The organism is Lentilactobacillus otakiensis DSM 19908 = JCM 15040, assembly GCF_001434145.1.
Classification (GTDB): Bacteria; Bacillota; Bacilli; order Lactobacillales; family Lactobacillaceae; genus Lentilactobacillus; species Lentilactobacillus otakiensis.
Map to the genome: position 1 here is coordinate 57,672 of NZ_AZED01000013.1, position 49,060 is coordinate 106,731.

At 41.9% G+C, this 49,060-nt stretch carries 54 protein-coding genes and 2 tRNA genes (1 of these 56 running past the window's edge); 2 read left to right on the plus strand and 54 right to left on the minus strand.

Annotated elements, in window-relative coordinates:
• The 8 genes from gatA to FD05_RS06230 form a co-directional block, all read right to left on the minus strand.
• A protein-coding gene (gene gatA, locus FD05_RS06195; RefSeq protein ID WP_020281139.1) for an Asp-tRNA(Asn)/Glu-tRNA(Gln) amidotransferase subunit GatA crosses the window boundary here: on the minus strand, window positions 1-1,299 show its 5' portion. The gene continues 165 nt to the left of window position 1, outside the view; 1,299 of the gene's 1,464 nt are visible here — the first part of the coding sequence; it begins with the start codon at window positions 1,297-1,299; its stop codon lies beyond the left edge, outside the window.
• A complete protein-coding gene (gatC, locus tag FD05_RS06200) occupies window positions 1,299-1,610 on the minus strand; it encodes an Asp-tRNA(Asn)/Glu-tRNA(Gln) amidotransferase subunit GatC (protein WP_020281138.1) in 312 nt (103 codons plus the stop codon). The genes gatA and gatC overlap by 1 nt, the downstream gene beginning before the upstream one ends.
• A gap of 83 nt (window positions 1,611-1,693) precedes the next feature.
• Window positions 1,694-2,836: a CamS family sex pheromone protein gene (locus FD05_RS06205; RefSeq protein ID WP_152436165.1), complete on the minus strand. Its 1,143-nt coding sequence runs from the start codon at window positions 2,834-2,836 to the stop codon at window positions 1,694-1,696.
• 17 nt (window positions 2,837-2,853) lie between these two features.
• A complete protein-coding gene (gene ligA / locus FD05_RS06210) occupies window positions 2,854-4,881 on the minus strand; it encodes an NAD-dependent DNA ligase LigA (RefSeq protein ID WP_020281136.1) in 2,028 nt (675 codons plus the stop codon).
• Between the two features lie 18 nt (window positions 4,882-4,899).
• Entirely contained in the window at window positions 4,900-7,134 is a 2,235-nt protein-coding gene (gene pcrA / locus FD05_RS06215) for a DNA helicase PcrA (protein WP_039932836.1), read from the minus strand.
• A gap of 64 nt (window positions 7,135-7,198) precedes the next feature.
• On the minus strand, window positions 7,199-8,359 hold the full coding sequence (locus FD05_RS06220) for an ATP-grasp domain-containing protein (protein WP_020281134.1): 1,161 nt from the start codon (window positions 8,357-8,359) through the stop codon (window positions 7,199-7,201).
• Between the two features lie 79 nt (window positions 8,360-8,438).
• Window positions 8,439-9,011, minus strand: a complete 573-nt coding sequence (locus tag FD05_RS06225) for a xanthine phosphoribosyltransferase (RefSeq protein ID WP_020281133.1) — start codon at window positions 9,009-9,011, stop codon at window positions 8,439-8,441.
• Window positions 9,012-9,025: 14 nt separating this feature from the next.
• Window positions 9,026-9,601 (minus strand): glycoside hydrolase family 73 protein, encoded by a 576-nt coding sequence (locus FD05_RS06230; RefSeq protein WP_020281132.1) that lies wholly within the window; start codon window positions 9,599-9,601, stop codon window positions 9,026-9,028.
• 221 nt (window positions 9,602-9,822) lie between these two features.
• Here FD05_RS06230 and FD05_RS06235 point away from each other — a divergent pair, with 221 nt between their 5' ends.
• Window positions 9,823-10,128 (plus strand): hypothetical protein, encoded by a 306-nt coding sequence (locus tag FD05_RS06235; protein WP_020281131.1) that lies wholly within the window; start codon window positions 9,823-9,825, stop codon window positions 10,126-10,128.
• A 109-nt stretch (window positions 10,129-10,237) separates the two neighbouring features.
• Here FD05_RS06235 and FD05_RS06240 read toward each other — a convergent pair whose 3' ends face one another.
• From FD05_RS06240 to rpsL, 40 genes are all read right to left on the minus strand, one after another.
• Window positions 10,238-10,834 (minus strand): ECF transporter S component, encoded by a 597-nt coding sequence (locus tag FD05_RS06240; RefSeq protein ID WP_020281130.1) that lies wholly within the window; start codon window positions 10,832-10,834, stop codon window positions 10,238-10,240.
• Window positions 10,835-11,017: 183 nt separating this feature from the next.
• Window positions 11,018-14,764 carry a KxYKxGKxW signal peptide domain-containing protein gene (locus tag FD05_RS06245; RefSeq protein WP_020281129.1) on the minus strand — a complete coding sequence of 1,249 codons (3,747 nt, stop codon included), beginning with the start codon at window positions 14,762-14,764 and terminating at the stop codon, window positions 11,018-11,020.
• Window positions 14,765-14,974: 210 nt separating this feature from the next.
• The gene (gene rpsI / locus FD05_RS06250; RefSeq protein ID WP_013728473.1) at window positions 14,975-15,367 is read right to left on the minus strand and encodes a 30S ribosomal protein S9; all 393 of its coding nucleotides are present in this window, start codon (window positions 15,365-15,367) and stop codon (window positions 14,975-14,977) included.
• Between the two features lie 13 nt (window positions 15,368-15,380).
• On the minus strand, window positions 15,381-15,824 hold the full coding sequence (gene rplM / locus FD05_RS06255; RefSeq protein ID WP_039932834.1) for a 50S ribosomal protein L13: 444 nt from the start codon (window positions 15,822-15,824) through the stop codon (window positions 15,381-15,383).
• Window positions 15,825-15,950: 126 nt separating this feature from the next.
• Window positions 15,951-16,745, minus strand: a complete 795-nt coding sequence (gene truA, locus FD05_RS06260; protein ID WP_039932866.1) for a tRNA pseudouridine(38-40) synthase TruA — start codon at window positions 16,743-16,745, stop codon at window positions 15,951-15,953.
• Window positions 16,746-16,755: 10 nt separating this feature from the next.
• The gene (locus FD05_RS06265; protein WP_020281126.1) at window positions 16,756-17,553 is read right to left on the minus strand and encodes an energy-coupling factor transporter transmembrane component T family protein; all 798 of its coding nucleotides are present in this window, start codon (window positions 17,551-17,553) and stop codon (window positions 16,756-16,758) included.
• On the minus strand, window positions 17,546-18,421 hold the full coding sequence (locus FD05_RS06270) for an energy-coupling factor ABC transporter ATP-binding protein (RefSeq protein WP_020281125.1): 876 nt from the start codon (window positions 18,419-18,421) through the stop codon (window positions 17,546-17,548). Before FD05_RS06270 ends, FD05_RS06265 begins: the two co-directional genes overlap by 8 nt.
• The gene (locus FD05_RS06275) at window positions 18,391-19,224 is read right to left on the minus strand and encodes an energy-coupling factor transporter ATPase (RefSeq protein WP_020281124.1); all 834 of its coding nucleotides are present in this window, start codon (window positions 19,222-19,224) and stop codon (window positions 18,391-18,393) included. Before FD05_RS06275 ends, FD05_RS06270 begins: the two co-directional genes overlap by 31 nt.
• 179 nt (window positions 19,225-19,403) lie before the next feature.
• Entirely contained in the window at window positions 19,404-19,787 is a 384-nt protein-coding gene (gene rplQ / locus FD05_RS06280; protein ID WP_020281123.1) for a 50S ribosomal protein L17, read from the minus strand.
• A 28-nt stretch (window positions 19,788-19,815) separates the two neighbouring features.
• Entirely contained in the window at window positions 19,816-20,766 is a 951-nt protein-coding gene (locus FD05_RS06285; protein ID WP_020281122.1) for a DNA-directed RNA polymerase subunit alpha, read from the minus strand.
• A 93-nt stretch (window positions 20,767-20,859) separates the two neighbouring features.
• Window positions 20,860-21,249 (minus strand): 30S ribosomal protein S11, encoded by a 390-nt coding sequence (rpsK, locus tag FD05_RS06290; RefSeq protein ID WP_020281121.1) that lies wholly within the window; start codon window positions 21,247-21,249, stop codon window positions 20,860-20,862.
• Between the two features lie 25 nt (window positions 21,250-21,274).
• Window positions 21,275-21,637, minus strand: coding sequence for a 30S ribosomal protein S13 (gene rpsM, locus FD05_RS06295; protein WP_013728482.1), 363 nt, complete (start codon window positions 21,635-21,637; stop codon window positions 21,275-21,277).
• A 24-nt stretch (window positions 21,638-21,661) separates the two neighbouring features.
• On the minus strand, window positions 21,662-21,781 hold the full coding sequence (rpmJ, locus tag FD05_RS06300) for a 50S ribosomal protein L36 (RefSeq protein WP_013728483.1): 120 nt from the start codon (window positions 21,779-21,781) through the stop codon (window positions 21,662-21,664).
• Window positions 21,782-21,817: 36 nt separating this feature from the next.
• Complete coding sequence (gene infA, locus FD05_RS06305; RefSeq protein ID WP_003559541.1) at window positions 21,818-22,036, minus strand: translation initiation factor IF-1; 219 nt, start codon at window positions 22,034-22,036, stop codon at window positions 21,818-21,820.
• Between the two features lie 124 nt (window positions 22,037-22,160).
• Window positions 22,161-22,811: an adenylate kinase gene (locus FD05_RS06310; RefSeq protein WP_191980525.1), complete on the minus strand. Its 651-nt coding sequence runs from the start codon at window positions 22,809-22,811 to the stop codon at window positions 22,161-22,163.
• Between the two features lie 44 nt (window positions 22,812-22,855).
• Window positions 22,856-24,172: a preprotein translocase subunit SecY gene (gene secY / locus FD05_RS06315; RefSeq protein WP_020281119.1), complete on the minus strand. Its 1,317-nt coding sequence runs from the start codon at window positions 24,170-24,172 to the stop codon at window positions 22,856-22,858.
• A complete protein-coding gene (gene rplO, locus FD05_RS06320; RefSeq protein ID WP_020281118.1) occupies window positions 24,172-24,606 on the minus strand; it encodes a 50S ribosomal protein L15 in 435 nt (144 codons plus the stop codon). Before rplO ends, secY begins: the two co-directional genes overlap by 1 nt.
• A 25-nt stretch (window positions 24,607-24,631) precedes the next feature.
• Complete coding sequence (rpmD, locus tag FD05_RS06325; RefSeq protein ID WP_013728487.1) at window positions 24,632-24,817, minus strand: 50S ribosomal protein L30; 186 nt, start codon at window positions 24,815-24,817, stop codon at window positions 24,632-24,634.
• 14 nt (window positions 24,818-24,831) lie between these two features.
• Window positions 24,832-25,335 (minus strand): 30S ribosomal protein S5, encoded by a 504-nt coding sequence (gene rpsE / locus FD05_RS06330; RefSeq protein WP_020281117.1) that lies wholly within the window; start codon window positions 25,333-25,335, stop codon window positions 24,832-24,834.
• Window positions 25,336-25,355: 20 nt separating this feature from the next.
• Window positions 25,356-25,721 (minus strand): 50S ribosomal protein L18, encoded by a 366-nt coding sequence (gene rplR, locus FD05_RS06335; protein WP_039932826.1) that lies wholly within the window; start codon window positions 25,719-25,721, stop codon window positions 25,356-25,358.
• Window positions 25,722-25,749: 28 nt separating this feature from the next.
• Window positions 25,750-26,289 carry a 50S ribosomal protein L6 gene (gene rplF, locus FD05_RS06340; RefSeq protein WP_020281115.1) on the minus strand — a complete coding sequence of 180 codons (540 nt, stop codon included), beginning with the start codon at window positions 26,287-26,289 and terminating at the stop codon, window positions 25,750-25,752.
• Window positions 26,290-26,315: 26 nt separating this feature from the next.
• On the minus strand, window positions 26,316-26,714 hold the full coding sequence (gene rpsH, locus FD05_RS06345; protein WP_013728491.1) for a 30S ribosomal protein S8: 399 nt from the start codon (window positions 26,712-26,714) through the stop codon (window positions 26,316-26,318).
• Window positions 26,715-26,739: 25 nt separating this feature from the next.
• Window positions 26,740-26,925 carry a type Z 30S ribosomal protein S14 gene (locus FD05_RS11515; protein ID WP_003635667.1) on the minus strand — a complete coding sequence of 62 codons (186 nt, stop codon included), beginning with the start codon at window positions 26,923-26,925 and terminating at the stop codon, window positions 26,740-26,742.
• A gap of 15 nt (window positions 26,926-26,940) precedes the next feature.
• Window positions 26,941-27,483, minus strand: a complete 543-nt coding sequence (gene rplE, locus FD05_RS06350; RefSeq protein WP_020281113.1) for a 50S ribosomal protein L5 — start codon at window positions 27,481-27,483, stop codon at window positions 26,941-26,943.
• Between the two features lie 28 nt (window positions 27,484-27,511).
• Window positions 27,512-27,820, minus strand: a complete 309-nt coding sequence (rplX, locus tag FD05_RS06355; protein ID WP_020281112.1) for a 50S ribosomal protein L24 — start codon at window positions 27,818-27,820, stop codon at window positions 27,512-27,514.
• Between the two features lie 30 nt (window positions 27,821-27,850).
• Window positions 27,851-28,219, minus strand: a complete 369-nt coding sequence (gene rplN / locus FD05_RS06360) for a 50S ribosomal protein L14 (RefSeq protein ID WP_013728495.1) — start codon at window positions 28,217-28,219, stop codon at window positions 27,851-27,853.
• A 58-nt stretch (window positions 28,220-28,277) separates the two neighbouring features.
• A complete protein-coding gene (gene rpsQ, locus FD05_RS06365; RefSeq protein WP_013728496.1) occupies window positions 28,278-28,544 on the minus strand; it encodes a 30S ribosomal protein S17 in 267 nt (88 codons plus the stop codon).
• 24 nt (window positions 28,545-28,568) lie between these two features.
• A complete protein-coding gene (gene rpmC, locus FD05_RS06370) occupies window positions 28,569-28,763 on the minus strand; it encodes a 50S ribosomal protein L29 (protein ID WP_008855795.1) in 195 nt (64 codons plus the stop codon).
• On the minus strand, window positions 28,753-29,187 hold the full coding sequence (gene rplP, locus FD05_RS06375; protein WP_020281110.1) for a 50S ribosomal protein L16: 435 nt from the start codon (window positions 29,185-29,187) through the stop codon (window positions 28,753-28,755). Before rplP ends, rpmC begins: the two co-directional genes overlap by 11 nt.
• Before the next feature lie 2 nt (window positions 29,188-29,189).
• A complete protein-coding gene (rpsC, locus tag FD05_RS06380; protein WP_020281109.1) occupies window positions 29,190-29,855 on the minus strand; it encodes a 30S ribosomal protein S3 in 666 nt (221 codons plus the stop codon).
• 3 nt (window positions 29,856-29,858) lie between these two features.
• A complete protein-coding gene (gene rplV / locus FD05_RS06385; RefSeq protein WP_013728499.1) occupies window positions 29,859-30,215 on the minus strand; it encodes a 50S ribosomal protein L22 in 357 nt (118 codons plus the stop codon).
• 18 nt (window positions 30,216-30,233) lie between these two features.
• Complete coding sequence (gene rpsS, locus FD05_RS06390) at window positions 30,234-30,509, minus strand: 30S ribosomal protein S19 (protein ID WP_020281108.1); 276 nt, start codon at window positions 30,507-30,509, stop codon at window positions 30,234-30,236.
• 50 nt (window positions 30,510-30,559) lie between these two features.
• On the minus strand, window positions 30,560-31,399 hold the full coding sequence (rplB, locus tag FD05_RS06395) for a 50S ribosomal protein L2 (RefSeq protein WP_039932821.1): 840 nt from the start codon (window positions 31,397-31,399) through the stop codon (window positions 30,560-30,562).
• A gap of 33 nt (window positions 31,400-31,432) precedes the next feature.
• Complete coding sequence (gene rplW / locus FD05_RS06400) at window positions 31,433-31,720, minus strand: 50S ribosomal protein L23 (RefSeq protein WP_020281106.1); 288 nt, start codon at window positions 31,718-31,720, stop codon at window positions 31,433-31,435.
• Window positions 31,720-32,343, minus strand: coding sequence for a 50S ribosomal protein L4 (gene rplD, locus FD05_RS06405; RefSeq protein WP_020281105.1), 624 nt, complete (start codon window positions 32,341-32,343; stop codon window positions 31,720-31,722). The genes rplW and rplD overlap by 1 nt, the downstream gene beginning before the upstream one ends.
• A 17-nt stretch (window positions 32,344-32,360) precedes the next feature.
• A complete protein-coding gene (rplC, locus tag FD05_RS06410; RefSeq protein ID WP_020281104.1) occupies window positions 32,361-32,996 on the minus strand; it encodes a 50S ribosomal protein L3 in 636 nt (211 codons plus the stop codon).
• Window positions 32,997-33,023: 27 nt separating this feature from the next.
• Window positions 33,024-33,332, minus strand: coding sequence for a 30S ribosomal protein S10 (gene rpsJ / locus FD05_RS06415; protein ID WP_013728505.1), 309 nt, complete (start codon window positions 33,330-33,332; stop codon window positions 33,024-33,026).
• A gap of 374 nt (window positions 33,333-33,706) precedes the next feature.
• On the minus strand, window positions 33,707-35,809 hold the full coding sequence (fusA, locus tag FD05_RS06420) for an elongation factor G (protein WP_020281103.1): 2,103 nt from the start codon (window positions 35,807-35,809) through the stop codon (window positions 33,707-33,709).
• An 80-nt stretch (window positions 35,810-35,889) separates the two neighbouring features.
• Window positions 35,890-36,360, minus strand: coding sequence for a 30S ribosomal protein S7 (rpsG, locus tag FD05_RS06425; protein WP_020281102.1), 471 nt, complete (start codon window positions 36,358-36,360; stop codon window positions 35,890-35,892).
• 56 nt (window positions 36,361-36,416) lie between these two features.
• A complete protein-coding gene (gene rpsL / locus FD05_RS06430) occupies window positions 36,417-36,830 on the minus strand; it encodes a 30S ribosomal protein S12 (protein ID WP_013728508.1) in 414 nt (137 codons plus the stop codon).
• A gap of 241 nt (window positions 36,831-37,071) precedes the next feature.
• Here rpsL and FD05_RS06435 point away from each other — a divergent pair, with 241 nt between their 5' ends.
• On the plus strand, window positions 37,072-37,761 hold the full coding sequence (locus tag FD05_RS06435) for a prepilin peptidase (RefSeq protein WP_020281101.1): 690 nt from the start codon (window positions 37,072-37,074) through the stop codon (window positions 37,759-37,761).
• Between the two features lie 73 nt (window positions 37,762-37,834).
• Here FD05_RS06435 and rpoC read toward each other — a convergent pair whose 3' ends face one another.
• The 6 genes from rpoC to FD05_RS06465 form a co-directional block, all read right to left on the minus strand.
• The gene (rpoC, locus tag FD05_RS06440; RefSeq protein ID WP_020281100.1) at window positions 37,835-41,497 is read right to left on the minus strand and encodes a DNA-directed RNA polymerase subunit beta'; all 3,663 of its coding nucleotides are present in this window, start codon (window positions 41,495-41,497) and stop codon (window positions 37,835-37,837) included.
• A gap of 17 nt (window positions 41,498-41,514) precedes the next feature.
• On the minus strand, window positions 41,515-45,132 hold the full coding sequence (gene rpoB, locus FD05_RS06445) for a DNA-directed RNA polymerase subunit beta (protein WP_039932812.1): 3,618 nt from the start codon (window positions 45,130-45,132) through the stop codon (window positions 41,515-41,517).
• A 246-nt stretch (window positions 45,133-45,378) separates the two neighbouring features.
• The gene (locus FD05_RS06450; RefSeq protein WP_020281098.1) at window positions 45,379-47,871 is read right to left on the minus strand and encodes an ATP-dependent Clp protease ATP-binding subunit; all 2,493 of its coding nucleotides are present in this window, start codon (window positions 47,869-47,871) and stop codon (window positions 45,379-45,381) included.
• 15 nt (window positions 47,872-47,886) lie between these two features.
• Entirely contained in the window at window positions 47,887-48,354 is a 468-nt protein-coding gene (locus FD05_RS06455; RefSeq protein WP_020281097.1) for a CtsR family transcriptional regulator, read from the minus strand.
• 419 nt (window positions 48,355-48,773) lie between these two features.
• A tRNA-Pro gene (locus FD05_RS06460) sits at window positions 48,774-48,847 on the minus strand.
• Between the two features lie 60 nt (window positions 48,848-48,907).
• Window positions 48,908-48,981: transfer RNA gene (locus FD05_RS06465), tRNA-Pro, on the minus strand.
• Window positions 48,982-49,060 lie beyond the last annotated feature (79 nt).

Consider the following 49,060-nt stretch of genomic DNA (forward strand, 5'->3'; position numbering starts at 1 on the left):
ACCGGCCAAGTTAACGGGCAAAGTCAAAACATCGTTCATGTACATCGTCATTGGATCTGACACGTCCTCACCAATCCCATATGCAGGCGTTGGCGCAGTTGGTGCCAAAATCAAATCAAAGTCTTTAAAGACATTAGTGAAATCGTTAATCATCAAAGTCCGAACTTGAGCGGCTTTCTTGAAGTAGGCATCGTAAAAACCAGCTGAAAGTGAAAATGTTCCCAGCATGATTCGACGCTTAACTTCGTCACCAAAGCCTTCAGAACGTGACTTAACGTACAGATCTTCCAGATTTTTAACGTCTTTGGCACGACGACCATACCGGATACCATCAAAACGCTGTAAGTTAGATGAGGCTTCTGATGAGGAAATGATGTAGTAAGCAGCCACCCCATATTTAGTATGTGGTAACGATACTTCTTCAACCGTCGCACCCATTTTTTTGAACGTTTCAGCGGTGTCTAAGACGGTTTGCTTGATATCATCATCCAAACCTTGAGCCATAAATTCAGTTGGAATTCCAATCTTCATACCCTTCACACCCTTATTCAAGGTGCTGGTAAAGTCGGGGACTTCCTTAGTTGATGAAGTTAAATCATGATCATCATGACCGGCAATCGCATTCATAATGGTTGCATTGTCAGCAACGTTACGAGTAATTGGCCCAATTTGATCCAAACTTGAACCAAAGGCAATTAATCCCCAACGTGAAACTCGGCCATAAGTTGGCTTCATGCCAACGACACCGTTAAATGAGGCTGGTTGACGAATTGAGCCACCAGTATCTGATCCCAAAGCAGCGATCACTTCACCGGCAGCAACTGCAGCTGCAGAACCACCTGATGAACCACCGGGAACTTTAGTTGTATCCCAAGGGTTATGCGTAATCTTGAATGCTGAGTTTTCGGTTGAACCACCCATGGCAAATTCATCCATGTTCGTCTTACCAACCGTGATCGTTCCAAGCTTGTTCAACTTATCAACTGCAGTGGCGTCATAGATTGGCTTGAAGTTTTCAAGAATCTTTGAAGCAGCGGTCGTGGTTAAGCCCTTGGTAACCATATTATCCTTGATGGCAATTGGCATCCCCGACAAGACATTGTCAGCGTCAATCCCCTTTGCATCAACATCGGCAGCCTTCTTCAAAGCCCCTTCGTTATCGACAGTAATAAAGGCGTTAATGTCACCATCAACGGCTTTAATATTATCTAATGTCTGTTGAGTCAGGTCCTTGGCAGAGATTTCTTTGTTGACCAGTTGTTTATGAATGCTGGTTAATGATTGATCAAAATAATTCATTATTCGTTATCCCCGCTTTCATCAATAATGGTTGGCACTCTGATATACCCGTCGGCTGTATCCGGCGCATTATCAAGCAATGCTTGTCGTTGATTCCAGTTATCAGCAATGTCTTCGCGCATCACATTAATTTGATCGGTGACACTGCTGGTAGGTTCGATACCATCTGTGTCAACTTCGCTTAAAGTTTCAAACAACCCAATAATTTGATCCAGTTGAGTCGTGAAATAAGGCAATTGATCATCGGCAATTTTGAGCTTTGCTAGTTCAGCAACGTGTTTTACCTGATCTTCGGAGATCTTTTCAGTCATTGAAATCCTTCTCTCTTCTGAATATGTCCAAATTTTTATAACAACAATAATTCTACCATAGAAATAATGGCATTTTTTAGAAATTAATAACTATTGAAAATATGAGCAGAAAATTTCTTCTCATTCTGCTTCCGACTCAAGAAACTCTGAATTCCTTCAGTCGATGATACGGTAATGTCGATCGGTGCATTTGCCGGCAAGTACCTTTGCGCTGCGTTTTGAATATATTGAGTGAAACTGATGATCTCAGTTTGACTATAGAATTGAGTGGTGATGCTGATGTTCATGCCACTCAATGACCCATCGGTATACTGTGCCTGTGCAGTGACCCCACTCAAATTCGGGAAGAAGCCTTGAATCTCTGATTTGAAGTTATCAAATGAGTCAGCGTCATTTTGACTTGGCCCCTTCTTATCAGATTGCAGTGGAAAGACGTAGTTCTTTTGGTTAATCGTATCCCACTTGGCAATTTTGGTTTCACCGTCATCGTTCATTGAATAGGCAAAGAAATTACCACCGACTAAACTGTCATCTGACGCTTGTTTGTATAACGCAATAATGATTGGAATATTTTTCAGGGCAGCCCGTTGCCGCAACCGTTTAATAACTTGGTTGGCAATTGCTTTGCCTTGTTTCTTAACTTGCGCATTAGAGATATTGGTCTCATAAGTTGGCCCATAGGCAGTCTTTTTGTAATAATCAACTGAATTGATTCCCAAGCCAACGGTCATTGCAGACAACTTAAGAGATTTGCCGCTTTGAGTCATAAAATCTTGTTCATCAATTTGAGAAAGATAAATTGGATTTCGAGTATTCGGGTTGGTTGACTTGGACTTAACCGGGTTCAAACCAGTCGGATTGGACTTTGACTTGCGATCCAGCCATTTTTCAACTGTACTGGTTGAAAGGTATTGACCTTCTTGAAAAATGTACTTTTTAGTAGAGAATTCTTTCTTGGAGATGTCCAGCAAACCATTTTCAAAGCCCTTGATATTAAACTGATTTGATTCTTGGGAAACGCTCACGCCCCGAGACTTACTAGTCTGATAACGACCGTTTTTAATAACCCCTTGATAATAATCGGTATTGGTTTGACCAGTTAGCTGCGTCTTAGTTTTTGAGCCACTTGAATTACTCGTGTCCTTCGATAAATTATCAACGCTCCCACACGCTGCCAACATAAATCCCGACAGAATGATTGAAATTCCCAGGATGATTTTTTTCACGATTCGTTCCTCCATTGTCACTTTTCATCGGCCATTTCCTGGTGAAACCGTGCTTCGTCCCAGGTTTGAATGCCGAGGCTCTTCGCCTTATCGTACTTGCTGCCGGGATCCTCACCGACAACGACCACGTCTGTATTTTTTGAAACTGAACTGCTGACTTTGGCGCCATGATCTTCCAGCCATTGAGTTGCGTCTGGTCGAGTGATGTTCTGCAGTTTACCGGTCAAAACAAATTTCTTGCCATTGAAGAAGGAATCACTTTCGGCAATCTCTTCATCAGTAACCCCAAGATAATCCATATTGACACCGACTTGCTTCAGTTGTTCGATCAGTTGTTTTGATTCCGGCATTGAAAAATAGGTGACGACACTGTCAGCAATGATCATTCCCATTGTAGCAATTTCGGCGATATCTTGCGCGCTTGCCTGCATAACCTTATCAATATTTTTAAAACGTTGGGCAATTAGACGAGCTGCTTTGATGCCGACATGCCGAATTCCCAAGCCATACAACAGTCGTTCGCAAGAGTTGCCGCGACTATTATCAATTGCCGCCAAGAGTTTGGTAGCCGATTTCTCACCGAACTTATCCAATGTTAACAGCTGGTCAAATGATAAATCATAGAGTCCAGCGACATCTGACAGCATATGCTTCTCAAATAACTGAGCAATGATTTTCGGACCCAGGCCATCAATGTTCATTGCATCCCGAGACGCAAAGTGCGTTAAGCCTTCTTTGAGTTGTGCCGGACATTGTGGATTGATACAGCGCAACGCAATTTCTTCATCCAAATGAACGAGTGTCGATCCACACGATGGACATTTTGTTGGAACCACATATGGTTGACTGTCAGATGGACGTTTGTCGGGTAGATACTGTGAAATTTCTGGAATAATGTCGCCGGCTTTATGCAGCTTGACGGTATCACCTACTCGGATATCCTTTTCTTCCAAATAGTCCGGATTGTGGAGTGATGCGCGGCTAACCGTGCTGCCGGCCAACGTAACCGGATCCATCACTGCTGTCGGTGTCACAACCCCTGTCCGTCCAACTGTCCATTCGATGTCTCTGACAACGGTTTGAACTTCCTCGGGTGGAAATTTGTAAGCAATTGCCCACCGGGGAACTTTAACGGTGGCACCAAGAGAACGCTGCAGTGGTAAAGAATTGACTTTAATCACAATGCCATCGATCCCATAAGGCAGTCCGTCCCGCAGATCTTTATATTTGTCGACATATTCATCAATATCAGCCATATTGTGGGCCACTTTGTAATCTGGATTAATGGTAAAGCCTAAGCCTTTGAGCTCCTCGAGCATGCCGCTTTGAGTGTCTGACTGCAGGTCATCAATATCAGCGACGTTATACATAAACGTACTTAATTTTCGACTGCGGGTCACCCGTGGATCCAGTTGGCGCAAACTCCCTGCCGCCGCATTTCTAGGATTAGCAAACGGCTCCTCACCATTTAACTGACGTTGCTCATTGAGTTGCGCAAAAGATTCTTTTGGCATGTAACACTCGCCACGAACCTCGATGTTAATTGGGCGGGTCAGTTTTCTTGGAATTGATTTAATAGTTTTTAAATTGCGAGTAATATCCTCACCAATTTGGCCATTTCCTCGCGTTGAACCCTGAACAAAGATACCGTTCTCGTAACGTAAGTTGATCGCTAACCCATCAATTTTTAATTCACAATTATATTCAAATTCGACTGAATCATTTTCCGTTAAATGGTCAACAAATTCGCCTAATTCGCCTTTAGAGAAGACATCCCCCAATGAAAGCATTGGGATTTCGTGATTGACTTTAGTAAATCCCGGTAACGTGTGGTCACCGACCTTTTGGGTAGGTGAATCCGGCGTCACAATTTGTGGAAATTGAGTTTCCAGATCAACTAATTGTTGATAGGCCTTGTCGTACACGGAATCTTCAACACTTGGCGAATCGTAGGTGTAGTATTCATCCGCCCACTTATTTAATTGCGTGCGCAGTCCAGCTGCTTTACCTGCAGCCTGCTGCTCAGTCACATCTTCAAATGCCACAATAACACCTTCTGTTGATTAATTTTCCTGCTTTTTAATTGGCGCAAAAGCGGCTAATAACCGCTTGATGCCTTCTTGTTTGAATGCAATATCGAGCTCCATATCTTCGCCGGTACCGGTGACTTTCACAACCGTACCAGTTCCCCAAGCCTTATGAGAAACTTTGTCACCAACGGCCCAGGCTTTTTTATCTGCGCCAGTACCCTTGGGACTTTCGACCACTTTACCAGGTCGATGATAAGTTGTTGCCGTGGCTCTTCTGGTTCGACGGTCAAATGGCGTCGTCAGCGGAGATTCAGTCTGCTGTTGGTTATCGCTATGAATGAGTTCGGGACTAATTTCGTTCACAAACCGAGATTCCGGATTGTTTTGACGGCGGCCATACAACATTCTGGAATATGCATTGGTAAGATACAATTTTTCTTTAGCTCGTGTGATCCCCACATATGCCAATCGACGCTCTTCTTGGAGTTCCGATTCATCGGCAGCTGCTCTGGAAAGTGGGAACAACCCCTCTTCCATTCCCATCAAAAAGACAACCGGAAATTCCAATCCTTTGGCAGCGTGTAACGTCATTAAAGTGACTTGAGCATTATCTTCTTCCAGGCTGTCCTGATCGGAAACCAAAGCCAAATCGCTCAGGAAGTTCACAAGATTTTGCTGCCCAGTTTCGCCTTCATTTTCTTCATCATATTTTTGGGTAACAGAAATAAATTCTTCCAAGTTTTCAAGTCGGGTCTGGGCTTCCAGTGATTTGGAAGCTTTCAAAGTGCTCAGATAACTGCTTTTATCAAGAATTTCTTCAGTAATATCGGTGATCGATAGTTGATCCATTTTAGCGGCTATCGCACTCATTGTTTGTTCGAATTCTGAGATTGAATTCTTGGCTCTCGTTGAAATTTCGTTAGCCAAATCAACGTTCTTTGACGCTTCAAGTAAGCTCCACCCATGATCGTTGGCGAATAATCGCAGCCGTTCAATACTTGCCTGGCCAATGCCTCGTTTAGGTTCGTTAATCACCCGCTCAAAACTCATTGAATCGTTGGGGTTAGCCAATAATGTTAAATAGGACAACGCATCCCGAATTTCTTTTCGATCGTAAAACTTGTGTCCACCAACCATCGTGTAAGGAATGTTTGATTTCAACAGTGTCTCTTCAATCACACGCGACTGTGCGTTGGTTCGATACAAGATGGCAAAACTGCCGTAATTACGGTTGGGTTTGGCCATTTCTTCTTGAATCTTGGCCACGACATATCGAGCTTCGTCGTTTTCGGTCTGGCCGCGATAATATGAAATTTGATCGCCTTTTGGATTTTCAGTCCATAAGTTCTTGTCAGCCCGATTGTCATTATGAGCAATCACTGAGTTAGCAGCATCCAATACGGTTTTGGTCGAGCGATAATTTTGCTCCAACAGTGTCACATGGGCAGCAGGATAGTCTTTCTTAAAATCTAGGATATTCTGCATGTTGGCACCCCGCCAGCCGTAAATACTCTGGTCGGCATCCCCAACTACACAAATATTTTGATTCTTCTTAGCAAGGGTGTTCACCAATCGATACTGTGCTTCGTTGGTATCCTGATACTCATCAACGTGAATGTATTGAAATTTATCCTGGTAAGATTCTAGAATATCTTTGTGTTCCTCAAATAGTTGAATGGTAATCATGATCAAATCGTCAAAATCCAGCGACTGATTTTGCTTGAGTTCAGCTTGATAACGTTCATAAACATCAGCCACAATCTGATCGAACGCACTGTTAGCCTGTGCTTTAAAAGCTTTAGGCGTGAGTAAGTCATTTTTCGCGTTTGAAATGGAAGACAGAACTGATCTCGGGTCAAATTTCTTAGGATCGATGTTTAAATCTCTTAAAACTCGTTTGACCAATGTCCGCTGTTCACTGGTGTCGGCAATGGTAAAAGCCTTATTGTAGCCTAACAAATCAATATGTCGTCGAAGAATTCGCACACATAAAGCATGAAATGTCGAAACCCAAACATCATTACCGCCTTCACCAAGTAGTTTGGTGACTCGTTCACGCATTTCGCGAGCTGCTTTGTTGGTAAACGTGATTGCCAAAATACGCCAAGGCATAATGTGATTGTGCTCAATAATGTAGGCAATTCGATGGGTTAACACCCGGGTTTTCCCACTGCCGGCACCGGCCATAATTAAAACAGGGCCCTCGGTATGAACCACAGCGTCCTTTTGATCTTTGTTTAATCCTGCTAATAAACTTTCTTCTGCCACTAAATATTCCATCCTCTCGCATTTATCTTTTCAATTATAACAAAAAAGTCGGCTTCCCGACTCTCTACATGTGGCTATATTTTGTTTTGTAATCAATGTCAGGCCAGATACCAGTGGCCTCAAGCTTGATCAAAGTATCTGAAATTGATTTGGTTGGAATCAAAACGTGGCCGACGCACTGTGTCTCATCGCTTGGCTCGTTTCCATAGAACGTAAAGTGCCAATTATCTTTAATGACCCATTGCGTTTGAACGCGCTGATATTCCTGTTGACGGATGGCTTGAAAGACAGTTGCAATCCCTGGAATGATTTCAGTCAGCGGCAAACCAGCAATTGCGCGTAAATGCTGTTCAAATTCGTCAGCGTTGGCGGCGTAATCAAAGACAAATCCAGCTGAGCTCAACTTAGGTGCGACTCGGCTCACATAGATTGACCCACTTTTTGCCAAAAACAATGAAACTTCAAAGGTGCCAACGTAGTCAACATTGCTGGCAATTTCGTTGGTAATCCGTTCCATTTCCTTTTTAACACTTGGATCCAACTTGGCAGGTGTATAAGCGGTCATCAATTGATCGCCTTCATAAATCACTTCTACCGGTGGGAACATGACGGTTGATCCAGACTCGGATCGAGTCACAACAACAGAATAATCGGTATCGTGTTCAACATAGGATTCCAGAATATAGGTCCCAGAATCTAGGAAGCCAGAGGCCAACACAATGTCTGCCTGATTCTTGATTAGTAATTCTTTGCCGCCGTTTAATCCCCGTTGAATGGGTTTTAAAATAGCGGGATAACCGATGGAATTAATTGCCTGGTAAATGTCTTCCAAAGTCACAATCGTTGAATATGGCACCATATTGATGTTCAGAGTTTCGAAAAATGTTCGTTCAATCAATCGATCCTGTACAATATCCAACATGCCGTCCTGTTGAGGCACAGCCGTAAACTGTGAAATGTATCTGACAACATCAGAATCAATGTACTGATTGTCGTAAATAACGGCTTGACAACGCTCAGCAAACATTTTGAGGGTTTCTTTGTCAGTGTATGGGCCAATATATTTATAATCGGCAAGCTCCATCGCCTTACTATTTTCGTTGGAACTGTACATCCCGACATTGAACCCCATTTGCTTTGCACGGGCCAATAACGTTGGGGTACTGATACTATCTCCGAGAATGCCAATTGTTTGACCAGGATAGATAACATTTGCGTTTGCCAATTAATTCACTACTTTCATATCGTAATTTTTACTAATAGTTTGGAACCACTTTACTTATCGTACCATTTTTATAACGAGCCTAGTCAACAAATGTCACTTTTTGGTTGTCCAAAGAGGCAATCCGAGCCAGTGATTCAAGTCTGACACCTGACTTTTCGATCATGGTATGACCCTTTTGGAAGCTCTTTTCGATCACAATTCCCACGCCGGCAACTGGAACTTTGGCCAGCTTGGCGATTTCCAGTAACCCCTGAACTGCTTGGCCGTTTGCCAGGAAATCATCGATGATCAAAATGCGGTCATCAGGCTTGAGAAAACGCTTGTCAATGCTGATATCGTTGCTGACTTGTTTGGTATACGAATAAACACTTGCAGTATATAAATTATCCGTCAATGTTAGACTTTTGTGCTTTCTGGCAAAAATCAACGGAACGCCCATATGTATCGCAGTGGTTAATGCAGGCGCAATTCCGGAAGATTCTACGGTAACCACTTTGGTAACCCCTTCATCTTTGAACAATTTGGCAAATTCTTTGCCAATCTGATCCATTAACTTTGCATCCACCTGGTGATTTAAAAAGTTGTCCACCTTTAATACGTTACCAGGTAAAACAGTGCCGTCCTCCAAAATGCGTTTCTTAAGTAAGTCCATCTCAAAATTCCTTTCTAATCATCATATTGGTATAGTTTATACTGCTTGATTATGGCGATCAACTTCTTGGTGTAGGCCGGATCGGTCGCATAACCATCCTGCTGAAGCCCATCAGCGGCCTGCAGGTAGTTAGTTGCTGCAACCACATCCTTGTACTGCTGAGGGTTCCATTTGGTCCCATACGCGAGCAATTTGGCATGGTCAGCCAGTGATTCGTTCCAGTCCTGATAAACTTGGAAGCGCGCTTTGATGGTCACATATCGACCGTTCACGAATTCCTGCGTATCCAAATAAACCGAGTTGGCGGTGTTGTCCTGAGCCTTCACACCAAATAAATTATAATACTTGCTGGCAAGCCTACTGCTGCCCCAATTGGATTCCAATATGGCTTGCGCTAAGGTAATGCTCGGCAAAATATTGTACTGCCCTTGCAACCGCTGAGCCTGAGGCGCCAACTTTTTAATGAATCTTTCATGCTCAACGGCGACCTCGTTGTTGGAAGTTTGGACATTTCCTGAATTATATCCATTTTCATACAACGCATGGAAGCCCAAAATAATCACTAAGCCGCAAGCCACAAGGATCAGCATCAAGACTGCGTTTGCTTTTTTTGCTCGGCGTTTCCGCCCTTTCTTATATTTAGTCAATCCAACCTCAAACTTTCTAACTTTAGAATTAATTCTAACGATAAATCCGAATAAAAACAAACAAAATTTGTATTTCGACCAGGTTTTTGAATGCTTAAAAATTGACAAATGCTGTAATTTCGGTTATGTTATCAGCTGACACTTAAATCTGGAGATGAAAACCAATGGCTAAAAACACCGAAGTATCAGAAGCACAATCAAAATTTCATGTTGGTGATGAGGTTTCATTCAAGATCGAAAAACAAACATTTACCGGTTATGTTGATAAGAGTTACACCAACTCATTTTTGATTACTTTTGAATCGGATGATCCTGAAATCATTGACAAGTATCATAAGAAAGTCGTCATTAACAATCGTCATCTTAAGATGATCAAGGCAGCTCCTCAACCTGAAGTTGAAGATGATGAAGACGAGGATGAATCAAAAGACTCAAAAGCTTCAAAACCTAAGAAATCAACCAAGAAATAGTGATTTAAAAGTAGGCCTTGCAGAATTGTGCAAGGTCTATTTTTTTCGATTCATTGTTGATTGATTAAAATCTGCGCCAACGGAACGGCGACTTCCCGAATGGTTTGCTTTATCGACTCGTCCGATCAAAAATCTTCTTAACTGGGATGGCAATCAGTGGGGTGACAATTCCGCTGAATATTGCTTCAGGGACACCGTTTGTGCCCACGACGCCAAGCAGATAAGGTAATAATTCTTTGATATTAATTTGATATAATTGTGGCGCCTTGGCCTTATAAAATAAATAAATCAGCCCCAACACAAGGATAGTATTGGTCAATGAACCGAAGACCGCTGCGACAGAAATGCTTGCCGTCTGGCTTTTTAAATGTTTTTTAAGGTATGTGTACGTCATCCCCGCAACCACTCCGATCATGATTCGCGGAATTACTGAAATAATCGGATTAACGAAAACAATTGCTGCCAGTGGACTTGTTGGCCACACGAAAGCTCTGACAAAGGTCGTAAATCCCCAAACGCCACCAATAATTGCGCCATCAACGGTTCCCAATAAAACCGTGGCCACCACGACCGTCATTGGAATGATTGTAATTTCAAGTGGGCCAATCGGAATGTAACCGATCAGTGGAATTGAGGTCTGCAGTAAAATAATTGCAATGAACATTGCCAACATATTCAGTCGTAAGGTATTTTTCTTAACAGGCATGTGTTGTTACCCCTTTAAGTTTGTTGCACCTATTATACAATAACGAATTGTATTCTAATACAAATTTGCCGGTGGAATCCCGTTTTGCCGGTAAGCTTAAAATAATCTCAATAAAAACCACTTCTCAGGACAGAAGTGGCTTTTATTATACAAAAGTGTTTGATTAAGATGGTTGAGACATATCTACCCATGCTTGCGTTTCATGATCGCTTTGCCAAGAATACCTGCCAGCGCAAGGATTACCAGTCCTAATACCGTAAACTGTGCCTCGTTTTGCTCACCTGTTTGTGGTAACATCGCCGCTCTCTGAAGCTTGGTGTCTGTTGCTTGATCGGCAGCGTCACCGTTCGGTGTTTGGCTGTCTGTATTTGAACTGTGAGCCCCTGTGAAATCGGTCGCCTTCATACCAGATTGGCGACCAGTATTTTCTTGAACACTGCTTTGAGCGTTAGCCTCGTCTACCACATTATTCTCGGTAGTGTTGCCATCATGCGTGTCGTTATCCGAATTTTCTGACTGCTGATCAGTTCCTCCAGTAATCACCGATTGCTCAGTGCTGATTTGAGAATTACCAGGTGTCTGGCTGGCAGTTTCAGACCCTGAATTATTACCTGGAATCGCAGGTGTTTCAGTCCCGTGGTTTCCATTTGGTGTCTCCCCGTTGTTGCCGGAATGGCCGGGTGTGTTTGGCATATATCCATCATCTGGAATGGTTGGTGTATCTGGTGTGTGCCCATCCCCGGGATTACTTGGTTTGTCTGGAATATTGCCGCCTTCATTTGGATCAACTGTTGGGGCAACAGAGTCGTTTAAACTAATTAAAGGTGCTTGTCCAAAAGCAATTGTCTCAAATGTTGGCGCAAGATTCTCACCACTTAGATAAGTGAGCGTTGTCAACTTGACGGGTTGAGAAATTTGATTAGGTGAAACCAATCCAGTTGGTTGAGAAGCAGTGTCAACTGTCCCCAATGGGTTGATGGGGATGGTAACATCGGCGATTTTCTCAGTTGCTTTCGGTGAATCAGGAATCAAGCTTTCGTCAATCCCAGTGGTCAGATAATATAAAACGATTTGAGTTGTCTGACTTGGGTCTCCACCTAAACGAGTGTCGTTATCCATGAGTTCCTGTAAAGGATCATCAGTGACGAAGGTATAGATCTTATCTGTTCCCTGCATCTCTAACCCGGAGTTGGATGGCTGATAAATCCCGTAACCCGCTAAATAATACGTTTTCCCATCATCAAAATAATTAACCTTCGGATCAACCTCTATCTGGGTTTGTCCGGCGATTCCCAGGGTAATATCATAAAACAACCCTGGTTCCAACAATCGTTCCAACATTTCCTTGGTTACTTTATGTGAATGGTCTGTTGGTAGGTTGCCAGCGGCTTTCAACTCCCGTTCGCTATAAAATTCAGTCCGGTTGAAACGAATATCATCCATATTGGTCCCAATGACCTGACTCCAATCACCATCGGTAAAATGTACCAAAAGCACAATCGACTGGCCGCTTCTAGTCCGATATGTGGCGTGACTTGGATAAAAGCCATCGGTACTATTCACATCATCTGTAACGATTAACTTTTTAACGGCGTCATTTTGAGATTTATCAGCTGCTAAACCTGCTAATACGGTTACCATTTTGCTATATTGGGTTGTAAAGCTTTGAACATCATCGGTTAAGGCATTGGCATCAGCCTTAATGAGATCGATGGCGGTGCCTAACTCAGGATTAATTTGCTGACTACCGGACACTTTTTGGTTATATTGGCTAATTGCATTCTGAAAATCGGTAAACACTTTTTCATAACTCGTCTGTGCATCATTCGTTGTTTGATCAACTGCAAAAGTTGTGTATGTCTTCCCGAATTTCTCAATCGTCTCTGTTACTGTTTTAAAATCTGTCTGAGTGCCGTTGATTGCATCAATATAGGCATAGTCAGCCTTGGCCAAGGTTTCGGCATTGACACTGATTTGTGGATAATATAATGCCCAACGTCCATCTTGAGTCGCTTCAGCAATGGTTTGGTCCCATTGCGCAACCGCAGCCTGTTGAGCAGCTGCCAATTCATTGAGCTGATTGACTTTCGCCTGCAATGCGTCAGTTGCCTGAATAACATCACCAATATACGTGACTTGATCCAGATTGGCAGCCATTGTCACAGCGTTAGTGTGGCTGATGGATTGGTCATTATTCTCAAAATTGGATTCGAGTTGTTTTAGCTGGTCTTGGAAGCGCTGCCATTCAGAGCCTGAAGTGCTGTCCTGGAATCCATCTGCAGCAATAATGGGACTGTTATGCGTATCAGCATTATACAAATCCAATGCCGACTGATAGTCAGCAAGGCTTTGATTATATTGATCATTATCCTCACCGAATTTGGCTAAGGCATTTTTTACCCGATCTTGACTTTCAATCACCGTATTAGTGATTGCAGTCAATTCATCAACCGTCAATTGCGTGTCATGGATCTTTTGATTGTAAGTGTCGGAGGCTGCTTTCCATTCATCGATGGCCTGGTTTAAGACTGATAAACTTTGGTTGGCAGTTTCATAATCTGTCGTTGCAGACTGGTACTGATTAAATGCATTATTCTGAACGGCAGCTGAGTTGGCATCTTTTACAAAGTTGATGAAAGCTGTCTCGGTTGGATTTTGTTTTCCATCTGGCTGAGTAGCATCTTCATTTGAATTAATTGTTGAGATGTCAGTTTGTTGAGCATTGTGCGTGTTGTTGTAAACAGTTGCCAAAGAGTTGTAGGCATCCTTCGCCTGGTCATACTTTTCCTTGGCAGTTTGAAGGGCTGCTAAAGCAGTTTGATTATCATCAATATTACCCGCGTTGGCGGCTTCTGAGACAGCCTTAAGCTGTTCATTCAAATGATCGGCAGCTGTTAGCAACTGTGCAGCAGCATCGCGCACACCAGCAACAACGTGCTGATTTTGCTGGTCCTGGTTTAACTTAGCCAACTGGGAATTGATCTGGGAAACATAATCATTAACTAACTTGGTATAAGATTCCAAAGTAGCCGTTTGGTCCTTGCCGTCAAGTGTCACTTGCTTAATTGCATTTGGTTGCGGCTGATGGGCCATCCTATCCAATGTGTTTTGGTAATCAGTAATTGCCTCATTTACCGTTCCAAGATTACCTGAAACGTTTTCGGCAGTTTCTTTGAGCTGATCCGCCAATTGGTTGATTTGATTCAGCCAAGAGGCATCACTTGGCTTCGGGTTTTTCAGCAATTCATTTAATTGAGTTGCCATTTCATTTGCTTTGGCAGCTGAATCATTGGCTTTGCTGGTCTCGGCTTTGGCAGTGGACTCAGCTTCTGCCTGAGCTTTAACTGGCTGTTCTTCAGACTGAGTAGGATTGGATTGACTCACGGTTTTGTTAACTGTCACATTCTGTGATCGTTGAGTCGTTGTAGATGAAGTTTCTGTGACTTGTGAATTCGTCGTTTGTGAGTTTGTGGTTTGCTTGTGAGTAACCGTCGCCGTTGGCTGAGCTTTTGCCGTGTCAGGGGTCTTGGTGTGAACAGCATACTCGGTATTGTCGACAGGTTGGGCTGGCTGTTGACTAACCGATTCTGTCCTTTCCGTAGCTGGTGTGGTTACCGTCTGAGTGTTTTGAGTCGTAGTTGTCTGTTGTTGAACGGCCTGTGACTTTTCAGGATTAGCTGATTGTCCTGTTGCGTTCACATCTGAGGTCGTTTGGCTATCGCTTGATAAATTCTGGCTTGTCTGGTCTTCGTTTGCTATGGATTCTGTAGGCGTTACTTGGGTGGTTGTATCCGTTTCAGCGGCACGAGTGCCAGTTGGCATTCCTGCTAAACTAACCTGAATCCCGGCAAACGCAATTCCGGCAATCAGCCAACGTTTGCCAGCTTTGTATAACTTAAATCGCTTTTTAATAACCTGTGTTTGTCCCATAATATACCTCCTGCTAATTGTCAACCCCTCTTTTACAAATACACTTTAACATGAGATTATCAGAATTATCCACAAGTATGACTTATATTTATATTATTAGTATTATACTAATAATTACTTTTTGGTTAATGGCATGGCAATTAAAAATCGTCGGAGAAAATAAAAAACACCTCTCCGAAGAGAAGTGTTTGTAATGAAACAATATAAATTTTAACGCTTTGAAAATTGTGAAGCTTTACGAGCCTTTTTAAGACCTGGCTTCTTACGTTCTTTCATACGAGCGTCACGGGTTAACAAACCTGCACGCTTCAATGGTCCACGGAAGTCGGGATCAACGGCAAGCAATGCACGAGCAATTCCATGACGAGTTGCTCCAGCTTGTCCGGAGAATCCACCACCATTAACGTTAACCAAGGTATCATAGTTACCTAAAGTCTCAGTAACGTTGAATGGTTGCACAACAACTTCACGCAAGTTAGCAAAAGGAATGTAATCTTCAATTGCTTTGTCATTCATGATAATTTTTCCAGTTCCGGGTACCAAACGTACTCGAGCAACTGAATCTTTACGACGGCCAGTGCCGCGATATTGTACTTGAGCCAAAGTGAATTCCTCCTTAAATTAGGTTATTAATGTCTAATACTTCTGGTTTTTGAGCTTGATGATCGTGTTCAGGACCTGCATAGACATGTAACTTCAAACCAATTTTATGACCTAATGTTCCATGAGGAAGCATTCCTTTAACGGAAGTTTCAATTAACTTTTCGGGATTCTTAGCACGCAAATCACCGGCAGTTCGTTGCTTCAAGCCACCAATAAAGCGACTGTGATGATAATAGATCTTGCGAGTGTCTTTGCGACCAGTCAGACCTACTTTACTTGCATTAATAACAATCACATTGTCCCCAGTATCAACGTTGGGTGTGAATGTCGGTTTATTCTTACCTCTTAAAATTGATGCTACTGCTGATGATAAACGTCCAAGAGATACGTCTGTTGCGTCAACAACGTACCATTTACGTTCTACTTCACCAGGTTTTGCCATATAAGTTGTACGCACTGTATATTCCTCCATTGTTCCTGTGTTTGTTCGACACCAAATAAGATTCCGGGGCTTATCGTGGGGCAAACAATACCAATTAACATAATACAAATTATTCCCATGAAAGTCAATCAGTTTCACAAATTAACGTTGTCGTTTTGGTAATTTTGTTGGATGTTTAGGATCTTCACCCTCATAATACACTTTTTTGAGATATAAACCGGACGCTGGCATTGTTCGTCTGGCCTGATCACGGTCCTTGACGTCGTATAAGCGCAATATATCGTGCTCAGGGCGCATTTGGGACCCAATCTCAACAACTACCCCAACCATGATTCGAACCATGTTGTAGAGGAAGCCATTGCCATAGAACTCAAGCCGAATTTCATTGGCATCTTTCTCAAGTGATGCGTTTGCTTCATAAATTGTTCGAACATTTGAGCGGGCAGTTGATCCTGATGCAACAAAGCTTGAAAAATCATGTTCACCAATAAAATCATTCATTGCGGTTTGAACTCGCTCAATATCAATTGGAAAACGCCAATTACCAGTATAGTTTCGTTTAAACGGATCCTTAAATTCTCCCAAATCTAAACGATAGACGTACCGTTTTCCAGAGACATCATAGCGTGCATGAAAATCATCAGATACTTTCTCAGCTTTTTTAATTTCCATATCAAGGGGCAATAGACTGTTGAGTCCCCGATAAATCGCCTTGGTTGGCAAATCAAACGGAAAATCAAAGTGGACTACCTGACCAAGGGCATGAACGCCAGCGTCTGTTCTGCCAGACCCGTAAACAACGATCGGGGGATCAGGGTTCTTCGCCATGATATTGACTTTTTGGGTGATGACACCCTCAATTGTTCTTCGCTTGGGCTGCCGTTCAAAGCCACTGAACAGCGTGCCATCATATGCTAATGTCACTTTGTAACGAATCTTGATCACCTCAATTATTTCTTATGAATAAAACAAGGACACCAACCAGCAGAAAGGCCACCCAGCTAATGGTGTCTTTTCTCTGCCAACGATATACCCGATATTTACTGCGATGCTCGCTGTCGGTAAATCCACGAGCTTCCATCGCGGTTGACAAATTTTCCGCGTGATTAATCGCACCGGTGAACAGTGGGACTAAGAGTGGAACCGCCGCTTGAATCCGATGCTTTAAGCTCCCGGAACCAAAGTCCACCCCTCTTGATCGCTGAGCATTAAGAATTGTTTCCATTTCATCCATTAACGTTGGCACAAATCGTAACGCGATTGAGAGCATTAACGCGAGTGTATCAACGGGAAAGTGAACTTTTTTAAGCGGCTTTAAAACCGTCTGGACCCCATCCGCAATTGCCAATGGCGTTGTAGTCAAAGTCAAAACGGTGGAAATCATAATAATCAGTAAAAATCGAACAAAGATGTAGCCGCCATTAATCAAACTGGTATCACTCACAGAAAACGGTCCAAAATGCCAATAAACATGCCCACCACTGCTGAATAAAATCTGCAGTAAAACGGTGAAAATAATCAACCAGATCAACGGTCGAATGCCTTTCAAAAAATAACCAATTGAAACTCCAGACATGACGACCACAATCAGAATCAATACGCTCAACGAGGCATATGTCCAAACATTATTCGCGAAAAAGATCACGATCACGAAGTAAAAGCTCAGCATCAGCTTGGATTGGGGGCTCATTTGATGGACCCATGATTTGCCGGGCAAGTAACGGCCAAAAAGAAAATTACTCATGTTCCTGCCCTCCTTGGACCAGCTGGGCGATTTCGTCAGCGAGTTTCTCAATCGTTAAAGGCGTATGCCTCAGCGGCACCCCTTCGTCCACCAAGCGAGTTGCAAATTCTGCACTGCTCGGCAAATCAAGGTGCATGCTGTAAACCCACTGAGGATTAGAAAAGATTTCTTGAGGATTCCCATGTTTCACAATTTTTCCCTGATCCATCACAATCACGTCAGACGCGTAATCAACCACGTCATCCATTTGGTGGGTAACGAGAATGATCGTCATATGTTGTTGATCGTGAAGTTCTTGTGCCAGATCCATGATTTCTTTATGACCGCGAGGATCCAAGCCAGCTGTGGGTTCGTCAAGAATCAAAATTTGAGGCTTCATTGCCAAAACACCGGCAATTGCCACACGTCTCATCTGACCGCCAGAAAGATCGAAGGGTGATTTTTCACTAAGGTTCTCGTCCAATCCGACTAACTTCATCGCATCTTCAGCATCCCGCCTAGCATCTTGTTCAGATACGCCGTAATTTTTAGGGCCAAACATAATATCTTTAATTACCGTTTCTTCGAAAAGTTGTTTTTCAGGAAATTGAAAAACCATGCCGACATGCTTACGAAGTTGTTTTAAATTCTTATTAGTGGTGTTTGGATTAATGGTGCGACCATATACGGCAATCTCCCCAGTAGTTGGCTTAAGCAGCGCGTTAATGTGCTGTACCAGCGTCGATTTCCCACTCCCGGTATGTCCGATGATCGCTGTAAAAGACCCAGGAGCAATTGTCACCGATACATTGTCGAGTGCATCTTGGGCAAATGGGGTATTTACTTGGTATGTGTGGGTTACTTGGTTGAAATTAATTTCTTGATCCATGTGATTAACCTCTCGTCATTGAGATATTGGCTATGCGAGTCGATTCCACGTGCTTTAAGTGCTGTCATTAGTTGGGAAGTGAAGGGTGCCGATAAGCCAATCGATTCCAATTTTTCAATGTCGCCAAAAATGTTATCAGGTTTGTCCTCTTCGACAATGGCACCATTATTAACAACGATTACCCAATCTGCACCGGCTGCTTCGTCAATATCATGCGTGATCGAAATAACCGTTAGCTTATTTTGCTTTTTTATCTCATTAACAAGACTGAGAATTTCCTGACGACCACGCGGATCGAGCATACTGGTTGCCTCATCCAAAATGATGATCTTGGGGCTGAGAGCAACAATGCCGGCAATGGCGACTCGTTGTTTCTGTCCACCTGATAAATTGGCAGGAATTCTGTCTCGAAATTCCCACATGCCAACCTGGCGCAAGCTTTTTTCAACAATTCGATGCATTTCTTCACGGGGAACCTGACGATTTTCAAGCCCGAACGCAACATCATCTTCGACGGTCGCACCAACAAATTGATCTTCTGGATTCTGAAATACCATTCCGATTTTGTTGCGAATCTCAAAGATATTCTCATCGTTAACAGTTAAACCATCGACAACGATTTGCCCTGATTTTAATACGATTAGTCCATCAATCAATCTTGCAAGGGTACTTTTCCCACTACCATTTTGTCCAATAATTGCGGTCCATTCACCTTCGTGAACATCCATTGATAGTTTATCAAAGAGCAGGGGCTGATCTGGGTAATTAAATGAAATGTTTTTGATTTGAATAATGTCTTTCATGATATTCCTCGAGTCGTGCTGTGTGTTTGTATGTACAAAAAAATCACTTACAGGTAATCGGTGCATGAGATAAGTCCCACATTCAAACTAGACTAGGAACTATGTTCCACCATCATAACGTTCTATACCAAAAACCTGAGTGATTCTCGTGATAAATATGTGATTTGGTTTAATACTAGTTAGTCAACTAACTCTAAAATGACCATTGGAGCACCGTCGCCACGACGAGGCATGGTCTTCAAAATTCGTGTATATCCACCATTACGATCAGCATACTTTGTAGCTAATTCGCCAAATACTTTTTGCAAAGCAGTAGTAACGTTAATGTCGTCACCATCTTCTTTAACATCAGCAACAACATCACGAACAAATGATGCAGCTTGACGACGGGCGTGTAAATCGCCACGCTTACCAAGTGAAATCATCTTGTCGGTAGTTGAGCGAACTTCCTTAGCTTTAGCTTCAGTGGTGATGATTTGACCATGAATGATCAATTCAGTAGTCAAGTTACGAAGTAATGAGCGACGATGTGCACTACTACGTTGTAATTTCCGATAACCCATAATTGGATGTCCTCCTTCTTTATCTTTATTAGTCTTCTTTACGAAGTGAAAGGCCCAAAGCAGCAAGCTTTTCTTTAACTTCTTCAAGTGACTTACGGCCAAGATTACGAACCTTCATCATATCAGCTTCGGTCTTCTCTGTAAGCTCTTGAACAGTATTAATGCCGGCACGTTTAAGACAGTTGTATGAACGAACTGAAAGGTCCAATTCTTCAATTGTCATTTCCAACATTTTTTCTTTGTGGGTTTCCTCTTTTTCAACCATGATTTCGGTATTCTTAGCTTCATCAGTTAAGTCAACAAACATCTCTAAATGTTCAGTTAAGATCTTAGCTGCCAAACTAACGGCCTCACTTGGGGTGATTGAACCATCAGTCCAAATATCCAAGGTAAGCTTATCAAAATCATCACGTTGACCAACCCGTGTACTTTCAACCTGATAGTTGACACGTTCGATTGGGGTATAAATAGAATCGACGGGTAGCACACCGATAGGCATTTCAGAACTGCGCTTCTTGTTTTCAACAGCTGAAACGTACCCACGACCTTTGTTGGCAGTTAACCGCATGTGGAATGTGGCACCTTCAGCAACGGTTGCGATGTGCAAATCAGGGTTCAGAACAGTTACATCACCGTCAGCTTGAATATCACCGGCAGTAACGTCAGCAGGACCAATTACATCGATTTCCAAATTTTCTTCTTCATCTTCTGGCCCATCTAATTTCAAAGAAATTTTCTTAACATTCAAGATAATTTGAGTAACATCTTCGACAACACCTTTGATCGTCGAAAATTCGTGCAGAACATCATCAATCTGGATACTTGTAACCGCAGCACCTGGAAGTGATGATAATAATGTACGTCTCAGTGAATTTCCGAGAGTTGTACCATATCCACGTTCGAGCGGTTCAACGACGACTTCCCCAAAATTACTAGTTTCTTCAATTTTATGAATGTTAGGCTTTTCAAATTCAATCATTCTTATCATTAACCCCTTTCAAAACGCGTGAGTCTTCATGCAAAATATCAATATGCTTAAACAAAGTAATATTCACTATATTGAATGTCTTAATTAAACTCGACGACGCTTTGGAGGACGAGAACCATTGTGAGGTACCGGAGTAACATCACGAATAGCAGTAACTTCTAGTCCAGTTGCTTGGAGTGCACGGATAGCAGACTCACGGCCTGAACCAGGTCCTTTAACAGCAACTTCAACGGACTTCATGCCATGTTCCATTGATGCTTTAGCAGCAGCTTCAGCAGCCATTTGTGCTGCGAAAGGTGTTGACTTACGACTTCCACGGAATCCTAATGCACCAGCAGATGACCAAGAAACCGCATTTCCAGTGGTGTCGGTAATCATAACTAAAGTATTGTTGAATGTTGAATGGATATGTGCAACACCGGCAGCAATATTCTTTTTAGCACGACGTTTACGACTTGTCTTTTTATTTACCATAAAAACTGATGACCTCCTTCTTTAATTATTTTCTTCTACCAGCAGCAACTTTGCTACCTTTACGAGTGCGGGCGTTGTTCTTGGTATGTTGACCACGAACTGGCAGTCCACGACGATGACGCATTCCACGATATGATCCAATTTCTTGGAGTCGTTTAATGTTCATACTTACTTCCCGACGTAAGTCACCTTCGATTTTAAGATCGCCGACAACTTCACGGATTTTGTCTTCTTGGTCTGGTGTTAAATCACGAACACGAACATCCTCAGAAACTCCAGCTTTAGCTAAAACTTTTTGAGCAGTTGTGTTACCAATACCAAAAATATAAGTTAAACCGATAACAATTCGCTTGTCACGGGGTAAATCAATTCCGGCAATACGAGCCATTGAGCATACACCTCCTGTTTATGTTTATTTACCTTGGCGCTGTTTGTGCTTTGGGTTTGCTGAGCAAATAACCATTACTCGGCCTTTTCTTTTGATGATCTTGCAATGTTCACACATTTTTCGTACTGATGGTCGTACTTTCATTTTTAACCCTCCTCGAAAAAAAATGACGAAAAAGGACTACTTAAATCTATAAGTAATACGTCCTTTAGTTAAGTCGTAAGGAGACATTTCAACCGTAACCTTGTCACCAGGAAGGATTCGAATATAATGCATCCGAATCTTACCAGAAACATGGGCTAGGATTTCATGCCCGTTTTCAAGTTCAACTCGAAACATTGCATTGGGCAATGTTTCAACAACTTTTCCTTCGACTTCAATAACATTATCTTTAGCCACTCAATTACACCTCCAATGTTAAATTAGATTGAATAAATTAAATTAATCTTGACAAACCTTTGACAGTTTAACACATTCATTATATTTCATCAATCTAACTGACTCAACACATAATTAGTTAGGCTTAGAGTGTGCTTAGAATTTTATCAACATTTTGCCAAACTTCGTCAATGTCTTTGCTTCCATCAACATTGAATAGAAGATCGCGATCCTTATAGTATGCAATCAATGGTGTATTCATCTTAACGTTTACTTTAAGACGGTTTTTAACAGCTTCGGGTTTGTCGTCCTCACGCTGGTAAAATTCATGCCCACCACAGACATCACACGTTCCTGGAACTTTAGGCATGTGGTACAACTTATGATAAGTTGCACCACATTTCTTACAGATGAATCGGCCTGACAAACGCTCAGTCAACAGCTTAGGATCAACATCAATGTTGATCACAGCTGTAAGCGGCTTGTCTAAGTCCTTAGTCATTTGAGACAATGCATCTGCTTGCTCCAAGGTTCTTGGATAACCATCTAATAAAAAGCCGGGCTTTGTATCAGCTTGAGATAATCGTTCTTTCACAATTCCGTTGGTCACTTCATCTGGAACCAAATTTCCTTTATCAGTGAATTCTTTCGCCTTAACCCCAAGAGGTGTGCTATTAGAAATCGCATCACGGAACATGTCTCCGGTTGAAATGTGAGGAACATGATACTTATCCACAATAAATTGTGCTTGAGTACCCTTCCCTGCGCCAGGCAATCCCATTAATATCAAGTTCAATGACATCTAATTTTCCTCCTTGTCAATAGTTGGATTAGTTGAAATTAATCATCAGTTGGTCGATTTTCATGGATGAAGCCAACATACTCACGCTTCATCATTAACCCACGAATCTGACGAATCGTTTCAATTGCAACACCAACAACGATTAGTAGACTAGTTCCACCCAAACCAATTGATTCGTCCAAGTTCCATAAGTTTTGTGCAATCAGAGGGATCAAAGCAACCACCCCTAAGAACAATGCACCTACAGTACTTAACTTCATCAATAAGTCTGAAACATAAGATTGTGTCTCATGTCCTGGCCATACACCAGGGATGTAACTACCTTGCTTTTGCAAGTTCTCAGAAAGTTTTTCTGGGTTAACTTGAACAAATGCATAGAAGAAAGTAAACATGATAATCAGAATTGTATAGAAAGCTGCACCAGTTGGTGTCTGCATATTAAACAAATTGTTTAATACTTGGAACCAGGTTGCAGTTGAATAATTGTTAGTGAACGCCATCAATATAGTTTGAGGAGTTGCAATGAATGAACTTGCAAAGATAACTGGAATAACACCGGCAACGTTAACTTTTAGTGGAAGATAACTGCTGTCTGGCGAACCAGAAACTCTTCTAGTATATTGAATAGGAACTCGTCGTTCAGCTTGTTGAACCCAAGTAACAAAGGTCACGATAACCAGAACAATGATCAGTAATGCAACCGCAAAAAGGATTGGTTGCCACAAATCTGCTCCGGTAACACCAACAAAGTACTGTGTCCACAATGACTGAAGGCCAACAGGGATTCGAGCAATGATACCTGCAAAGATAATCATTGAGATTCCGTTTCCTAAGCCTCGTTCAGTAATCATGTCACCCATCCAAGTTGTTAACATTGTCCCACCAGTTAAAATTAATCCGATGATCACAAACGTTTTAATACTAGGATTCTGAACAAGATTTAAGCTACTCAACTGATTAAATCCGGCGGTAATTCCAACGGATTGGAAAAATGCCAGGATCACAGTTAAATATCTTGTATGCTGATTCAACTTACGACGTCCAACTTCACCTTGTTTACCCCATTCAACATATCGCGGAACGATATCCATCTGAAGCAACTGGATGATAATTTGTGCTGTAATGTAAGGGGAAACTCCCATTGCAAAGATTGAATAGTTGGTAAGTCCACCACCACTAAAGGTGTTTAAAATACTAACTAATCCAGAAGATGCAACGGATGTTAATGCTTTGGCATTGATCCCGGGAACAGTTATGTATGCTCCCAATCGGAATATAACTAGGACAAACAAAGTGAAAAGCATCTTATTACGAATATCTTTTACTTTGAATGCTTTTGCTAAAGTCGAAAGCATTAAACCACCTCGATTTTACCGCCCGCATTTTCAATTACGGATTGTGCAGATTTTGAAAATTTGTTAGCTTTAACGGTCAACTTTTTGGTCAGTTCACCTTCACCAAGAATCTTGATGCCTGACTTGGCATTATTAACGATTCCTGATTGTTGAAGCAATTCCGGAGTCACTTCAGTACCGTTGTCAAAAGTTTCAAGCTTAGCAACATTAACAACAGCATATTCCTTACGGTTGATGTTGTTGAATCCACGTTTAGGAATTCGACGATACAATGGCATTTGGCCACCTTCGAAACCTACACGAGTCTTGCTACGAGCCTTTTGACCCTTTTGGCCACGTCCAGCAGTCTTACCTTTACCGGCAGAACGGCCACGACCTTTACGAGTACGTAATGAACGAGAACCTTCAGCAGCCTTCAATTCATTTAATTTCATGAAATTGGCACCTCCTTACTAATTATTAGTCTTTAACTTGTTCAACTTCGATTAAATGAGCGATTTGGAAAAGGGCTCCACGAATAGATTCATTGTCAGGTTTGACAACAGTACTATTAACTCGACCCAAGCCAAGAGCCTTCACAATTTTACGTTGCTTTGGAAGGCGATGAGTTACGCTACGTTTTAAAGTAATTTTTAATTGAGCCATCTAAAACACCCTCCTTATTCAGCTAAATGTTGGGTTGAAACCCCACGTAAAGCTGAAATTTCTTCAGCACTCTTCAACTCAACCAAGCCCTTGAAAGTTGCTCGGATAACGTTGATAGGAGTATTGGAACCCAGTCGTTTACTAGTAACATCGTCGATACCAGCTAATTCCATCACGGAACGAACGGCACCGCCGGCTGCTACTCCAGAACCTTCTTCAGCAGGCTTCAATAAAATTCGGCCACCACCAAATGTTCCGAGAACTTCATGAGGAATCGTTGTACCAACAATCGGAACCTCAATTAAGTTTTTACGAGCTGCTTCAACTGCTTTACGGATAGCTTCTGGAACTTCTTGAGCTTTACCAGTTCCGAAACCAACATGTCCGTGCTTGTCTCCAACAACTACTAAAGCAGCAAAACGAAGACGACGTCCACCTTTTACAACTTTAGTGATCCGATTAATCGAAACTACGCTGTCTTCAAGCTCTAACTTATCTGGATCAATAAATTTCTTCATGTGCGGTTATTCCTCCTTTATTAGAATTCTAGTCCATTTTCACGAGCAGCATCTGCAAGAGCTTGAACACGACCATGATACAAGTATCCACCACGATCAAAAACAACATCTTTGATGTTCTTTTCGCTAGCACGTTGAGCTACTAATTTACCAACACTGGCTGCTTGTTCAGTCTTGTTACTACTACTGATTGCAGAATCAAGTGTTGAGGCACTAACAAGCGTTACACCCTCTACGTCATCAATAATTTGAGCGTAGATGTTTTTATTAGAACGATATACATTCAAGCGTGGGCGCTCGGCAGTACCAGAAATTTTATTACGGACACGATTATGACGGCGTTTCCGATTCTTATTTTTATCTGGTTTAGAAATCACAATAGTCACCTCAAAATTTTATTAGGCTGGTATCTTACTACTTACCAGTCTTACCTTCCTTACGAATAATATGTTCGTTTTCATAACGAATACCTTTACCTTTATATGGTTCAGGCGAACGTACTGAACGAACTGATGCAGCAAAGTCACCAACTGCTTGCTTGCTGATACCATTAATATGAATAGTAGTATTATCAGGAACTTCTACAGTAAGATTGTCTGGAACAGTTATTTCAACAGGGTTTGAATAACCAACATTCAAAGTCAGGTTCTTTCCCTTAAGTTGTGCACGGTATCCAACACCAACCAGCTTCAAAGTCTTTTTGAAGCCGTCAGTTACACCGTCAACCATGTTGCTGACGTTTGCTCGTGTAGTACCATGCAATGCACGTACTTTATCGTTGTAATCGCCAATGGGCTCAAAGTTTACTTCGCTACCCTTGATTGTCATCTTAATTTGTGATGAAATTTCACGGGTCAAAGATCCTTTGGCACCTTTAACAGTTACTGTGTTGCCATCTGCTTTTACCTCGACACCTTTTGGTAATTCGATGGTTTTATAACCAATTCGACTCATCGATTACACCTCCAATTTAATGAATTTTACCATACGTAAGCTAACACTTCGCCGCCAATTTTTTGGGCACGTGCTTGCTTATCTGTAATCACACCGTTAGATGTGGAAATGATAGCAATTCCAAGACCGTTTAAAACCTTAGGAACTGCATCTGCTTTAACATATGAACGTAAACCTGGCTTAGAAATTCTCTTAAGACCAGTAATGACACGTTGCTTATCCTTGCCATACTTCAAGAAGACACGGATAATGCCTTGCTTGTCATCTTCGATATATTCAACGTCGCGTACAAAACCCTCACGTTTAAGGATCTCAGCAATGTCGCGTTTGATTTTTGATGCAGGAACTTCAACTGTTTCATGGTAAACCATGTTTGCATTACGAATGCGAGTTAAAAAGTCTGCAATTGGATCAGTCATAGACATCAGCGCACAACCTCCTTTTTAATTATTACCAACTAGCTTTCTTCATGCCAGGAATTTGACCTTTGTGGGCAAGTTCACGGATGCATAAACGGCATAAATGGAATTTCTTGTATACAGAACGAGGTCGTCCGCAACGTTCGCAACGAGTGTAATTCTGTGTTGAGAACTTAGCAGGGCGTTCACTTTTTACAATTAATGATTTTTTAGCCAATGTGAAACCTCCTCTTTATCTGGCAAATGGCATACCGAATTGAGCTAACAATTCATGTGACTCTTCATCGGTATTTGCAGTAGTTACAATTACAATATCCAAACCTCTAACACGGTTAACGTTATCGTAATTAATTTCAGGGAAAATCAATTGTTCACGGACACCCAAAGTGTAGTTACCACGACCATCAAAGGCTCGAGTACTTACACCATGGAAATCACGAACACGTGGTAATGAAACATTAATTAGCTTATCTAAGAATTCATACATTCTGTCACCACGGAGTGTAACTTTGGCACCGATTGACATGCCCTCACGCAATCTGAATCCGGCGATTGATTTCTTGGCTTTAGTAACCAATGGCTTTTGACCTGAAATCAAAGCTAATTCAGAAACAGCTTCATCGAGGTTTTTTGCGTTAGTAACCGCATCACCAACTCCCATGTTAAGAACGATTTTGTCGATCTTAGGAGCTTGCATAACTGATTTGTAGCTGAACTTATCCATCATGTGTGGAGTAATTTCGCTATTGAATTTTTCTCGTAAACGACTTGACATTTAAAAGGTATCCTCCTTTCACTAGTGATTAATCGATCGCTTTTTGCGATTTCTTTGAGTAACGAACTTTTTTACCATCTTCAACTTTGATACCAATACGAGTTGGTTCGTTGGTTGATGGGTCAATTAGCATAACATTTGATACGTGAATTGGGGCTTCTGCATCAATAATTCCACCTTGTGGATTAGTTGAGGAAGCTTTTGTATGCTTCTTAACTTTGTTGATACCTTCAACAATTACACGATCTTTTGAAGCGATAGTCTTAGTGACTGTCCCTTCCTTACCTTTGTCCTTACCACTAATAACACGGACTTTGTCACCAGTTTTAATGAACATCTACGGCACCTCCTTATATCCTGGTTGTGATTACAGTACTTCTGGGGCTAACGAAACAATCTTCATGAAGTTGCTGTCACGTAATTCGCGAGCAACTGGGCCAAAGATACGAGTGCCTTGTGGACTCTTGTCATCACGGATAAGAACTGCAGCATTTTCATCAAAACGGATGTATGAACCATCGTTACGACGAGTAACAGCTTTAGTACGGACTACAACAGCCTTAACGACATCACCCTTTTTGACAACGCCACCTGGTGTTGCTTGTTTAACCGTAGCAACAATAGTATCACCGATTCCGGCATACCTTCTGGTTGAGCCACCTAAAACCTTAATAGTTAACAATTCTCGTGCACCTGAGTTGTCGGCAACTTTTAATCGACTTTCTTGTTGAATCACAGGTATATCCTCCCTTCATCATTGGATCGAATACGATAATAATGATAATTAAGTAAAGTTAAATAATAACTGCTTTTTCAACAATCTTGATTAAACGGAAACGCTTTGTCTTAGACAATGGTCGAGTTTCCATGATTTGAACAAGATCACCGGTTTTAGCTTCGTTATTTTCATCATGCGCAGTAAATTTCTTCGAGTATCTAACACGCTTACCATATGTTGCATGTTTCTTGTAAGTTGAAACTTCAACAGTAATTGTCTTATCACTCTTGTCAGAAACAACGCGTCCTTGATAAACCTTACGCTGGTTACGTTCTTCAGCCATTAATTATACCTCCCTTATCGCATTCTATTTGTTGAGTTCTTGTTGACGAAGTGCAGTCTTAATGCGCGCAATGTTCTTACGAACTTGCTTCAAGCGTGCAGTGTTCTCCAACTGGCCAGTGGCTAATTGGAAACGAAGATTGAACAATTCATCTTTGTAATCTTTTTCTTTATCAATCATTTGAGCAGTGGTTAACTTACTGATATCTTTAGCCTTCATTTGATTCGCCACCTACTTCCTCACGTTCTATGATCTTAGTACGAACAGGAAGTTTGTTTGATGCAAGGCGTAATGCTTCATGGGCAGTTGCTTTGTCAACTCCACCAATTTCGAACAATACTTTGCCACGCTTAACTGGTGAAACCCAGCCAGCTGGTGTACCTTTACCATTACCCATTCGAACTCCGACACCTTTTTCAGTATATGATTTATGAGGGAAAATCTTGATCCAAACTTTTCCTCCACGTTTCATATGACGAGTCATCGCCACACGGCATGCTTCGATTTGACGGTTAGTGATCCAATGTGAATCGAGTGATTGTAAACCGTAGTCACCGAAAGTAACCGTCTTACCACCCTTGGCAGTTCCACGAAGCTTGCCACGATGTTCACGACGATGCTTTACACGTTTAGGTACTAACATGTTTATTTCCCTCCTTTAGCAGCTTTGCTGTCCTTTGGCTTTTCAGGGAGAACTTCACCACGATAGATCCAAGTTTTTACACCAATTGATCCATAGGTAGTAAAAGCTTCAACCCATGAGTAGTCAATATCTGCTCTTAAAGTATGCAAAGGAACAGTTCCATCTGAGTATGATTCAACACGAGCCATATCAGCACCATTAAGACGACCAGCAACCTGGGTTTTAATACCCTTGGCACCTGAACGCATAGTACGTTGCATAGCTTGACGCATTGCACGACGGAATGCTACACGGCCTTCCAATTGACGGGCAATGTTTTCGCCAACCAACTTAGCATCCAAATCAGGCTTCTTGATTTCGATGATGTTGATGTGAACTCTCTTACCAGTGAGGTCGTTAAGCTCTTTACGAAGATTTTCAACCTCAGATCCACCCTTACCAATAACCATTCCTGGTTTGGCGGTATGAATTGAAACGTTAACGCGATTTGCTGCACGTTCAATTTCAACAGTAGAAACAGACGCATTAGCAAGACGCTTCTCTATATATTTACGGATTTGCAAATCTTCTTTTAAGTAAGCTGCATAGTCTTTACCTGCATACCACTTAGCTTCCCAGTCGCGAATGATTCCAACTCGTAAACCATTAGGATTTATCTTATTACCCACGCGTTATCCCTCCTCTTTTTCTGATACAACAATTGTAATGTGACTTGTACGCTTGTTGATTGGTGAAGCTGAACCTTTTGCACGAGGACGGAACCGCTTGAGCGTTGGACCTTCGTTTACAAATGCTTCACTTACAAACAAGTTTTCTGAATCTAAATCGAAATTATTTTCTGCGTTAGCAACTGCAGATTTAAGAACTTTTGAAACTACCGGAGAAGCACCGCGGGGTGTGAAATCCAAGATTGCGGCTGCTTCAGCAACACTCTTACCTTTGATAAGATCAACTACAAGACGGACCTTACGTGCGGCAATGCGAACAGTTTTGGCAGTTGCTTTTGCTGATGTAACTTGTTCAGCCATTAGTTATCCTCCTTGTTATTAAACAGTCTTCTTATCGTCTGTTCCATGACCATGGAATGTACGAGTAGGTACGAATTCTCCGAGCTTATGACCAACCATGTCTTCTTGGACATATACTGGGACGTGCTTCCGTCCATCATAAACAGCAAATGTATATCCAATAAAGCTTGGGAAAATCGTTGATCGGCGTGACCAAGTCTTGATAACAGCTTTCTTGTCTTGGCCTTTTTGAGCATCTACTTTTTTCAGTAAGTACTCATCGGCGAATGGTCCCTTTTTTAAACTACGACTCATTTTGCAACCTCCTCTGTACAGATATTAATCGCATTAATAAATGCATTCTATTACATCTTCGAAGCTTTACGACGACGAACGATGAATTTGTTTGAACGTGACTTCTTAGAACGAGTCTTCTTACCAACTGTCTTCTTACCCCATGGTGATAATGGTGATGGAAGACCAACTGGTGCTTTACCTTCACCACCACCATGAGGGTGATCGTTAGGGTTCATTACAGATCCACGTACATGAGGACGTTGACCCTTGTAACGTGTCCGACCAGCTTTACCAACATTGATAAGTTCATGTTCTTCATTACTTACTGAGCCAATTGTTGCTCGATTAGTGCTAAGGATTAAACGAACTTCACCAGATGCAAGTCTAACAAGTGAATACTTGCCATCTCTACCAAGCAACTGTGCAGATGCACCAGCTGAACGAACAAGCTGACCACCCTTACCAGGCTTTAATTCGATGTTGTGAATAATTGTACCGACAGGAATGTTTGACAATGGTAATGTATTACCTGGCTTGATATCAGCGTTAACGCCTGATTCGACCTTGTCACCCACTTTTAATCCCTTAGGTGCAATGATGTATGATTTGATTCCGTCGGTATAAACGATTAAAGCGATGTTTGCAGTCCGGTTAGGATCGTATTCGATTGCTTTAACAGTTGCCATGACGTCATCCTTGATACGTTTGAAATCAATAATACGATATTGATTCTTGTTACCACCACCACGGTGACGAACAGTCATGTGACCATAGTTGTTACGGCCGGCTGTTTTGCTTTTTGATTCAAGTAAAGACTTTTCAGGCTTACGTTTAGTAATCGTGCTGTAGTCTAAACTTGTCATATTACGTCTACCATTACTGGTTGGCTTATATGTTTTAATGGCCAAAACGTTTTCCTCCTAAATTAGAGATTTCATTGATTATTCTTCGTTGAATAATTCGATTTCTTTTGAATCGGCAGTTAATGTAACGATTGCCTTACGACGCTTCTTGGTATAACCAGCGTAGCGACCTTGGCGCTTTAACTTGCCTCGAACATTCATAATGTTTACTCGGACAACCTTAACATCAAAGATGTCTTCGATAGCCTTTTTAACTTGGGTCTTAGTTGCTCGTAAATCAACATCGAATGTGTATGTCTTGTCGTCCATCTTGCTGGTTGTTTCTTCAGTAATAACTGGACGTAAAATGATATCGCGTGATTCCATTATGCGAGCACCTCCTCTACTTGAGAAAGAGCAGCTTTCGTAATGACAACTTTATCGTGATCGGCAACGTCTAAAGTGTTAATGCCTTGTGCAGAAACAACTTTAACGTTTTCCAAGTTACGAGCAGACAAAACTGCTTTTTCGTTGTCGTCTTCCAAAACTACTAATGTCTTAGTTGAAACGTCTAATTTACCTAATAATTCGGCGAATTCTTTAGTCTTTGGTGCATCAAACTTCAAAGTATCAACAACAACTAACTTGTTGTCTGAAACCTTTTCTGATAGCACTGACTTTAATGCCAAACGAGAAACTTTCTTAGGCAAACGGTATGAGTATGAACGTGGAGTAGGTCCGAAGACGATTCCACCGCCACGCCATTGTGGTGATCGGATAGAACCTTGTCGAGCTCTACCAGTACCTTTTTGACGCCAAGGCTTCTTTCCACCGCCGCGAACTGCTGAACGGTTTTTAACAGAATGTGTTCCTTGACGTAAAGAAGCACGTTGCATAACAATTGCATCAAACACAACGTTATTGTTGGGCTCGATACCGAAGATACCATCGTTTAATGCAACGGTACCATTCTTACTTCCGTCTTGTTTATATAATGCTACGTCAGTCATCTATGGTTGCCTCCCTTCTACTTGTTTGAGCCGTGAACGGCACTTCTGATTGTGATATATGATTTATTTGCACCAGGTACATTACCTTTGATTAAAAGAACGTTGTTGTCAGTATCAGCATTAACGATCTCTAAGTTTTGAATAGTAACAGTTTTGTTACCCATTCGACCAGGCAATTTCATGCCAGGAACAACTCGGTTAATAATGACACCAAGTGAACCTGGACGACGGTGATAACGAGAACCATGAGTTTCTGGTCCACGTGATTGGCCATCTTTATGAACGTTACCTTGGTATCCATGACCTTTGGTAGTTCCAGTTACATCAACGATGTCTCCTGGTTTAAAGATATCTGCCTTAACTTCATCAGATACTTTATAATCTCCCAGCTCAACATCTTTGATTTCTTTAATGAAGCGCTTAGGAGTAGTATTTGCTTTCTTTGCGTGACCTTGTTCTGGCTTATTAGTAAGCACAGTACGTTTGTCTGCATAGCCTAATTGAACTGAATCGTAACCATCATTTTCAACGGTCTTGATTTGCATAATAACGTTAGGTGTCACTTCAACGACAGTAACAGGTACTAATTCGCCGTTATCAGTGAAGACTTGCGTCATTCCAACTTTCTTTCCTAAGATTCCTTTTCTGGTCATGAGTACACCTCCGATATATTGTATTTATTATAGTTTAATTTCAATATCCACACCGCTAGGCAAGTCGAGCTTCATTAATGAGTCAACTGTCTTTGGCGTTGGATTCAAAATATCGATTAATCGCTTGTGAGTTAAAATTTCAAATTGCTCACGAGAATCCTTAAACTTATGTGGTGAAGCTAAAACAGTATAGATTGTACGATCAGTTGGCAATGGAATTGGACCTGAGATAGTAGCTCCAGTTCTTTGCGCAGTTGCAACAATCTTGTCTGCGGATTGGTCAAGGATACGATGCTCGTATGCCTTCAACCGAATACGAATTTTTTGTTTTGCCATTGTGTTCCCTCCTTCGTCTATTTTGAAAATAGGACTAACTCCGTGAAAATTACCGCCAAACCCATGGCAAAGCATCCGGGTGTGTCGCAACCTTTCACATCAAAGCTAATACATATTGCTTTAGGGCAAACTTATCCCTAAAAACAAGTACTCAAATAGTGTACTAAAAAAAGCCGCATAAAACAAGTGTTAACAGCAATTATTTCGATTTGTAATATTACTGTTACTTAAAAAAACTTATTTAAACTTTTTTGATATCCAAATGAACGTACATAACTTCAACTGAACTATTATAACCCGTTCCGAAGAAACAATACAGTCGTCAGAGCATAAAAAAAGAGATCGGAATCAAATTCCGGTCTCTTGATTTGAAATTAATCTTCAGCAGGTTGGTTCCCACCGTTTTTCTTAATAATTTCAGCTTGAATACTCTTTGGAACTGGCTCGTAATGATCAAATGTCATAGTGAAAGTACCACGACCTTGTGATGCAGAACGAAGTGTAGTTGCATAACCAAACATTTCAGCAAGTGGAACGAATGAATGAATAACTTCAGCACCGCTTCGGCTTTCCATTCCGTCAACACGTCCACGTCTTGCAGTAACTTGGCCCATAACATCACCCATGTACTCTTCAGGGACGTTGATATCAACCTTCATGATTGGTTCCAAGATTACTGGGGCAGCGGTCTTAGCAGCGTTACGAAGGGCGATTGATGCAGCTACCTTAAATGCAGCTTCACTAGAATCGACTTCATGATAACTACCATCGTATAACTTGGCTTTTAAGTCAATCAATGGGTAACCGGCAAGAACACCGTTAGCTAATGATTCCTTCAAACCTTGTTCTACGGCTGGGATGTATTCACGAGGAACAACACCACCAACAATAGCATCTTCGAATTCGAAACCTTTTCCTTCTTCGTTTGGTGTAAATTCAATCCAAACATCACCATATTGACCTTTACCACCAGACTGACGGATGAATTTACCTTGAGCCTTGGTTGGTTTAGTAAATGCTTCACGGTATGAAACTTGTGGGGCACCAACAGTGGCTTCAACGTGGAATTCACGCTTCATACGGTCAATGATAATGTCCAAATGCAACTCACCCATTCCGGCAATCAATGTTTCGCCAGTTTCTGGGTTTGTTGTGGCCTTGAATGTTGGATCCTCTTCAGAAAGTTTTTGAAGAGCAACGTTCATCTTATCCTGGTCAGCCTTAGTCTTAGGTTCAACGGCAACCTGGATAACTGGGTCAGGGAATTCCATTGATTCCAAATGAAGTGGATGATCGACATCGGTTAATGAATCACCAGTAGTGGTGTTCTTCAAACCAATGGCGGCAGCTATATCACCTGAGAATACTTCTGGGATTTCTTGACGGTGATTTGAATGCATCTGAAGCAAACGACCAACACGTTCACGTTTGTCTTTAGTAGCATTCAAAATATATGAACCTGATTCAAGTGTACCTGAGTAAACACGGATATAAGTTAAACGACCAACGAATGGATCAGTAGCAACCTTGAATGCCAAAGCAGCAAAGCTGGCATCATCGTTTGCTTTCAATTCAATGTCATCGCCTGTTTGAGGATCAACAGCCTTATATGGTTTAACATCAAGTGGTGATGGCAAGTAATCAATGGTTGCATCCATCAACATCTGAACACCTTTGTTCTTGAATGCTGAACCAGCCAATACTGGGAACAGTTCCAAGTTCAAAGTAGCTTTACGAATAGCGGCCTTGATTTCAGGGACTGGAATTTCTTCACCTTCAAGGTACTTGTTCATAATATCGTCATCAACATCAGCCAAAGTTTCAACTAATTGGTCACGACGCTTCTTAGCTTCATCCTTATATTCATCAGGAACATCAACTGTATCCCAATTAGAACCAAGCTTATCTTCATCATAGATATCAGCTTTCATTTCGACCAGGTCAATAACCCCTTCGAAATTATCTTCAGCACCGATTGGCATCTGAATAGGAAGTGGCTTAGCGTTCAAACGGTCTTGGATTGAGCCAACAGAGAAGTCAAAGTTGGCACCAACTTTGTCCATCTTGTTAACGAATACGATCCGTGGAACGTCATAGTCAGATGCTTGACGCCAAACAGTTTCGGTTTGAGGCTCAACACCAGCTTGGGCATCCAGAACGGCAATAGCGCCATCCAAAACACGAAGTGAACGTTCAACTTCAACAGTAAAGTCCACGTGTCCTGGGGTATCAATAATGTTGATACGGTGGTCTTTCCATTGAGCTGTAGTCGCAGCTGATGTGATAGTAATACCACGTTCCTGTTCTTGTGGCATCCAGTCCATTTGTGAAGCACCATCATGGGTTTCACCAATTTTGTGAATCTTACCGGTATAGTACAAGATACGTTCAGTAGTTGTAGTCTTACCAGCATCGATATGGGCCATAATCCCGATATTACGAGTTTTTTCTAGCGGAAATTCTCGTTTGTTAGCCATTGTGTAACTCCTTCCGATTCGTACAAAAAGTGGCTAAATCAGCCACTTATTAGTTTGAGCTGTTTAGAACAATTCTGAGATTACCAACGATAATGTGCAAATGCACGGTTGGCTTCAGCCATTCTATGTGTGTCTTCACGTTTCTTAACTGATGCACCGGTGTTGTTAGCAGCATCCATGATTTCACGTGCAAGACGTTCAGTCATAGTATGCTCACCACGTGAACGAGCGTAGTTAACGATCCAACGTAAGCCCAATGTCGTACGACGATCTGGTCGAACTTCGATTGGAACTTGGTAGTTAGAACCACCAACACGACGAGCCTTAACTTCAAGGACCGGCATAACGTTCTTCATAGCTTCTTCGAAGACGTCAACTGGTTCGTTGTTAGTTTCTTTCTTAATGATGTCAAATGCACCATATAAAATTTGTGATGCAGTTCCACGCTTACCGTCTAACATCAAACGGTTGATTAAACGGGTTACCAATTTTGAGTTATAAATTGGATCAGGAAGTACTTCCCGCTTTTGAACATTTCCTTTTCTAGGCATTTCGTTATCCTCCTCATGATTCTATAAAACTAAATATTTAGATTGCATTAGTAAGATTATTCTTTAGGCTTCTTTGTACCGTATTTTGAACGACCTTGACGACGGTCTTGAACACCAGCGGTATCAAGAGCACCACGAATAACGTGATAACGAACACCAGGTAAATCCTTAACACGGCCTCCACGGATCAAAACAACACTATGCTCTTGCAAGTTATGACCAATACCTGGAATGTAAGCAGTAACTTCAATTAAGTTAGACAAACGAACACGGGCATATTTACGTAAAGCTGAGTTAGGCTTCTTTGGTGTCATAGTACCAACACGGGTTGCAACACCTCGTTTTTGAGGGGCTGGAACAGTAACTTGCTTCTTCTTGAAACTATTGTAAGCATAGTTTAAAGCTGGTGACTTTGATTTTGAAGTTCTAGAATGACGTCCTTTACGGACCAATTGGTTAATTGTAGGCATCTAAAAAGTTCTCCTTTCAAATTTTCAATGTAAGTCCACACATCCAGGCGGTTCTTTTTTATGTAAAAAGAAATGTGTACCGCCCAACACTTTTTGTAATATACAGTCAGCATGTCTGAATATTCAGGAATCTGTCACAAAAAGCACCTTGTCTAATTTATCATGACTATTTGTTTGTGTCAATGAATCACGATAAATAATTTCACACAAAAATTCGTACATAGAATATAGAGGTAAACAGATGATAATAATTCAATTTTTGTTTGGCGCAAGCTTAGCTTCATTTTTTAACTTAGTCGCAGTGCGAACCCTGCGAGGTGAATCCATCGTATCACCACGCTCTCACTGTGACAACTGTAACGCTCAACTAGAGAACTTCGATCTGATCCCTGTCTTTAGTTACCTAATGCTGAAAGGAAAATGTCGTTACTGCAAACAGGAGATTCCAGGAACTTTTTTTGTGATGGAACTGATGGTTGGAATTGCTGCAGCCTCATTGGATATTCGCCAAGTCCGGTGGTCATTTATTCTTTGCCTGCTCATTTTAATCGCACTCAGTTCATTTGATATCATCGAGCAAAAAATTCCTTCCAAAGGGATTATCGGTTTGTTTTTCATATGTACACTGTCATGCGTCCACCCTGTCCGACAAATTTTAGTAGCACTTTTCATGTATATCGTCATGCAACTCATGAATCGAAAAATTCAGTGGATGGGAAGTGGCGACATCGACATTTATGCTTGCTTATGGTTGACAGCGGGCATGCCAAGTCTTTTGTGGCAAACATTCATCGCGTGTATTGCTGCTCTGATTTATTTAATTGTTGCACCCTGGCCCAAAGATTCCAGAATCCCATTTGTGCCGTTCATCACCATTGGATATTTTCTCACCTACCAGTTCCATGACATTTTACTGCCGCTTATTTTATGACCATGCAAAAAAGGATTCCAACCCATCAGAGGTTGAAATCCTTTTTGTAAATTGACTTCTGTTATTTTAATGATTACTTAGTTGTCTTACTCTTGTTAGCATCTTCAGCTTTCATTTTTTCTTCAAGCTGGCTAATTGAGTAAACACCATCAGTCGATGAACTACCGATTTCTTCAGGCTTAATTCCACGGTAATCTGGCATGCCAGTACCGGCAGGAATTAATTTACCAATAATAACATTTTCCTTCAAACCAACAAGTGGATCGTTCTTACCGCGAATTGCAGCATCGGTAAGAACACGAGTGGTTTCTTGGAATGATGCAGCTGACAAGAAACTGTTCGTTTCAAGGGCAGCTTTGGTAATACCAAGCAATACAGGACGCGCTGTGGCAGGAATCCCACCGTTTACAACAGTGTCAGCATTGCTAGTCTTAAAGTCATTGATATCCATCAAAGTACCAGGCAAGACATCCGTATCACCAGGATCCATAATTCGAACCTTACGCAGCATCTGACGAATCATGATTTCCACATGCTTATCTGATACTTCCACACCTTGCATCCGGTAAACCTTCTGAACTTGATGAAGGAGATAGTTTTCAGTTGAAAGAACATCACGAACTTTCAACAATTCCTTAGGGTCAACAGAACCTTCGTTCAATGCAGATCCACGGTGAATGTAATCACCCTCGGCAACTCTCATCTGAGCGGTAATTGGAACTGTATAAGTTCTTGTATCGGACTCACCCTTGATGGTAACTTCTTTGGTTCTTTCAGCGGGGTTTTCTTCAATTGACTCAACAGTACCAGTAACTTCACTGATTTCAGCTTTACCTTTTGGATTACGTGCTTCAAAAATTTCTTGAACACGAGGAAGTCCTTGAGTAATATCAGCGTTACCAGCAACACCACCAGTATGGAAGTTACGCATGGTCAACTGGGTACCAGGCTCACCAATTGATTGAGCGGCAACGGTACCAACAGCTTCACCAACTTCAACTTCGTCACCAGTAGCCAAGTTACGACCATAACACTTCTCACAAACACCATGAACAGTGTTACAAGTAAATGCAGATCTTATGGTAACTTCTTTGATGCCAAGTTCATCAATTTTAGCAGCCTGATCTTCAGTGATCATTGTGTTGGCAGGAACAATTACTTCGCCAGTCTTAGGATTTTTAACCGTCTTATGGGCATAGCGTCCAAGAATTCGGTCATATAAAGGTTCGATCATTTCATTACCTTCAGTAATTGCACTGATGGTTAAGCCACGATCGGTACCACAATCCTTCTCACGAACAATAACATCTTGCGCAACATCAACCAAACGACGAGTCAAATAACCAGAGTTGGCAGTCTTAAGCGCAGTATCAGTCATACCTTTACGAGCACCATGGGTAGAAATGAACATTTCCAAAACAGTCAGGCCCTCACGGAAGTTAGAAGTGATTGGCAATTCCATGATTTCACCGTTAGGAGCAGCCATTAAGCCACGCATTCCGGCAAGCTGAGTAAAGTTCGAAATGTTACCACGAGCACCAGAATCACTCATCATAAAGATAGGGTTTTGTGGATCTTGTGAATCCATCAAACGCTTTTGAATGTCATCCTTGGCATCATTCCAGATACCAATAACTCTTTCATAACGCTCATGATCAGTAATCAGTCCACGACGGAACTGCTTAGTAACCATGTCAACTTTTTTATGAGCTGCGTCAATGATCTTTTGTTTATCGGGTAACTGGGTAATATCAGAAATACCAACGGTTAAACCAGATTTAGTAGATTCGTTGTAACCAAGATCCTTCATTCGATCAAGGAAGAAAGATGTTTCAGTTACTTTGTATCGTTTGTAAACTTCAGCGATAATATCACTCAAGTAACCCTTCTTAAATGGTGGAATAAGCGGCGCATTCTTGAGATGCTCATGAATATCCTCACCTGGTTCAAGGAAGTACTTATCTTCAACAAAATTGTTAATGTTTGTTTCGGTTGGTTCATTGATATATGGAAAGTCATCAGGCAAAATCGTGTTGAAAATAATCTTACCAACTGAAGTAACCAGGATCTTTCCGAGCTGCTCCTTAGTAAAAGTCTTCTTAGGATATGCCGAAGCTTTAATCCCGACACGGGTATGCCAATGAACGATTCCATTCTTATATGCCAACTGAACTTCGTCAGGTGAATTAAAGATCATGCCTTCACCTTCACGGCCTGCTTCTTCCATGGTCAGGTAATAGTTACCAATAACCATATCTTGAGAAGGTGTTACAACTGGTTTTCCATCCTTAGGTGCAAGAATATGGCCAGCAGCTAACATCAGCAAACGTGATTCAGCTTGTGCTTCATCAGATAACGGAACATGGATGGCCATTTGGTCACCATCAAAATCGGCATTGTAGGCTTCACAAACCAATGGATGAAGACGCATTGACTTACCACTTACCAGAACTGGTTCGAAAGCCTGAATACCTAAACGGTGAAGTGTAGGTGCCCGGTTCAACAGAACTGGATGTTCCTTGATAACATCTTCCAAAACGCTGAAGACATCGTCATCTTGGCGTTCAATCTTACGTTTGGCATTCTTAATGTTGGAAGCCAAATTACGACCAACCAATTCCTTCATGATAAATGGCTTGAATAATTCCATGGCCATTGGAACTGGCAGACCCATTTGGTTCATCTTCAAATGAGGGCCAACATCGATAACTGAACGGCCAGAATAATCAACACGCTTACCAAGTAAGTTTTGACGGAATCGTCCCTGCTTACCTTTAAGCATGTGAGAAAGTGACTTCAATGGACGGTTACCTGGTCCAGCGACTGGACGGCCACGACGACCATTATCAATCAAAGCGTCAACGGCTTCTTGAAGCATCCGTTTTTCGTTTTGAACAATAATTCCAGGTGCGTTCAAATCAAGCAATCTCTTTAAACGGTTGTTACGGTTGATAACTCGACGGTACAAATCGTTCAAATCTGAAGTGGCAAAACGGCCACCTTCAAGTTGAACCATTGGACGTAAGTCAGGTGGGATAACTGGAATTGCATCCATTACCATCCATGAAAGTTCATTTCCGGATTGGACGAAGGCTTCCAAAATATCCAGACGACGAACGGCACGGGTCCGCTTTTGACCGGTGGCGTTCTTTAATTCGTCTTTTAACTCAACAACTTCCTTCTTAATATCAACATCGTCAAGCAGAGTCTTGATGGCTTCTGCACCGATTTGAGCGGAAAAACGTGGACCGTATTCTTGTTTCTTCTCACGATATTCACGTTCTGAAAGCAACTGCTTCTTCTCCATTGGGGTGTTACCTGGTTCAGTAACAACGTATGAAGCGAAGTAAATGATTTCTTCAAGGGCACGTGGGCTCATGTCCAAAACAAGACCCATTCGACTTGGAATTCCTTTGAAGTACCAGATGTGAGTTACTGGAGCTGCTAATTCAATATGGCCCATTCGTTCACGACGAACCTTTGAACGAGTAACTTCAACACCACAACGGTCACAAACGATTCCCTTATAACGGATCCGCTTGTACTTACCGCAGGCACATTCCCAGTCCTTGGTAGGACCGAAAATTCGTTCATCAAACAAACCATCTTTTTCTGGTTTTAAAGTTCTATAGTTAATGGTTTCAGGCTTTTTAACTTCACCATATGACCAACTACGAATTTTATCAGGAGAGGCTAGTCCAATCTGCATACTTTCGAATTTATTAACATCGACCACTAGTTTGACCTCCCATTCTAGTCATTACTATTGTTAGCGTTGGTTGATTTAGTTGGTGTTTCAACTTGATCAGCTGGTTGTTTAGCTGCTTGATCGGCTTGTTCTTTCTTCTTGTCAGCTAACTTGCTTAATGCGTCAACATTAACCACGTCATCATCGTCGTCAAGATCTCGAAGTTCGATCTCTTTATGACTGCTGTCAAGAACTTTCATGTCAAGACCAAGTGATTGTAATTCCTTAACGAGCACACGGAATGATTCAGGTACACCAGGCTTTGGAATTGGTTCACCCTTTACAATGGCTTCATAAGTCTTTACACGGCCGACAACGTCATCTGACTTGTAAGTCAAGATTTCTTGAAGCGTATAAGCGGCACCATAAGCTTCAAGTGCCCAAACTTCCATTTCACCAAAACGCTGACCACCAAATTGTGCTTTACCACCAAGAGGTTGTTGCGTAACCAATGAGTAAGGTCCAATTGAACGTGCATGGATCTTATCATCAACCATGTGGGCCAATTTAAGGTAATGCATGACACCTACGGCAATCTTCTTATCAAATGGTTCCCCAGTACGACCGTCATACAAGATGTACTTACCATCTGAAGGCATTCCGGCTTCCTTAACTGCATCCCAGATATCCTTATCACGGGCACCATCAAAAACAGGTGTTGCAACGTGGATACCAAGTTTGCGGGCAGCCATACCTAAATGGAGCTCCAAAACTTGTCCAATGTTCATACGTGATGGCACACCCATGGGACTCAGCATAATATCAACTGGGGTTCCATCAGGCAAGAATGGCATGTCTTCTTCAGGGATAACAACGGAAACAGTACCTTTGTTACCATGACGACCTGACATCTTATCACCAACTTGAATCTTACGTTTCTGGGCGATGTAAACACGAACCATCTTGTTAACACCAGGTGAAAGCTCATCACCGTTTTCGCGAGTGAAGATCTTAACATCTTGGATGATTCCGCCACCACCATGAGGAACTCTCAATGAAGTATCACGAACTTCTCGAGATTTTTCACCAAAGATAGCATGAAGCAAACGCTCTTCGGCTGATAATTCAGTAACCCCTTTAGGCGTTACCTTACCAACTAAGATGTCACCATCATGAACTTCGGCACCAATTCGGACAGTTCCGTCTTCATCAAGGTTCTTCAAAGCATCTTCACCAACGTTAGGAATTTCGCGAGTCATTTCCTCAGGTCCTAATTTGGTGTCCCGAGTTTCTGATTCATACTCTTCAATATGAATTGAAGTGTAAACGTCATCCTTAACCAAACGCTCGCTGATCGCGATGGCATCTTCAAAGTTATATCCTTGCCAAGTCATAAATGCAACAACAGGGTTTTGGCCAAGTGCCAATTCTCCGCCTTCCATTGATGGCCCATCAGCTAAGATTTCGTTGTCATCAACGTGATCGCCAACTTTAACAATTGGACGTTGGTTGTAGTTCTTACCGCCATTTGAACGACGGAATTTCATTAATTTATATTTATCGAGGGACTTATCGTCACGACGTACTCGGATTTCCCGAGCATCAACGTATTCGACAGTTCCTGCATTCTTACAAATGAGGGCAACACCAGAATCATGGGCAGCCTTGTATTCGATACCAGTACCAACAAGTGGTGCATGTGGATCGATCAAAGGAACGGCCTGACGCTGCATGTTGGCACCCATCAAGGCACGGTTAGAATCATCGTTTTCCAAGAAAGGAATACATGCAGTTGCGACAGCAACTACCTGCTTAGGTGAAACATCCATGTAGTCAACTTTATCGATACCAATTTCAATGTTATTTGACTTATGACGAGCCATAACAATCTTGTTTTCAAATGAACCATCATCATTCAATGGTGAGTTCGCCTGAGCGATAACAAAATTATCCTCTTCGTCGGCAGTCAAGTAATCGATTCGGTCAGTAACCTTATGGGTGGTCCAATCCACACGCCGATATGGTGTTTCAATGAAACCATACTTATTAACCCGCGCATAACTGGACAAACTGTTGATCAATCCAATGTTAGGGCCTTCAGGAGTTTCAATGGGACACATACGACCATAATGGGTGTAGTGAACATCCCGGACTTCATATCCAGCACGGTCACGAGTCAAACCACCAGGTCCAAGGGCAGACAGACGACGCTTGTGAGTTAATTCGCCAAGTGGGTTGGTCTGATCCATGAATTGTGAAAGTTGTGATGAACCAAAGAATTCTTTGATTGAAGCCACAACTGGACGAATGTTGATCAATTGTTGAGGCGTTACAGTCGAAGTGTCTTGAATTGACATTCTTTCTCTAACAACCCGTTCCATCCGTGATAAACCAATTCGGAATTGGTTCTGCAGCAATTCACCGACTGAACGAATTCGACGGTTACCCAAGTGATCAATATCATCGATTGAACCAATACCTTCTTGAAGGTTAAAGAAGTAGTTCATGGCTGAAATGATGTCAGCTGGTGTAATGTGCTTAAAGCTCAATGGAATATTATCATTGCCAATTAATGGCACAACGCGGTCAGGATCATTAACAGATTGAACTTTAATGATTTGAACAGTCATCGGCTCAGTAACAACAGCTTCATCTGAAGGGTTAAAGGTGTATGCCTTGAACTCATCGTTATCAAGGAATGGCGCTAAGTCCTTCATAACATCCTTAGTAACAACAGTACCCTTTTGAGCAATCACTTCACCGGTATCAGGATCAGCAAGGGTTTCAGCCAATGTCAAACCTAATAAACGGTTCTTCAAGCTCAACTTCTTGTTAGTCTTATAACGGCCAACGGGGGCCATGTCATAACGCTTTGGATCAAAGAAACGTGCCGTCAGCAAACTCCTTGAGGAATCAGCAGTCTTAGGCTCACCTGGACGTAGTCGTTCGTAAATATCCTTTAACGATTCTTCAACACGGGAATCGTCAGTATCTTTATGAACATCCTTCTCCAAGGTCAGTCCCAAACTATCGCTATCACCCAGGATGTCAATGATTTCTGAATCACTGCCAAATCCAAGGGCTCTGATAAGTTCAGTTAAAGGAATTTTTCGTGTTCGATCAATTCGAACGTATGCGATATTTTTTGCGTCGGTTTCAAATTCAAGCCAGGCACCTCTGTTAGGAATCACAGTTGTACCGAATGAATCACGGCCATTCTTATCTTTATCAGCATGGTAATAAACGCCGGGTGAACGAACCAATTGTGAAACGATAACTCGTTCAGCACCATTAATAATAAATGTTCCTTGATCAGTCATTAATGGAAAATCGCCAAAGAATACATCTTGTGTCTTAATTTCACCAGTCTCGTGATTGGTTAATTTTAAGGTAATGTGAAGTGGAGCAGAATAGTTTGCTTCGTGTTCACGCGCTTCATCAACGGTGTATTTTGGTGTTAATAATTGATAATCGACAAACTCTAAAGAAAGCTTGCCCTGAAAGTCATCGATTGGCATAATGCCGTCGAAGGTTTCCTTAAGTCCCTCATGTAAAAACCAGTTGTAAGAATTAGTCTGGATTTCAATCAGGTTAGGTAAATCAAGCACTTCTTTGATTCGTGCATAACTTCGTCGGGTACGGTGTTTTCCATATTTAACTAAATGTCCTGCCAAGTTTTTCACCTCTCCAAAAAATTCCGGAATCGAAATGTTACAGTTTGATTACAAATGCGTTTTTACACACATTTAACCGTGATTTGGGCAAAAAAAATCCAAAAACAAGACTTTCTTGCTTTTGGCTTTTTATGCAGGCCAACACGGACAATAGATCGCGTCAACCATTTCGATTCACAACAAATACAGTTAAAAGAATAACAATTTATAGAAGTAAAGTCAACCTTTTACACCATTGTTCATTTTGAATCGCGTTTATTTTTTATCATTCACTAATGTTTTGCGTTCAGGCTTCTTAACTGAAATCGTAATCTGATTGTTTCGACCACCAACAGTGACTGAATCACCCGGTACAATTTCTTTAGCAAGCAGCTTGGCACTCAAGTTATCTTCAAGCTCGGTTTGAATTGCTCTTCGGATTGGACGAGCACCATACTCAGGATCAAAGCCACGTTTGGAAATGATACCAATGGCCGTCTTCGTGATCTTGATGTCGATTCCTTGATCATGAATTCGTTTGATAACTGGTTTGGCCATCAGGTAAACAATCTGATCAAGTTCGTTCTTGGTCAATGAGTGGAAGACAACCACTTCATCGATCCGGTTCAAGAATTCTGGACGGAATCGTTGCTTGAGGGCAGCTTGAATGGTGTCCTTCATTGCAGCGTAACCTTCCTTGGCATCCTCTTGGCCAAAGCCAACCGTCTTCTTATCACGAAGAGTTGTGGCACCAAGGTTGGAAGTCATGATGATAACTGTGTTTCTGAAATCAATCTTACGACCCTTGGCATCCGTCAGGTAGCCATCGTCAAGCACCTGAAGCAACAGGTTAAAGACATCTGGATGGGCCTTTTCAACTTCATCAAAGAGAACAACTGAATATGGTTTTTGACGAACCTTTTCAGTTAATTGGCCACCTTCATCGTAACCAACATAACCAGGGGCTGAACCGATCAGACGGCTGGTTGAGTACTTCTCCATGAATTCACTCATGTCCACCCGAATCATGTCGTCTTCTGAGCCGAAGACTGCTTCGGCAACCGCTTTAGCCAGCTCAGTTTTACCAACACCAGTCGGTCCTAAGAACATAAATGAACCAATTGGCCGGTTTGGATCTTTCAAACCGCTTCTTGCCCGACGAATCGAACGTGAAACCGCTGAAATAGCTTCTTCCTGGCCAACAACCCGTTTATGGAGAACCTTTTCCAAGTTGACCAAACGATCAGCTTCGGTGCTGCTCAAGCGAGTCACTGGAATGCCAGTCCATTCGCCAACGATTTCGGCAACATCTTGAGGCGTTTCTTTAACTGGGTAATGCGCTTCTTCACCATTATCATCAGCGTCATCATCTTTCGCCAATTCATCTTGAAGCTTGTTGGTTTGTTTCCGAAGTTTGGCAGCCTTTTCGTAATCCTGAGCAACCAGTGCTTCATTTAATTCGGATAACAGATCGGATAACTTCTTATGATCGTCAACTGCATCGGATTTCTGTAAATGATCAATCCGAACTTTGGCCGCAGCCTCATCCATCAAATCAATTGCCTTATCCGGCAGGAAACGGTCGCTGATGTATCGGCTTGACAAGTTAACGGCGGATTCAATGGCTTCATCGGTAATTTCAACATGATGATGTTGTTCATACTTTGGACGTAAGCCCTTGAGAATTTCCACAGTTTCATCAGTTGTGGGTTCATCGACCATTACTTTGGCAAATCGACGTTCCAAAGCGGCATCAGATTCAATGTACTTTTGGTATTCGTCCAAAGTAGTGGCACCAATTAATTGGAGCTCACCACGTGCCAAGGCTGGCTTTAAGATGTTCGATGCATCAATGGCACCTTCAGCACCACCAGCACCAATCAAAGTGTGTAATTCATCAATGAACAAGATAATATTGCCATCTTGGTAAATTTCATCGATGACTTTCTTCAAACGGTCTTCAAATTCACCACGGTACTTGGTACCGGCAACTAAGGAGCCCATGTCAAGCATCATCAAACGCTTTTTAGCCATGTCTCCAGGCACGTCACCGCTGACAATTCGTTCTGCTAAGCCTTCAGCGATGGCAGTTTTACCAACACCAGGTTCACCAATTAACACTGGATTATTCTTGGTACGACGAGCTAAAATTTGGACCACTCGTTTAACTTCCAGATCCCGGCCGACAGTTGGATCCAGTCGGTCTTGACGGGCCATCTCGGTTAAGTCTCGAGCTAACGAATCAATCGTTGGTGTCTTGGAATCAGCAGGCTTTTGTTGACGCCCACGTTGTTTAGCAGCCAAGTTGGAAGCCATTGAGCCGCCGCTGATGCCCATTTTTCGTAAAGTTACTTTTCTAATTTGCGAGAGGTCAAGTCCTAAGTTAATCAAAATTCGGGAAGATAAAATGGTTTCATCAGTTAAGAGTGAAAGCAAAATATGTTCAGTTCCTACCTTTGGAACGCCATTTTTCTTCGCAAATTCTCCTGCTTGGGCTAAAACTTCTTTTGCCTTTGGAGAGTATGGCAGATAATCGTTACTGCTAAGGTCCTTAAGGTTGCCATAGCCGGCGAAACGTTCTACTTCTTCAGTGACATCTTCAGCAGTTACTGAGAACTGTTGGAGGGCCTTGTAGGCAATTCCGTTCGTTTCAATCAGCAATCCTAGTAAAAGGTGTTCAGTTCCAATCGCCTGGTGCTTGAATTTCTTGGCTTGTTCCTGAGCAATGGTCAAAACGTTCTTAGCACTTGGAGTAAATAAATTATTCATAGATACCCTCGCTTTCTATCGTTCGTATCGCAGACGATTCAAGATCGACACCATGATGTTGGCACGCATGATGTCGGTTAAATCGCTGTTGTTAAGGTCAATTGCATCTTTGTCAATCGCAGCTAATATGATGCTCACCTCGCGACGATTAATTAATTCATTATTATATAACGTTTGGACGATGGTTTCACTATCTCTCTTCGATAATTTGTTACCAATCGCAGCAATTAGTGAATTTAAAACGTCAATGTCATCTAATAAATGAACTTTTTCTATTCTAATGTAGCCACCTCCACCACGTTTACTTTCCACAATGTAACCATTCTGAATCGTAAAGCGCGTGTTGATCACATAGTTGATCTGAGACGGTACAACGTCAAACAGCCCAGCAATTTCAGAACGACGAATTTTAACTTGCTCGTTCTCGGCAAGTATTTCTTTGAGATAATGTTCGATTAAATCAGAAATATTTTCGTCCGCCATGTAATCACCCAATTCTTTGACTAATATTGACTATTATTATACGAATGTTGGCGGAAAGTGCAAGGAAAGTGTTTGAGAGTGCGACAAAACCCGGTTGGACCCGGAACATAAGGTAAGGTACCCGAGGGCAAACGGGCTTTGTTTGTCCTTGGGTGCCTTGCCTTATGTAGTAGGATTCAGGGCTGTCGAAGCACGTTTAGTAGACTGCCCCATCCACCAAAAGAAAATGCAAGCTCAAACTAATTCCACAAAGCCAAAAATCGTTCCACTATATTATTGGAGAAATTTGCCGATAGCAAATCTTCCAAAGACATGTTCACTTGTTCAAAAATATCCAAAACAAAAAGGGCAAGGCCCCAGTAGGTCCTGCCCTCACATCGAAAGATGATTCATTCTATATGTATTAAAAAACAAAAAAATCGGGAAAACAAGATTTGAACTTGCGACCCCTACGTCCCGAACGTAGTGCTCTACCAAGCTGAGCTACTTCCCGATGATTAAGTACTATGCAGTTAACAATATAAATATATCATATTATCTATGTTGTAAAAAGTCGGGAAGACAGGATTCGAACCTGCGACCCCCTGGTCCCAAACCAGGTGCTCTACCAAGCTGAGCTACTTCCCGAAAAAGAATTTATTGCAATAAAAAATGCACCCAGTAGGAGTCGAACCTACAACCTTCTGATTCGTAGTCAGACACTCTA

Bases quoted from the DNA above. Each gene is read 5' to 3' on its own strand.
- gatC (WP_020281138.1), bottom strand. From the start codon at position 1,610: ATGACTGAAAAGATCTCCGAAGATCAGGTAAAACACGTTGCTGAACTA.
- FD05_RS06225 (WP_020281133.1), bottom strand. From the start codon at position 9,011: ATGGACTTACTTAAGAAACGCATTTTGGAGGACGGCACTGTTTTACCT.
- FD05_RS06230 (WP_020281132.1), bottom strand. From the start codon at position 9,601: ATGCTGATCCTTGTGGCTTGCGGCTTAGTGATTATTTTGGGCTTCCAT.
- FD05_RS06235 (WP_020281131.1), top strand. From the start codon at position 9,823: ATGGCTAAAAACACCGAAGTATCAGAAGCACAATCAAAATTTCATGTT.
- FD05_RS06240 (WP_020281130.1), bottom strand. From the start codon at position 10,834: ATGCCTGTTAAGAAAAATACCTTACGACTGAATATGTTGGCAATGTTC.
- FD05_RS06245 (WP_020281129.1), bottom strand. From the start codon at position 14,764: ATGGGACAAACACAGGTTATTAAAAAGCGATTTAAGTTATACAAAGCT.
- FD05_RS06265 (WP_020281126.1), bottom strand. From the start codon at position 17,553: ATGAGTAATTTTCTTTTTGGCCGTTACTTGCCCGGCAAATCATGGGTC.
- FD05_RS06270 (WP_020281125.1), bottom strand. From the start codon at position 18,421: ATGGATCAAGAAATTAATTTCAACCAAGTAACCCACACATACCAAGTA.
- FD05_RS06275 (WP_020281124.1), bottom strand. From the start codon at position 19,224: ATGAAAGACATTATTCAAATCAAAAACATTTCATTTAATTACCCAGAT.
- rplQ (WP_020281123.1), bottom strand. From the start codon at position 19,787: ATGGGTTATCGGAAATTACAACGTAGTAGTGCACATCGTCGCTCATTA.
- FD05_RS06285 (WP_020281122.1), bottom strand. From the start codon at position 20,766: ATGATTGAATTTGAAAAGCCTAACATTCATAAAATTGAAGAAACTAGT.
- rpsK (WP_020281121.1), bottom strand. From the start codon at position 21,249: ATGGTAAATAAAAAGACAAGTCGTAAACGTCGTGCTAAAAAGAATATT.
- rpsM (WP_013728482.1), bottom strand. From the start codon at position 21,637: ATGGCTCGTATTGCCGGAATTGATTTACCCCGTGACAAGCGAATTGTT.
- rpmJ (WP_013728483.1), bottom strand. From the start codon at position 21,781: ATGAAAGTACGACCATCAGTACGAAAAATGTGTGAACATTGCAAGATC.
- secY (WP_020281119.1), bottom strand. From the start codon at position 24,172: ATGCTTTCGACTTTAGCAAAAGCATTCAAAGTAAAAGATATTCGTAAT.
- rplO (WP_020281118.1), bottom strand. From the start codon at position 24,606: ATGAAATTAAATGAATTGAAGGCTGCTGAAGGTTCTCGTTCATTACGT.
- rpmD (WP_013728487.1), bottom strand. From the start codon at position 24,817: ATGGCTCAATTAAAAATTACTTTAAAACGTAGCGTAACTCATCGCCTT.
- rpsE (WP_020281117.1), bottom strand. From the start codon at position 25,335: ATGAAGAAATTTATTGATCCAGATAAGTTAGAGCTTGAAGACAGCGTA.
- rplF (WP_020281115.1), bottom strand. From the start codon at position 26,289: ATGAGTCGAATTGGTTATAAAACCATCGAATTACCAAAAGGTGTCGAG.
- rpsH (WP_013728491.1), bottom strand. From the start codon at position 26,714: ATGTCTATGACTGATCCAATTGCAGACTTTTTAACTCGCATTCGTAAT.
- rplE (WP_020281113.1), bottom strand. From the start codon at position 27,483: ATGTCAAGTCGTTTACGAGAAAAATTCAATAGCGAAATTACTCCACAC.
- rplX (WP_020281112.1), bottom strand. From the start codon at position 27,820: ATGTTCATTAAAACTGGTGACAAAGTCCGTGTTATTAGTGGTAAGGAC.
- rpsQ (WP_013728496.1), bottom strand. From the start codon at position 28,544: ATGGCTGAAGAACGTAACCAGCGTAAGGTTTATCAAGGACGCGTTGTT.
- rpmC (WP_008855795.1), bottom strand. From the start codon at position 28,763: ATGAAGGCTAAAGATATCAGTAAGTTAACCACTGCTCAAATGATTGAT.
- rplP (WP_020281110.1), bottom strand. From the start codon at position 29,187: ATGTTAGTACCTAAACGTGTAAAGCATCGTCGTGAACATCGTGGCAAG.
- rplV (WP_013728499.1), bottom strand. From the start codon at position 30,215: ATGGCTGAACAAGTTACATCAGCAAAAGCAACTGCCAAAACTGTTCGC.
- rpsS (WP_020281108.1), bottom strand. From the start codon at position 30,509: ATGAGTCGTAGTTTAAAAAAGGGACCATTCGCCGATGAGTACTTACTG.
- rplW (WP_020281106.1), bottom strand. From the start codon at position 31,720: ATGGAATCACGCGATATCATTTTACGTCCAGTTATTACTGAAGAAACA.
- rplD (WP_020281105.1), bottom strand. From the start codon at position 32,343: ATGACTGACGTAGCATTATATAAACAAGACGGAAGTAAGAATGGTACC.
- rplC (WP_020281104.1), bottom strand. From the start codon at position 32,996: ATGACCAGAAAAGGAATCTTAGGAAAGAAAGTTGGAATGACGCAAGTC.
- rpsJ (WP_013728505.1), bottom strand. From the start codon at position 33,332: ATGGCAAAACAAAAAATTCGTATTCGGTTGAAGGCATACGAGCATCGT.
- fusA (WP_020281103.1), bottom strand. From the start codon at position 35,809: ATGGCTAACAAACGAGAATTTCCGCTAGAAAAAACTCGTAATATCGGG.
- rpsG (WP_020281102.1), bottom strand. From the start codon at position 36,360: ATGCCTAGAAAAGGAAATGTTCAAAAGCGGGAAGTACTTCCTGATCCA.
- rpsL (WP_013728508.1), bottom strand. From the start codon at position 36,830: ATGCCTACAATTAACCAATTGGTCCGTAAAGGACGTCATTCTAGAACT.
- FD05_RS06435 (WP_020281101.1), top strand. From the start codon at position 37,072: ATGATAATAATTCAATTTTTGTTTGGCGCAAGCTTAGCTTCATTTTTT.
- FD05_RS06450 (WP_020281098.1), bottom strand. From the start codon at position 47,871: ATGAATAATTTATTTACTCCAAGTGCTAAGAACGTTTTGACCATTGCT.
- FD05_RS06455 (WP_020281097.1), bottom strand. From the start codon at position 48,354: ATGGCGGACGAAAATATTTCTGATTTAATCGAACATTATCTCAAAGAA.